Here is a 57,671-nt window from a genome sequence, read left to right as displayed (position 1 = left end):
TGATGACAACCACCCCTTTTCCTAGGAATTAAAACAATAATATCATCATATAAGCAAACAAATTCGCAATAAAATGAGAAATAGCACTAATCCATACGTTATTTGTTTTGTAAAAAACAATTCCATAAAAAATACTATTTATAAAAATAAAGAAAAGATCATAACTCACAATTTCAAATGATCCTACAGCAAAGTGCCCGATGGAGAACAGAATCGAAGTAACGATAATTGAAGGTCCAACTGGCAATACTTTTAATAAATTTCTTTGAAAGAAGCCACGCCAAGCAACTTCTTCACCATAGGCAAATAGGCCAAGTTGAAAAATGAGTAACAAGATTTTATCAGGTGTTAAGGCAAACTGTGTTCTATCGTATGTATGGTCAATAAATTCTGGTAAAAATAAGATTGCAAGAGCCAAACAAAGTATGTTCATCACAAAGGGCATGAAAATCCATAACCAAATACGTTTATTTTTAAGGTTTTTTCCAATTAACTTAAAACCATCTAAGGACTCTCTTCTAATAAAGTAAACGATGATCCCGATGATGACTGCTAATCCAGCAATATTTAACCCAAAAAAATTAGCGAAAGATATTAACACCATAACAATCATTGCAATTAATGTTAACTGATTTATGTTGTTCACCTCCATTTTGGATGTATTTTACCATTTATTTGAAATGTAAACAATTCCAATTCGTGACAACTTATGTGTTTGATTTGAAAATTATTATCATTTAGTGTGAAAAAAATGAGAACAAACTATCAAACTCTCATATAATAGATATAGGAACTTAGTAGCTGAAGTTATTGCATAAGGAGGGATTTCATGAGACTACTAGCCATCGTTCTATTAAGTTGTTGTATGTTATATGGGTGTGTCGAAGTTGTAGAACCGATTGAAATTGATGAATTACAATCCTTAACGACAGAAGATAAAGAAGAGGCACAAGAAAGTTTGCAAAAGGAAAATAAAAGCATCATCACCCAAAATGAAACAATCGTTCAATCAGAAACTTCTGATGAAATGCTACAAACGATTGAACAGTATTTTTTAAATGGTAGTCCTATCGTTGAAGAATTTAACTTCGATAAGACAAAAATATATTATCTTGCTTTAGGAGATTCATTAACTCGTGGAGTGGGGGATGAAGAGAAGAAAAATGGGTATACTGAAAGATTAGCGGAGAAAATTGAAGAGTATATTTTGAACTCTGAAGTAATTTTAGATAATCGAGGGAAGCGCGGCAGAAGAAGCGATCAACTCCTGTCACTTATTAAGAAAGGCCACTATAACTCAGAGCTAGAAAATTCCGATTTTATCACCATTACAATTGGTGGGAATGATATTATGAAAATTGTAAAAAAGGATTTATTTAACTTAAAAAGGGAAGCCTTTGATCAAGAACTAGTTGAATTTGAAGACCGATACAATCAAATTATGCAAGAAATTCGCTTCAGAAATCCTGATGCACCTATCATATTAATTGGATTATATAACCCATTTTCGATTATTACTGAAGAAATCACAGAATTTGAAGCAATTATTTCAGAATGGAACGGAACAATTGAAGGTATTTCGAAAAAATATGATAATGCGTGTTTTGTAGATGTTGAAGATTTATTTGATGAAAATGCTAATTTAGTCTATCATACAGACTTCTTCCATCCAAATGGCTATGGCTATACAATTATGACAGAACGTATTATGTCGATTATGAAGTCATGCGATATTGAAGAAGATTCTGACGGATTAATCTTATTTTCTAACAATTCATAAGGTTAATCCTTTTGTACATAACAGACCAAAGATTGTAGGTGTGAATTTATGAATAAATGGAAAGTCGCCTTTTTTGCAATAACCGGACTCTTCATCATTTTAATAACCGTAATAGTTGTTTGGGCGACTTCACCAGTTGAAGAGGATCCAATTCCAGCCCCAGATAATAATGTTGCACAAACTGATAGTATTCTTCTTGTCGAAACCACTGCTGATGATTTTGAAAAGTTAGCGATGAAATATTTAGCAGATTCATTAAATAAATCTGCTCTTCCTGTAGATTTTGTAATTGGTGAGAATATTGTATTGGAAAGTGAACTAACTGTTTTTGGAGTGACCGTTCCATTTTCAATGGAGTTTGATCCAATTGTAAATGAAGACGGCAATATCCGAATGAAGCAAACTTCCATGAATGTTGGTAAACTAAATATACCGCCAATTACGGTATTAAAATTATTGAGTGATTCGGTGGAATTTCCTTCTTGGGTTATCGTTCGACCAAATGAAGAAGAAATTTTTGTGGATTTATCGAGACTAAGACTATATTCTGGTTCAAAAGTTCGCGCGAAGGAAATTGATTTAAAAAATGATCGTATTTTATTAGAAATTATCGTGCCTAATAAATAGGAGGGATAGTATGACGAATCAAGTTGCCACATTTGCTGGAGGCTGTTTCTGGTGTATGGTTAAGCCTTTTGACGAACAAGAGGGAATTGTAAGTGTAATTTCCGGTTATACAGGTGGACATGTTGTAAACCCAACCTATGAACAAGTATGTTCAGAAACGACAGGTCACTTAGAAGCTGTTCAAATCACCTTTGATCCAGAAATTTATCCTTATGAAAAACTGGTTGAGACATATTGGACGTTAATTGACCCAACTGATCCAGGTGGCCAATTTTTTGACCGTGGAGAATCTTATACAACAGCGATTTTTTATTACGATGAAGAACAACAACGTATTGCAGAAGAATCCAAATTAAAATTAGAGCAATCCGGTAAGTTTAACAAACCAATTGCTGTCAAAATCTTACCTGCAAAGCCATTTTATCCGGCTGAAGATTATCATCAACACTATTATAAGAAAAATCCAATGCATTATAATCGCTATCATATCGGCTCTGGAAGGGCAGCATTTATCGAATCGCACTGGGGGAAGAAACATGAATAAAGAAGAACGTCTAAAACAATTAACGCAAATGCAATATTATGTAACGCAACAAAAAGGAACAGAACCACCATATCAAAATGAATATGATCAACATTTTGAAGAAGGCATTTACGTGGATATAGTATCTGGTAAACCGTTATTTAGTTCAAAAGATAAATTCGATGCGGGTTGTGGTTGGCCAAGCTTCGCAAAGCCGATTGAAACTCAAGAAATTACAGAGCATTTTGATACGTCCCATGGTATGCGAAGAGTAGAAGTGCGTAGTAAAACGGCAGATTCTCATTTAGGACATGTATTCCCAGATGGACCGCGTGAACTTGGGGGATTACGCTACTGTATTAACTCAGCGGCACTACGCTTCATCCCGAAAGATCAATTAGAAGAAGAAGGATATGGAGAGTATTTAAAGATATTTGAATAAAAAACAAGGGCTGTGCCATATTTTGTGCACAGCCCTTTACTTTATTCAACAGTATTTTCAAAAGATTTTCTTCCTGACTCCATTCTCTCTACAATGATATCAACATTACGTATGGAATCCTCTGTTAATGGAATCATCCCATCCGTATGAATTTTCTTCCATACTTTCACATTATTTCGATATAATACTTCTGAAAGTCGGTAAATGTCCATGTCTTTCTCTAATGCAGCATTGTAACTTGTTAGAATTTCTTCTTTTACTTTTTCTTTAATAATTTTTTTTAATTCATCACTCTTGACATTTTCTTTATAATCATTTAGAGAACCAGATACGCTAACATGAATATCAAATTCAACATTTTCACCATTCACAATAGGCGTAATTTTGGGTTTGATATGCTGAATAACGATGGTTATTTTATGATTTTCTTTTGATTCTGATGTAATTTGCCCACGAAAAGCTTTTTTCGTAACCCATTGTATTCCATGGGCTTCATCCCCTTTAAGAAATCCTTTAAATCTTTCCTTAGAAAGGACCCCATAACCTTCAAATTTAATTGATTCACTTGGTCCTTTTTCATTTTTCCAATCATCATTTAACGTTACAGCAGGAATTTTCGCTTCATTACTAGGTTCATTTAAATCGATGATTAGTTCTCTTAAAGAGATAGGTCTCACAAAGGAAGATTGTTCGTAGGAATTTAATGGATCGGCCATCTTCGTTAACGTAATCGAACGTTCTAACAAAGGAGTAACTAGTAAAAATTCCTCTACTGGATCATTTGTACAATAAACCCATGTTTCATATCTTGTATCCCTAAACCGTGTAATTAAATTAATAACTTCGTCAATGCGGTTTTCTTTCATTGCTTCTTCACCGAATACAATGACTTGTAAATGCCCCCAGTAAACCACTTCATCAATTGCATGGTATAACTCAAAAATAGCTTCATCAGGTGTTTTACCTTTAGCCGTTGCAACTTCAGCTTGAATTGCTTCTTGGTTTATTTCCTCGGTTTTTGCTACATTGGCAAAACTAATAATTTGCATCGTTATTTCGAACATACCATCTTTATAATCAACACCGAGCCCATGTATATAGTACATTCGTTCTATTTCCCTTAAGTCCCAACAACCAGAAAGAATTGTACATAGCCAAAATAATAAAATGATTTTTTTAACTGTTCTCATTTTTTTCATTATTATTTGTCCCTCTGTTATTGTTAGTGTTCATTCTATCTGAATCTTGAGGATCTAGGTCATTAGGTCGTTCTCCATATTTATCATTTTTAACTCGAAACAGTGATTTTTTTATTCTATCCCAGCTTAAATCAGCTGTAATATCAAAATATGGCGTACCATAAACACGAGTTGTTGCCAGAAAAAATACGGTTGCATAAATACAAATGAAAAATCCAAATAAGCCTAAAAACGAAGTAATGATGATGAAAAAGATACGAGCGATACTAATAATCGTCACTAGCGATTGGTTTACCATTGTAAACGAAGCAATGGTTGATAATGCAATGATAACAACCATCGCGGGGCTAGTAATACCTGAACGAATGGCTGCATCCCCAATAATAATACCTCCCACTATACTGATTGTTCCTCCAATTTTCGTTGGAAGTCTCATACCCGCTTCACGAAGTAATTCGAACATGATTAATAAAATCAGCATTTCAAGTACTGCGGGGAAGGGTAAACCCCTATTCATGATAACCACTGTTGCCAATAATTGTAGTGGTAATTGATTTTGGTGGAAAAGCGTTAATGCAATCCAAAATGCTGGTAGAGCCACACCAATGACTATTCCAATAATCCGTAATAATCTCTCAAAAGAAGTAAACGCAATGGGATATTCAAAATCCTCGGCAGTCTTTATTAAATGAAAGAAATTAATCGGTGTAATGGCAGCGAAGGAACTGCCATCCACCATCACTAAAAATCTTCCTGATGACAATGATTGGATGGCAAAGTCCGGACGAGCTGTTACGTTGGTTACAGGTAAGAACCAATTCTTTTTATTGACGATTTCCATGACAATGGATGGACTTATAATGATATCTGTTTTAATTTCAGTTATTTGTTTTTTTAGTTCTGTCAATATGTCTTTGTTAGCGATATCGTCAAAATATAAAATGGCAACTTGCGTTTGAGACCTTGTGCCGATTGTAAATTTTTCAACACATAATGAATTCGTTGGTAGCCTTTTTCGAATTAGGGCGATATTTGTGGAAAGATCCTCAATAAAGTTATCCCGTGGCCCTTTAATTACAACTTCCATAGACGTCTCATCAGGTGTTCGGTTCGGTTTTCTAGGTATGTTAGTAGAATAGAGCAGTTGATTATCTGGAATATAAAATAGGACTTTACCAGTATATATGGATTTTATAACTTCTTCTTTATCTGTAATTTTTGTCAATTCAGGTAAAGGTAATTTTCCGATGGTATTTTCATCAATAGGTTGATTGCTGTTAAATAGCTCTTCGACATTCGGTATAACAACGGTATAAAGCATTTGTTCATCTACCATCGAATTACATTTTATAAAGAATACAGAAGATTGGCCAAATGGAAATTCCCTAAAGAGGACATCTCCAGACTTGTTAAAAAGCTCTTTTAACGTAGAAATAGTGAAGGTTGATTGTCCGCCTGTGTCCATCTATTATTCACTACTTTCTGATTGATTTTTACTACTACTATTTTCTGATTGATTGTTTTTAGGTTGATTATTGCTTTTGTTGTCATTTGACTGTTTGTTATCTTGGGTGTTATCAGATTGATTATTGTTTTTGTTGTTATTTGATTGGTTATTACTCTGATTACTAGTTGATTGATTTTTATTTTTTTTATCTGGTAACAAAGCAATTAAACTAAAAAGAATTGATAATAAGAAAAAGAATGAGAATGTCGCAATAAGCATTTCATTGCCATTTAGATGTAAAAACAGACTATCATCAAGCATAAAGACAACTAAGTTAATAATGACAAAAGGGGGAATCATGTAGTTCCATATTTTTTTTCGGTTACCTGTAAAATTAAGTATATCTGCAGCAATAAATAATAAGAATGATACTCGTATATATGTTCCTGTTAACCATTGATAAATGGATAAAAAGTCCATTTGTTCAATAAAGCGTCCAATTGAAACTAAAGCCCACTCCTCAAAGGCGGGGTATCGTTGTTTAGCTGCTTCCTCAGGCCCAAATTCTACAATTGCCCCTAAAAGAGGTCCCATTGTTAATCCCATTAAGATAAAAAGCATGATTACCAAATGGTACCATTTCAATTTTGTTTTAAAGTGTTGTTGTATAAACACTAGTAAAAATAACTCGATGAACCCGGAAGCGGGATAGACTAACCCCCGTAAAACAGGTCCAAAACCATGCTCAAAAAATGGTCGGATTAAACCGTAGTCCTTCACTTGTAGATTAACAGTGGCCACGTAAAAGCCAAAAACCACGACAAACATTAGTACAAAAGTATTTACAATCACAAAGGTTTGCATATTCGTAGAGGCTAATAAGACACACAAAGTAATATAAACTGCTAATAAAAGAATTTTAGGAGTGTACGGGAGAAACGTAGACGAAATCCATAGAATCGTTTCTCGTAAAGTGAATGCAGCCATAAGATAAATGAATATGACTACGCAATATAAAATAATATTGGTAGCGACTTTTCCAATTTTAGATTTCAACCAAGTTTTGATGGATTGATTTTTTGACTTATTTTGAATAAAAAGGATTAAAAATAACCAAGGAATTGTCAAAAAGGTAGCTAACAAAACCGCCGCCCATCCATCCCGTTTCACATGCTCCAAAACCGGTGGAAGTATCGTTACGTGGTTTTTTAACCCAATAAAAGTCATTATTAAAAAAATAACGTGCAATAAACCAATTTGCCCAATTTTCACCATATTTATGACCTCTATCAGTAATTGTTAATTTAAAGCATTGACATATAAACCAAAAACTATAAGGTATATAGGGCAAAACTTTCGGATGAGTGGTTATTGTGAGAGGAAAGTTTTTTTGCGTAGGTGAGGGGAGTGGGGGAGAAGAACTGAATTTGTTTTGACGAATATTTCGGGAATTATATTTGAAATTGACTTCATAGCTCCGATGAATACAAAAATTTCGTGTCTAAAAACATTTTCATAACCAAGATGAATATAAAAAGTACTGGAAAATCATAAAAAAATTGTTTTCATAGCGATAATGAAAACAAAAATTTGTGGACATTGTAATGAAAATGTATTCAATTCGTTGATGAAAACAATAATTCGAGAAAACCGTGTCAAAAAACGTCTTCATAGCCTTAATGAATACAAAAAAGTAAGGAAAAATCATCTGAAAATGTATTCAAATCGTTGATGAATACAAAAAGTACGAGAAAAATCATCTGAAATTGCATTCATAGCGCCGATGAAAGCAAAATTACGAGGAAATCGTGTCAAAAAACGTCTTCATAGCCCTGATGAATACAAAAATTCATTGAAATTTCATGCAAAATTGACTTCATATCACCGATGAAAACTAAAAATCACAGAAACTCCATTCAAAACTGACTTCATAAGCCCGATGAAGGACAAATGAAAGCGAAAATGCAGCTGAAAAGGTCGTCATAAGCCCGATGAAGGACAAATGAAAGCGAAAATGCAGCCGAAAAGGTCTTCATAAGCCGGATGAAGGACAAATGAAAGCGAAAATGCAGCTGAAAATGTCTACATAAGCCGGATGAAGGACAAATGAAAGCGAAAATGTAGCTGAAAATGTCTACATAAGCCCGATGAAGGACAAATGAAAGCGAAAATGTAGCCGAAAAGGTCTTCATAAGCCAGATGAAGGACAAATGAAAGTGAAAATGCAGCCGAAAAGGTCTTCATAAGCCGGATGAAGGACAAATGAAAGCGAAAATGCAGCTGAAAAGGTCTTCATAAGCAGGATGAAGGACAAATGAAAGTGAAAATGCAGCTAAAAAGGTCTTCATAAGCAGGATGAAGGACAAATGAAAGTGAAAATGCAGCTAAAAAGGTCTTCATAAGCAGGATGAAGGACAAATGAAAGCAAAAATGCAACCAAAAAGGTCTTCATAAGCCCGATGAAGGACAAATCAAAGCAAAACCCCCGAGGAAAGATCTTCATAACCGCGATAAATGATAAACCAAAGCAAAACTCCAACCGAAAAGTCTTCATAAGTTGAACACCAGTGAATTTAATCCAAAAACAAAAAACTCCACAACTAAAAAAGCCATTTCAACCTTCTCCAAAAGAGAAAGTTAAAATGACTCTAAAACAAATTAAATTTTAAATTCACTTACCACACTGCGTAAGTCGTCTGCTTGTTTTGCAAGTTCTGTGGCAGCAGCGTTTATTTCTTGCATAGATGCGGAACCTTGTAATGCTGCAGAGGCAGATCGTTCTGTATGAAGTGCGGTATTTTCCGCAATGGTGCTTACCTCTATGAAGGAAGCGGCTACTTCTTGACTTGTCTCCAACGTCATGGAAATCTTACCAACCATCGATGCAATAATATCTGTTGTGCGGTTTGTCTGCTCTAAAATATTTTCAAGCACTTGATTCGTTTCATTTGATACTTCTACACCGCGAATTACGGATTTTACACCATCGTGGTTTTGTCCAATAATTGATTTAATTTCGCCTTGAATGGACGTTACAATTTCTGTAACTTCTTTTGCCGCTTGTTCCGATTGTTCTGCTAATTTTCGAACTTCATCGGCTACGACTGCAAAGCCCTTACCATGCTCTCCAGCACGCGCAGCTTCAATAGCGGCATTAAGTGCTAATAAATTTGTTTGGCCTGCAATCGAAGTGATTGTTTCAATAATGGATGTAATTTCACCGGATTTCTTACCCAACGCTTCCACAGTAGTAGACGTATTTGCAATTGTCTCTTCAATGGACATCATCACTTCAGATGATTGTGAAACAGAACGACTTCCATTAAATGCGGCATTTTTCATTTCTTGAGCAGCTTGTTCAACTTCTTCTGCTTCAGTATTTAATTCACGCATCAATTGATCAAGAACTTGCATTCGTTCAATTACTGCTTTTGTTTGGGATTGTGTTAAATCACTATCAGCTGCGATATCTTGAGTATTGTTTGCAATTTCATCGATGGTTTTTGCGTTTTCTTCTGCAAGTGCCATCAATTCTTGGGAACTCCCAGAAACATGTTCAGCTAAGTTTGAAACTCGTTTAACTAAACCAGAAATAGATTCTATTAAGATATTAGTAGAATTAGCGATTTGAGCAAATTCATCCTTCGTTTTTACATTCACTCTTCTTGTTAAATCTCCACCAGCTTGTGCAATATCTAAAATGGATTGATTAATTTTAAAAGTATTTCGGCGAATATTTCTAAATAAGATAATTCCAAAAGAAATTGTTAATACGGTTGCAATGATGGATAAGATGATGAATCCGATCTTAGTATAATATGCAAATTGTTCTAATTCTTTTATTTTTTCTGAATTTTTATTATCCAGTAATTCAATGAATCGATCACTTGCGTCATTTATATATGAGCGAATGTTCTCACCGTCATTTTGTTCCATCAGTCTTTGTGCATTTTGAAAGCCAAATTGGTCTCTTGTATCAATAATTCTTGAAGAGCTATTTAAATAAATCAGAAAATACTGGTTAATCGCTGCTAATATTTCTGTTTCTTCTGGACGATTTTCAAATAAACTTTGTAAGTCTTTTATTTTATTAGTAATCGATTCTTTTGTTTCCTGATAATTTTTTAACGAATCTTCTCTACCGTGAATGATATATACTTGTTCATAATTTGAAAGCTTTAACATATCACTGGCTAAAGTGTTTACCTCCACTTGTTCTTGAAGGTTCTTCTCTGCAAATTCTTTTAAGTTTTGTTGAAGTTTTGAAATGCTAATGAGTGATAAAGCTTGCATCCCTATAATAATTGCAAGTAAAATGCTGAAGATGAGTATAACTCGTCCACGAATGAGATGGTAAAAACGAGATTTAACAGAACGATTTTTCTTTAAATCTTTTTTTTGTTTGGAAGATGATTTTTTCTTTGCTTCGTCTGACACATTCTTTTTATCCATTGTTGTCACCATCCTTCTTAAACTTTCGGTGTATTCAAAAATTTTACAATATATCCAATGTTTTTTCCATTATTTAGACAGAAAAAAGTCCTAATAATTATTAATTTAAGCTAGTAAGGAGTATCTATATGAAGGAAAGTTTCTATTTATTTGTCCTAACCTTTCGAGGAGGAGATTGGGCGGATCCAAAAACGAGATTTGCAGAGAGTGCATTTTTAGACCATAGTTTTCCGAAAACAAGTACATCTTTTGATGAATTATCAAGTTATATTGAAACGATAGTTCATGAGCATATGACAACCAATGCCTTTGACGAGTTGTGGGAAATTTATGAATCCAAGTGACTCGGGAATTGTGCATTAAATGTATAGAAAGGTAAATAATTGCACATTCATAGAAAAGCAAGTATATTTTAACTTGAACGAAATTTTGACTATAGAAATGAATTTTAGAAAGAGGGATTGCGAATGAGTATTCATATTAATGCAAAACAAGGAGACATCGCAGAAATTATCTTATTACCCGGAGATCCTTTACGTGCAAAATATATTGCTGAAACTTTCTTAGAAGATGTAACTTGTTACAATGAAGTACGTAATATGTTCGGATACACTGGTACATATAAAGGAAAACGTATTTCAGTACAAGGAACAGGTATGGGTGTACCATCCATTTCAATTTATGCTACAGAGTTAATGCAAGAATATAACGTACAAAAATTAATCCGTGTAGGGACTTGTGGCGCAATCCAAAAAGATGTAAAAGTTCGTGATGTGATTTTAGCGCAAGGTGCATCAACAGATTCTAAAATGAACGAAATTATTTTTAATGGACTTGATTATGCACCAATTGCAGACTTTGATTTACTATTAAAAGCATATAACGCTGGTGTAGCTGCTGGCTTAAACTTAAAAGTAGGAAATATCTTCACAGCAGATATGTTCTATTCAGATGAAAGCCAAAACGAAAAATTAGCACGTTATGGTGTATTAGCAGTAGAAATGGAATCTGCTGCCCTTTATACTCTTGCTGCTAAATTTGGCCGTAAAGCATTATCTGTATTAACAGTGTCAGACCATATCATCACTGGAGAAGTAACAACTTCAGAAGAACGTCAAACGACTTTCAACGATATGATTGTTGTTGCATTAGAAGCTGCTATTCAAGAGTAAAAAAGAAATTCTTTTGGCAAGGCTGTCTATTGACAGTCTTTTCTTTTCGGATTGAACTGAAACTGGTAATATGGTAATGACGTCTAATTAGTTAGTAAGTGTAAATGAGAGTGGTGAAAGAAATGGATGATCAAAACCAACAAAGTAATGAGCAAACAGAACCGAAAGAACAGGAAGAGCAAATAAAACCAGCCAAAAAATATTTGCGCATTAGTCCTTTCGCGTTCATCATGTTAATGGTTCTAACAATTCTATTAACTTCTGGTATTACAATCTTTGCTCTAACATTTGGAGATCAGAAAGTGGTAGAAGTAAATGTACCTGTTGAAAGAAAAGAGTTTACAAAATTTTATGATGCCTTCGATGAACTAAAAGAAAGATATTATGTAGAAATAGATGATGATAAAGTAATCTCAGGTGCTATTAATGGAATGTTTGATGCACTTGAAGACCCATATTCTGATTTTATGGACGAGGTAGAAGCAGAACAATTCAACTCAGATCTTTCTTCTAGCTTCCAAGGAATTGGGGCAGAAATTCAAGAGCGCAATGGAAATATTGTTGTCGTTTCACCAATTAAAAATTCTCCAGCAGAAAAAGCTGGTATCTTACCTGAGGATGTTATTTTAACTGTCGATGGTGAGAGTATTCAAGGAATGAGTGCTTCTGAAGCGGTATTATTAATCCGTGGTGAAAAAGGAACACCTGTTACATTAACAATTCAACGTGGTAGCACTGAAGAATTACACGAAATAACAATTATTCGTGATGATATTCCAATTGAAACTGTATACGGTGATATGGGCGATGATAAAATCGCGCACATTCAAATTACATCCTTTAGTGAAAAAACGTATGATGAATTAGTTGCGATATTAGAACAATACGAAAAAGACGGCATGAAGAGTATAATATTAGACGTTCGCCAAAATCCAGGTGGTTATTTAACTTCTGCTATTGATATTGCAAATCTATTCTTAGATGAAGGTAAACCAATCGTTCAAGTACAAGAACGTGAAGGTGAACCTCAAATCATGTATGCAGAAGGTGGAAAAAAATATAAACAACCAATTATCGTATTAATCGATAACGGTAGTGCATCTGCTTCAGAAATTTTAGCAGGCGCTTTAGGAGAATCTGCTGGTGCAAAAATTGTTGGACTAAAATCCTTTGGTAAAGGGACAGTTCAAACCGTTACTTCTTTACAAGATGGTTCAAACTTAAAATATACAACAGGTAAATGGTTAACTCCAAACGGTAACTGGATTAATGAAAAAGGAATTAAACCAGATGTTGAGGTTAAATATCCTGATTATGCGACATTAACGTATATTGATCCTGAAACAGAATTAAAAGAGGGTAATGTTTCTGCAGCAGTAAATTCAGCAGAACGTATGCTAGAGGCGTTAGGATATGATGTTGGTAAGGTTGATGATGAATTCGATAATGATACAAAAAATGCAGTTGTAAAATTCCAAGCAGATAAGGAACTAAAACAAACTGGTTCCATCGCTGGAGAAACAACATATGCTTTAATGGATGCATTAAGAGAAAAAATCGATCAAGATGATCCGCATGTAGAAAAAGCGAAACAATTACTTTCTGGTGAAAAAGAATAACTAATAATTAGAGCTGCTTTTGTTCAATATGGACAACTGTCAGCTCTTTCTACTATATAAAGGGAAGTGTAAAAGATGAAAGATGTTTATTTATTTAGTGGTTTTTTAGGTAGTGGGAAAACGTCGATGTTAACGGATGTATTACGACAGTTAAAAGAAAAGGGAATCAAACCAGCAGTAATTATGAACGAGCTGGGGAAACTGCCCTTTGATTCGCAAGCGGTAGGGGAAGACGTACCATTAAAAGAGATGTTAGAAGGATGTATTTGCTGTTCTGGTGCGGAAAAAACAGAAGCCCAAATTCAAACTTTGCTGGCAGGAGAAGAATTTGATGTGTTAATTATCGAAACTACAGGGGCTGCTCATCCAGTTGAGGCGTTAGATGCAGTGTATTCTCCTTTATTTGCAGAGCAACTCAATATAAAAGGAATCGTGACAGTAGCAGACAGTAAACTTTGGCTTGAACGAACAACTCTTACACCACAAGTTCGTACGTTATTTTTAGAACAAATTCGCCATGCTCATCTACTTCTTGCTAATAAAATGGATTTACTCACAGAATCCGAACAAGGAAAAGTAGTGTTTGAAATGCAAGGTCTAAATCCTGATGCATTTATTTTACAAACAACAAATGGACGAGTGCCTCTTCATTTATTAGAAAACTTGCAAGCAACTACAATAAATAAAGAAGTGAACCAAACACAAATTGGCAAGCATCTTCATTTAAATTCGCGATTAATTGAATTTAACACAAGTTTTACGCAAGAAGCCTTTGAAGAGTGGGTAAAGTCATTACCTAGCAGCGTTTATCGTATGAAAGGCTATGTGCCAATAGAAGGTGTAAGAAATCCATTTATGTTCCAATATGCTTACGGCTTAGTTCAATGGCTTCCTGAATATATCAAAATGCCAGCTAAGCTTGTAATGATTGGTGAAAACATTCAAGATATCCATGTCATCGGTGAGGAATAAACGTAATAAGAATGTTACAAACGAAAAGGTAATGTATTATAAAGTTTTTCTGAAAAATTGTCAATAGGTTTTGAATGGTAATTAATTATGCTAAAGGAAAATATTATGAATAAAATAAATTGATAAATTCATAGTTTTCAACGTTTTCCAGTATTGTTGGACTTGTTACCAAGATATGGACCATATATTTCAAAAATCCTCCGTTATGATAGATTGCGAGAGGAGATGACAAAATGAAAAAATGGTTTATGACATTTTGTGCTTTAGGTTTATTAGCAACTCAAGTTTCAACAGCAGATGCTGCATCTAACAAAGAGGAGGTTAAAAACGACTCAATTCCATCTTACGTAAAAGTAATTAAATTAGATCAACAGGACGTGTTTAATGCACTTTCAAATAAAGAAGATTTAAAAGATTTATCTATTAAATTACTAAAATCAAATGTAAATATTGAGCAACTATTAGCTTCTTACAATATAAAAGTAGATAAACAGCAATATACAAAATTAGTTGAAGCTAAAAAAGAAGCAAAACAAGATAATAGTAAAGTGGTAAAGGAAACAGCTGCAACACCAGCAAAACAAACAACAACAACTGTTTCAAAACCAACAACAAACAACAATAATACAACACAAAACACAACTCAACAAGCAGCACAACCAACTACGAGCGCACCTGTGAGCACTTCAGCTTCAGAGTTTGAAAAACAAGTTGTAGAGTTAACAAATGCGGAACGTACAAAAGCAGGTCTTGCACCACTTCAAATTGATAATGCGGTAATGGCTTCTGCACATGCAAAATCAGCAGATATGGCGAAAAATAACTATTTCTCACATACAAGCCCAACATACGGTAGCCCATTCGATCAAATGAAAGCTGCAGGTATCTCTTACCGTTCAGCAGGTGAAAACATTGCGCAAGGTCAACAAACACCTGAACAAGTAGTACAAGCTTGGATGAATTCAGAAGGTCACCGTGCAAACATTTTAAACTCTAGCTTCACTCATATTGGTGTTGGCTATGTAGCAGACGGTAACTACTGGACACAACAATTTATTCAAAAATAATATTTTCATAGTTTGATAGAAATCGAGTTAAGACTAGTTCTTGCTCGGTTTTTTTGTTGTTTATTTTAATTGGATTGGACTGATGAAGGACAAAACAATTGAAAAAATGGAATGAAATGACATTCATCGGGCTGATGAAGGACAAATGAATCGTGAAACTGGAATGAAATGTCCTTCATTCAAAAATATGAATACACTAAAACAGTTTTATCCAAACAAAAACGCACTTCATCCCGCCACTGAAAACAAAAGAAGAAACTAAAGCAAAACAGTCTTGCTACTTTCTAGAAACACTCATATCCCATCCCACAAACATCTTCCATTTTTATGCTCAAACTAAGAAGTATTTACCCAATTTAATGATTAAAAAACAGTAATAAATGGAAATACTGAAATGTACGAAAAGAGGAGGGGTGACTATGACTGAAGAGCAGAATCCAGAACAAGTGATTTTAACCAAACTGAAAGATAGTTTTTACAATTCTGCTGATTTTGTCGCGAAGCCTATCAGTTGGTGGGATAATGAAGTCGCCATTTTATGTTTTTACTCCTCTATAGTAAATAAAGCTGATGTCGAACGTATTATGTATTTTTTTAAAGAACATTTACGAGACGATAATATGTATTGGGGAGAATCTATTTATACATCGGTGATCCCACTAGATGAAAAACAATTAGCGAAATTTCTTTGTGATGGGGAAACGATTATTGTTCGCTTGAAAACGAGGGAAATGATTCGCATTAATCTTCCTGAAATGGCTTATCGACAAACAGACGAACCAGCAAGTGAACATGTATTACAAGGTTCTAGGGAAGGGCTAGTTGAAAATTTTGATGTTAATATTTCATTAATTCGAAAACGAGTAAAAAGTCATCGATTAGTTGTGAAGCAAAAAACAATTGGATATGAAACAAATACAACTGTTTACTATTTATATATGGAACAGCTTGTGGACGAAGAAGCACTTCAACTGGTTGAAGAACGGCTAGACAAAATAAAGGTAGATCTATTTTATAGTACAGGTCAATTAACAGATTATATGGAGGATAGTGTTTGGTCGCCCTTTCCACAACTATTAAAAACAGAAAGACCCGATCGAATTATTGCAAGTTTACATGAGGGGAAGATTGCGATTCTTTCTGACTTATCAACAACCGCAATAATCGGACCAACCTCATTTTTTTCATTTTATCAAACACCGGATGATTTTAATGGAAGAGCTGTAACGGGGTCCTTTTATCGTATACTTCGAATCTTTAGCTTCATTATAGCTATCTTTTTACCTGCGTTTTATATTGCCATTGTAAGTTTTCACTTTGAAATCTTACCATTGGAACTTTCAAATCAAATTAAAAGCGATATTGAAAACATTCCATACAGACCGATTTTAGAAGCAGTCATATTAGAGATGACGATCGAATTAATTCGAGAAGCAAGTATTCGACTACCTACTTCGGTTGGACAAACAATTGGTATTGTAGGAGGGCTTGTGATTGGTGATGCCATTGTTAGTGCGGGATTAGTCTCAAACATGATGATCATCATTGTTGCCTTTACAGCGATATCAAGTTATGTAGTTCCATCAACAGAGATGAATTCATCGATACGATTTTTACGATTTCCCTTCATGATTTTAGCGGCTTTTTTCGGTTTTATCGGAATCGCATTTGGTGCAATCATTCTGTTAATCCATTTATTGAACTTAACATCGTTAAAAAGACCGTATTTGACACCAATCATTCCTTTTAATCCAAAGGCGATTTTTAAAATATTTATCAGAATGCCTTTTTTCAAACCATCTAAACATCCAAAAAGTTTCTCACCAAATGAGGATGGGAAATCATGAATATTCAACTTACTAGAATTCAATTTTTCATCATCATTTTTACATTGTTTACTGGTTTTGTTTATATATCTATCCAAACGCCAATTATCTCCCATGGAAAACGTTCGGCATGGTTAATTTTTATCGCATCATCGATTTTCATCTATCTACTGTTAGTTTTTTATGAAAAAACCTATAAATATTTTATTTTAGGCAAAGTAACCACGATGATTTACCATTTATACTGGTTATTCCATTTATCCTTCGCTGTTGCTTATTCAATGTATATCGTGTCGACTTGGATTAGCCCATATACACCAAAAATTGCTTTGTTATTTTTATTTTTATTACCAAGTCTATACGCCAGTCTAAGTAGAGCAGAAACTGCCGTAAATGTTGGTATAGTTTTTGGGATTTTTATTTTTTTCTTTATTTTCTTTGTGCTAAATGCATACGAAGATTTTGAATTTAGGAACTTATTACCTATTGGTGAAAGCGGATGGAAGGATTGGATGTGGGGTTCACTATATAGTTTAAATGCCTATCGAAATGCAGAATGTTACCTTATTTTAAGAAAATTTGTAATGAAAGATGAGAAGATTTCGGGGATGCCATTATTTATATTTATATTTTCCCTTTTTGCCATGTTTCTCTTCTCAATTCTATCGGTTATGCTCTATTTCAGTATGGAAGAATTTAACCTAATATCAGAACCCATTTTATATCTTTTACATGCTCAAGAAGTAACCTTTGTAAAGAGACTAGATTTAATATTTGTCTTTATATGGGTATTCATCACGATTATTACGTTGATTAATTATATTTTAGTTGTGAGACTAGTCCATTTTCAGAAGGTGCGAAAATTTGCTAAGTCCCGAATCGTCATTTATCACCTATTTATTTTTGTAATTGCATACTTTATTGCTAAATTCGAATCGATACAAATGATTCGTCAATATTATTGGATTCCATTTCTAGTATTTGGATTGTTATTGCCAATTTTGATTATTTCTTGGAATAAAATAAGGGGGCGAACAATATTCGATTCATCCAAATAGTCATCATTGTGTTGTTGCTTGCAGGTTGTTGGGATGAACGTTTATATAAGGATCATACGGTCGTATCCCTTGTAGGAATAGAAGGGACATATGGAGAGATGAAAAGCTATTTTGCATATCCTGAGTTGCAATCTGGTAATTCCGAGATAACAATCATCGAAGCAAATGGTATAGATGTACGTGATACCCGTTTGAATGCTGATTTAAAAGTTGAACAAGCCATGGATTTATCCATGATGAGCACTATATTAATAAGTGAAACTACAGCAAAAGACGGATTGAATAAATACTTAAATGTTTTTTACCGAGATCCAACTAACTCCATAACGGCATTTTTAGTGTTAGTTGAGGGGAATGTGAAAGATTATATGGAGGCAAGCAAATCTTGGACAACAGAGGCTGGAGAGTATTTTGCACGATTTATTCGAAGTAAAGAAGAAGTATCAATCGTACCAAATCGGACGATTCAAACAGCAGCGGCTATCCTTTATTCTGATGGAATGGATTTAGTATTACCATATATGGTATTGAAGGATAAAGACAAAAAACGTCCAGAATTGGGTGGTGTCGGGTTGTTTTCGAAGGGGAAGTATACAGGAAGAGTTTTAAAACCAGAACAATCTAGGTTTTTAGGATTATTACTACAAGAGAGAGGACGCAAAATTAAATATTCAACACTTTATAATGAGCGACCACTTTCATTTACAATATTAGATGTGAATAGAAAATGGAAGTTTGAATCTCCTAATACAATGAAAATGGATTATGAGCTAGAAGTTGAGCTTGAAGAATTTTCAGATGTAGGATTGAGAGATGTAAACAAAATAAGTGAATTGGAGAATTTTATTAATAAAAAGATAACTGATGAAGTAAATGAAGTTATTGAAATTTTACAAGATGAAAAATGCGATGCGTTAGGATTAGGAAATTTTTTACGCGTAAAAAATCCACAAATGTTTGATGATAATTGGCATGAAACCTTCGCAAATCTAGAAATTCAAGTAGATATTAAGTCAGAAATCTTAAAAACAGGGCTTATTCATTAATCAGTCATTATTGGCTGATTTTTTCTGTTATGCCTGTAGAGACGTCGTTTATCTACATGAATTATGGTACAATAGAGAGTGATTAGTAAAATGATTTTTCATTTATAATTCATGTGAATCATATATACGAATTAAAGGTTGATTTAGATAGGAGTTTTTGTGTGAAACAAAAATCAATTATTTTAACAGGTGGGGGAACGGCAGGACACGTGTCGTTAAACCAAGCAATCATCCCCACATTAATTGAAGAAGGTTATAATGTTCATTATATTGGCTCTCATGATGGGATTGAGAAAGAGTTAATTACTCAAGCTTTTCCTGATGTGCCGTATCATAGTATATCGAGTGGGAAATTAAGAAGATATTTTTCAATGAAAAATTTTACGGATCCATTTAAAGTGCTAGCAGGAATTGGGCAAGCTTTTGCCATTATTCGAAAAGTGAAGCCTTCAGTTATTTTTTCGAAAGGCGGTTTTGTTTCAGTACCTGTTGTAATGGCTGCAAGATTAGCGAATGTTCCAGTCGTTATACATGAATCCGATGTGACGCCAGGACTTGCTAATAAATTAGCACTCCCGTTTGCATCCCATATGTTTACAATTTTTGAACAAACATTAAAATACTTACCAAATGACAAGGCAACTTGCACAGGTTCGATTGTACGGGAACAATTATTCCAAGGCGATAAAGATCGCGGCATGAAACTATGCGGGTTTGAAGAAAATAAAAAAACATTGCTTGTAATGGGTGGTAGTTTAGGCTCTGTTGTATTGAACGATGCACTTAGAAGTAATCTACCTGAACTTTTAATGGAATTTAATATTATACATTTATGTGGGAAAGGTAATGTTGACCACTCGTTAGATTCCTTAAAAGGTTATAAGCAGTTTGATTATGTAACTACGGAATTACCTGATCTTTTATACACTGCAGATTTTATCGTCTCACGCGCGGGGTCCAACTCAATTTTTGAGTTTTTAGCATTAAAAAAACCAATGCTACTAATTCCATTATCAGCAACAAAAAGCCGTGGAGATCAAATCTTAAATGCAGGAATTTTTGAAAAACAAGGTTTTGCCTTAACTTTGGAGGAAGAATTGTTAACAAAAAATACATTCATGAAATCCATTCAGAACCTAGTGAAGAAAAAAGACGAAATCATAGACGCAATGATTAAAGCAGAAAGCCCAAAAACACCAAGCGAAATGGTACAGTTAATTCTGCAATATGAAAAATAATATTAATAATAGGTTGTAATAAAATTCTAGCTAAAAAAAACGGGCACATGTGTATAACATGGTGCCTGTTTTTTGCTATTATTCTCCATTCCGCCAACACTTCAGTTAATTTATGTGACGGAAGGTATAAGAAATCGCGGCCAACCACTGTAAGCCGCGCAAAAATTAGAAGATTAGGAAGTAAAGATAAAAAGTGAGCGGACATTAACACAAGCATAAAGACAAGTCGTAAAGACAACTACAAGTTGGCTTTGCGGCTTGTGTGCTAAGTCCGCTCACAGAAGTAATAATAATTTTGAAGTAAACAATCCCATAAATATAAAAATGTAACCTATAATGCAACGGGAGCCAATTGCATTAAAATAAGAAACCGCGGCCTACCACTGTAAGCCGCGCAATATATTAGCAGGTTTAGAAGTAAAAATAAAAGTGAGCGGACATTAACACAAGCAGGTGACAAAAACGCTGTTGTACAAAGTATTGCTCCTGCGGTGGTTAACACCATCCTCGTCGCAAAAGGGGCATCTCAAAATAATTTTCAGATGCCCCTTTTGTCACCATGACCAACATCGTGTTGGCCCCAAAGACAAGTCGTAAAGACAACTGCAAGTTGGCTTTGCGGCTTGTGTGCTTAGTCCGCTCACAAAATTATTACTAAATTAGAATTTTTATCTAAGCTTCTAAATATTTACCTCAAAACTGAGTAGCTAAAAAGAGGCAGGACATGCTCTCGTCCTTGCCTCTTTTATTACATCGCTTGTTCTTCTTCTTTTGTAGATTCGTTGGCTGTTACGATATAGAATAAATCTTTCGGAATTTTATATAAGTCAAATTTCGTCTCCCCCATATTAATTTCTTCAAATAATGCAGGGTGTGACTCTTTTGCGCAAACCACATATTGTAATTTTAAACTTGCTCTTTTCGATTTTTCATTTTCACTTCGAATTCTCAAAAACACCGTATGAAAATCCTTTTCAAAAAACAACTCTGATAAGAAGTGATGTTTTGCCATTTGGTTATAGCCCATACCTTGATAAGGTACACCTATCCAAGTACCGAGGAAACCAGCTCCATCCTGTATATCAAAGAGACTTATTGTACCGATTGGTTGCCCGAAGTCTCCTATAATTGTCCTTGAAATTGTCTTACCAAGTTGTTCTTCTTCCAATAATTGTTTAGTCATAAATAAATACTCTTCAGCTGAGGAAGCTTTCTGACGGACAAATGGAAAAACGGAAGGGTGACTCATTAATTGGTACAGTTCGTTAGTTTCTGAAAGGTCTCTATGTTTTAACATGATGAAACGCCTCCTTTATAGGATAGTTGCAAAGCCAAAATTAAACCAAAATAATTGGCCGACAAGACAAAATATTAAACCCAAAGGAACAAGACGTCAAACAATTTTTTTTGTAATATTAATTTACCCAAAAATGGCAGAGAAATAACTATATTACAAAATATTTTATGATAATATCATATTATAAAAAGTCAATTTTATACAAACATTTACATATAAAAATAGGATTTTTTTTTCGGAAAAATTGTAATATATATTTAATGTTTATTCATTAATAGATTGGTTGCTTAACAATTCTTTTACACTTATGATAGAAATAAATGAATATATAGGGGAGATAGCCTATGATCTACGCATTCTTAAAAGTACATGGTTCTGGAAATACATTTTATTTATATAATACTAACGATGAAAATGAGTTAGATTGGGTTCATTTAACAAAGTGGTTATGTGATAAAAATAACGAAGGAGGGGCAGACGGGTTATTACTAGTCTTACCATCAAAAACTGCTGATGCAAAAATGCGCGTCATTAATGCGGATGGTTCAGAAGCTTCTATGTGTGGCAACGGGTTACGCTGTGTAGCAAGATATGTGTGTGAGAAACTTGGTAAAACACACGCAAATATTGAGACGATGAAAGCAACTCTACACGTAAAAGAAGAGGCACAAATTTTTGAATCGATTCCTACATATGCGGTAGAAATTTCACCTGTTTCCTTTGACTTGAGCACGTTACCAATGGTTTACAAAAACCAAACAGAAATAAAACATCAAATTATTGAGGAATTTTCACCATCGATTAAATTTACTGCGGTTTCAGTTCCAAACCCTCATTTAATCGGTATTTTAGAAGATCGCAACATTTCAGATTTTACGCATCAAGAACAACTTGCACAGTTTTTAAATAGCGAAAACGATTATTGTGTAGACGGGATAAATGTAAGTTATGTTTACCCATTAAAAAATGACACAATATTTGTTCGAACATTTGAAAGAGGTGTGGGTTTTACAAATGCATGTGGTACCGCAATGACAGCATCTGCACTAGTATCGAATTTAAATGGTGCAGTTGATGCAGAAGTGGTGACGGTTTATAACCCAGGTGGATTTGTAAAATGTGAAGTTAAACAACAAAATGACGATTTCCAACTAACTTTAATTGGCAACGCAACGTTTACAGCGGAGTACGAAATTGACATTAAACAGTTGGACTATTCAATAATTGAAATAAAAGAGACAAAAGAACAGGAGCAATATGAAAAGTGCATCAACTTTGTAAATAAAGAGCTGACTGCACTCACTTCTTAATCCGCACAAGGGGGTGCGCATATGATTCAACAAATTCTTCCGAAAGTACAATTTGACTTATTATTTGGCAATAGCAATGATTTGGTTTTTTACATGGAAAAAGTAGGAGATGACTATAAATACATTTATTTAAACGCTCCCTCTATACAACTTCTTTCGGAAGATGCCATTGGTAAAAATATATCTGATATTATGGATGAAAAATATTATCAGGTTATTCTTGAAAATTATAATCTGGCAGTTGAACGTAAGAAACAAGTTTGCTATGAAGACTATCAATATAGATCTTCAGAAGTAAAAAAATATGAAACTTCTGTTATTCCAATATTTGTTGAAGATAAAACATTTATACTAGCAATCACAAAAGAAATTACTTTCGAACGTGATTTACAAGATAAATATTTATTTATGAGATCGGTGTTCTTTAATACCTTTTTATCTACCGTTTTAGTTTCAAGTGATGGACGCTTACTAGAAGCAAACCCTCAATTTTTACAAGATTTTAATTTGAATATTGAAGATGTACGTTGGCAACATTTTTCTGATTTATCCATTTTTACTCCTAAAAATGCGAAACAATTTAAAAGGTATTTAGATGAGGCTTGCAAAGGGAAGAACCTATCATCGAAATTTTTATCCTTCGTTGATAAAGACGGTATTATACGAAGCTTCACAGCAACCTTTTCGCCGATTTTCCAAAATAATGAAGAGTCCTTCGTTGTGGGTGTTTTTGTAATTTTACAAGAAATCACAGAAATTATTAAAAAAGAAAAAGAATTAAAGAGTACTGCCACAGGGCTTTGGAATTTAAAATATGCCATAGATAACGCTGCAGATATGTCCATTACTGATTTGAATGGAATTATTATAGATGTGAATGATCGTTTTATCGAACAAACAGGTTACAGTAAAGAAGAATTGTTAGGAGCTACCCACCAAATTGTAAATTCCGGTTTTCATTCGAAGGAATTTTTCCAAAAGCTTTGGGAAACAATCCAATCTGGTACAGTTTGGAGAGGGGAACTGTGTAACCGAACAAAATTTGGCAGTATTTATTGGGTAGATACGACAATTATTCCGTTACTCGATGAGAAAGGGAATATTCAACAATTTATGTCGGTGCATTATAACATCACTCAAAAGAAACGTATGATTACTGAGTTACGTAATATTGAGCGTATGTTTAAGATGATCAATGACAATACAAATGATTTAATTGTCATTACAAATGAAGATGGAATCATTTTATATGCTTCAAGTGCATACACCCGTAAACTTGGATATCATCCAGATGAACTTATAGGACAGTGTTATTCTAAAGTATTATCGGGTGATTGTAAGGAATTATGGAAAGAAGAATTGTTAAATATTGATCATAATGTGAATTCAAAATTAGAACTAATTCACACAACCAAAAACGGTGAAGCTCTATGGACTGAATGTAATTATACCGTTGTAAATGACTATTCTCGGAAACACGGATTCCAAATTATTATGGTTGCTAGAGAAATAACAGAAAGGAAAAAAATTGAGAATCAATTATTATTCCTTGCATACCATGATTCCCTTACACAGTTACCAAATCGACGTTATATCCAGCAAGAGTTCCCAAACATAATAGAGGAAGCAAAGGCAAGAAATACCTCAATTGCCGTACTTTATGTGGATGGAGACAACTTTAAAGATATTAATGATCGTTATGGCCATGAAGTAGGGGATGCATTTCTTAATCATTTTGGTCGTGCGTTACAATCCAGTGTTCGTTCAAATGACCTTGTTGTTCGCATAGGTGGAGATGAATTCGCCATTGTTTTAACAGGGCTTGTTAAAAACAAACAAAAACGAGATAAACAAGTAAAGCAAATTATCGACAGAATAAAAGAATCGTTACAAAACGGTTGGGTCATTTCCAATCAGCAATTTTCACCTACAAGTTCGATTGGTGTATCTTTCTATCCAGATCATGGGACTAAACTAGAAGAATTGCTTCATTTGGCTGACCGTGCGTTATACGATGTAAAAACCATTTCAAAAAATAATTATAAAATTTATCAAAGTTAGTATTACACCTCGTTTTAAGGTACCCTTAGAACGAGGCTTTTTGCATATAAAATAATTGATATATTAGGTGAAGACGATGAATAAAAAAATATTAATTGTTGAAGATGAAAAAAACATCGCCCGTTTTATTGAGCTTGAATTAAAGCATGAACAGTTTAGTGTGTCAGTTACCCATGATGGGAGGGAGGGTTTAACGAAGGCTTTAGAAGAGCAGTATGATTGTATACTCCTCGATGTTATGTTACCTAGTTTAAATGGGATTGAAGTCTGTCGGCGAATACGGGCTCAATCAAATGTTCCCATTATATTAATTACCGCCCGGGATGCTGTCATGGATCGCGTAGCCGGGTTAGATGCTGGAGCGGACGATTATGTAGTAAAGCCATTTGCCATTGAAGAATTACTCGCAAGAATCCGCTCTATTTTTAGAAGGGTGGAATCTACTGAAACAGAAAAGATAGAAGATAAAATCAAAGTCCGTGAAATTGTCATTAATCCTTCATCCTACGAAGTGTATTTCGAAGGAGAAAAATTAGAATTAACTAAAACGGAATACGATTTATTAAAATTGCTATGTGAAAATAAAAATAGAGTTTGTGAAAGGGAACGTATCCTTCAAACGGTATGGGGATATGACAGTGAAGTAGAAACAAATGTAGTAGATGTTTATATACGACACTTGCGCTCTAAATTAAAAACCGATAAAGAACCGTATATCGAAACTGTCCGTGGTGTTGGTTATGTGGTGAGAGAATGAAAAAATTGGACAAGTTATTTGTTAATCAATCGCTTAAAACAAAATGGACGTTGTCAACAGCCATCGTAATCTTCATCAGCTATGCTGCAATCTGCATTGTGATTTACCTTGCCCTCTATTCTTGGCTTCTTCAAAATGAGGAAAATAATGCGATACGTACTGCTGATGACCTAACTGGATTCTTACAATCACAAAAAGGTTCAATTACAATTCAAGAAATACAAAGTAACACCGGCTTGTTAAAAGCGATTGTCAATCAAAATCAAACTGTACGAATTTTCAACTTTGATGGGTATGAAGTATTACGAATTAACGATATCTCGCCAATTGCAAAAATTGACTTGTCGGATGATAGTTTTTTAACTACAATCGTAACGGAGGATGAACTAAAAGAGGATGTATTTGTTATTAATAGATTAGTGCAAATTGGGTCCTTTAAAGGAATTCTTCAACTTATTCATCCATTATCAACTTTTCAATCTATGATGCAATATGTATTAACAGCGATGTTGATTGCGGGAATTGGTGCAGTATTTTTAGCTGGCTCCATCAGTTATTATTTAGCCAATCTCTTAATTAAGCCTTTAAAAGACTTGCGCGACTCAATGGACTCGGTACGAGACAAAGGTTTTGAAGAACAAATTAAATTCTCTTATAATGCAGATGATGAAATAGGGGACTTGTTGACAATCTATCGGAATATGATGGCTGAGCTTCAACAATCTTTTATCAAGCAACAGCAATTTGTCTCTGATGCCTCCCATGAGTTACGGACACCTATTCAAGCGATTGAAGGCCATTTATCTTTAATCAAGCGATGGGGTAAGAACGATCCGCAAGTTTTAGAAGAATCTATTGATACTTCCTTGAGTGAAGTAGCGCGGATGAAAAAAATGATTGAAGAATTATTAGATTTGGCTAGAAATGAAAAGAAAGATACTAATGCTTCTGCTAATATAGAAATCGTCTTAGATTCAATTAAAAGTGAAATGCAACTAATCTATCCAGATGCAGATATAGAAATTGAATCAAGTGGAAAGCAAAAACAAGTAAAGATTACAGAAAATGCTTTAGAGCAAATCATACGAAATATCATTGAAAATGGGATTAGATATAACGATAAGAAACCTCTAATTAACATTAAAGTAAATTATTATGATGATAAAATTATTCTAGTTATTGCCGATAATGGAATAGGGATAGCAAAAGAACATTTGCCACATATCTATGATCGCTTTTATCGGGTTGATGCTTCTAGGGAAAATAATGGGGGAACAGGTTTAGGTTTAAGTATAACGAAAATGTTAATAGAGAAATATAGTATAGATGTGGATGTAAAAAGTAGCATTGGAATAGGTACGCAATTTAGTCTAACATTTAAAATATAAATGATACCCCAAAATTCAGACCTTAAAATCATAACTGACCAAAAAAATTTGCTTATTTTGTGAAAAATAGTTGTATTTTTTGTGAAGAGTAGTAAGATTGATATGGAAAAAAACGTTCTTCGATAATAATATTTCACAAGTTTTTTTATTGTCGAAGAATGGTAAAATATGAAATAATATTTCAAGTACACAATGGACTGCCTAATGGCAATATTTGGAGGTTTTTCTCATGTCGAACAATGTATTATTTGCTGGTTCCCCTTGGTCAGCATTTTCTGGTCCTAACTTAGGATACGTAATGGAGCAATATGACTTGTACTTACAAAATCCAGAAGATGTAGAGCCTGAACTAGTTGCCCTTTTCCAACAATTTGGTTCCCCATTTGTAGAAGGTGCAGTAGAAACGGTTTCAGAAGGTACAGCAAACGTACAAACTGGTAATATTAAAAAAATATTTGCAGCAGTACAATTAGCTGATGCGATTCGTTCATTTGGACACTTAGCTGCAGATGTATATCCATTAAAAGACCGTAAATTAGATACTTCTCGTATTGAACTTGCAACTTACGGTTTAACAGATGCAGATTTAGTATCTATGCCAGCAACATTATTCTTTAATAACGTTCCTGCAAGCGTTACCAATGGTAAACAAGCAGTAGATTACTTACGTACATTATATACTGGTAAAATCGCTTATGAGTATTCTCATATTGCTGATGGTGAGCGCCAATGGATTCAAGACAGAATTGAATCTGGTGCTTATAAAGTGAATTTAACTCCAGAACAGAAAAAGGAACTATTAGAAAGATTAACTCGTGTTGAAGACTTTGAGAAATTTATTCATAAAACATTCGTTGGTCAAAAACGCTTCTCTATCGAAGGTTTAGATACATTAGTTGTTTTACTTGATGAACTTGTAAAAGCAGCAGATGACAAAAAAATGAAAGAACTACAAATCGGTATGGCTCACCGTGGACGTTTAAATGTGTTAACTCATGTTGTGAACAAACCATACGATATGATGTTCTCTGACTTTGCTCACGTACCAAATGAATATTTCTTCCCAGCTGATGGCTCTTTAGAAATTACTAAAGGTTGGACTGGCGACGTGAAATACCACATGGGTGCAGCTCATACGAAAAAATCTGGGATGAAAGTAAAACTTGCTTATAACCCATCTCATTTAGAAGTTGTAAGCCCAGTAATTACTGGTTCTACACGTGCTGCACAAGAAGATACTTCAAAACCAGGTACACCAGAACATGATCCAAGTAAAGCATTAGCAGTACTTGTACATGGTGATGCTGCCTTTGCAGGTGAAGGTATCGTACAAGAAGTATTCAACTATGCACGAACTAAAGGTTTCTCTACTGGTGGTTCAATCCATATCATTTCAAACAACATGATTGGATTCACAACTGAACATTATGATTCACGTTCAACTTTATATTCTTCAGACGTTGCAAAAGGATACGACATTCCAGTTATCCACGTGAACGCTGATGAACCAGAAGCAGTAGTAGAAGTAGCTCACTTAGCATTCGAATACCGCCAAATCTTTGGCAAAGATATTTTAATAGACTTAATTGGTTACCGTCGTTTCGGTCATAATGAAACAGATGACCCAACAGTAACAAACCCATTAACATACTTAATCGTTTCAAAACATCCAACAGTACGTGCGCTATACGGACAAAAATTAGTTCAAGAAGGCATCGTAACTGAAGATGAAGTGAAAAAACTTGATACAGAAATTTATGCAGAAATGCAAAAATCTTATGACCATGTAAAAGAAGTTGGTGCTGAAAAAGGTCACCATGCACACGTTGAAATGCCTGAAGCTGTGAAAAACGGTTACCCTGAATTAGAAACAGGAGTGGCAAAAGAAGAATTAAAACAAATCAATGATGAACTTCTTGCATGGCCAGCAGACTTCGAACCACAAAACAAATTAGCAAAAATCTTAAAGAAACGTGTAGAAGCATTAGAAACGGATAAAATCGATTGGGGTCATGCTGAAACTTTAGCATTTGCTACAATCTTACGTGAAGGTAACCCTATCCGTATGACAGGTCAAGATGCGCAACGTGGTACATTCTCACAACGCCATTTAGTTCTACATGATAAAAACAATGGTGCAGAATATACACCACTTCACCATATTTCTGGTTCAAATGCGTCATTCTCAGTGTTTAACTCACCATTAACAGAAGCTGCTATCGTAGGCTATGAATATGGTTACAACTTAGAAAATGACAAAGCCTTAACTATTTGGGAAGCACAATTTGGTGACTTTGCAAACATGGCTCAAATTATGTTCGACAACTTCATCTCTTCTGCTCGCTCAAAATGGGGACAAAAATCAGGTTTAGTTCTATTATTACCAAATGGTATGGAAGGACAGGGACCAGAACACTCTTCAGCACGTATTGAACGTTACTTACAATTATGCGCTGAAAATAACTGGACTGTAGCAAACTGCTCAAATGCAGGAAACTACTACCACTTATTACGCCGTCAAGCAAAAATGCTTGGTACAGAAGGTGTTCGTCCATTAGTGGTAACTTCACCAAAATCATTACTTCGTCATCCATTAGCTGCTGCATCATTAGAACAACTTGCAACAGGTAAATTTGAAGAAGTAATTGAACAACCAGGTTTAGGTAATAACCCAGAAAAAGTAGAACGCATTTTACTTGCATCTGGTAAAGTAACAATTGATTTAGCTGATCGTGTACAAAATGGAGAAGGATATGATAACCTTCATATTGTTCGTGTAGAACAACTTTATCCATTCCCAGCACAAAAATTATCTGATATCATTGCGAAATTCCCTAACGCAAAAGAAATCGTTTGGGTACAAGAAGAACCGAAAAACCAAGGTCCATGGAAATATGTACTAGAATATTTATTAGACCTTGCAGAAGGTAAAAAAGTGAAATATGTTGGACGTCCAGAAATGTCTTCTACTTCTGAGGGCGATATGGATTCACATAAAGAAGCTCAAGCAAAAGTTATTGACGAAGCTCTTGCAAAATAATTTATTACACATTTCAATCATTTATAGAGGATAACTACCTAAAGGGTAGTAAGGTCATGTGGGAATATTCCCACATGATAACTAAAGGAGGATATTAAAGTGGCTGAAATTAAAGTCCCTGAACTAGCAGAATCGATTACAGAAGGTACAATTGCACAGTGGGTTAAAAAAGTTGGAGACCGTGTTGAGAAAGGTGAATTTATCGTTGAATTAGAAACAGATAAAGTAAACGCTGAAATCATTTCAGAAGAAGCAGGCGTATTAACACAAATTCTAGCTGAAGAAGGCGATACTGTACTAGTTGGCCAAGTAATCGCAGTGGTAGAAGCTGGGGAAGGAGCAGCACCAGCGCCAGCAGCACCTGCAGCTGAACCAAAAGCAGAAGCAGCTCCGGCACCTGCTGCAGCTCAAACTACTCCTGCACCAGCAGTTGTAGAAGAAACTTCAAATGAACGCGTTGTAGCATCTCCTGCAGCTCGTAAATTAGCTCGTGAAAAAGGAATCGACCTTAGCGCAATCTCTCCAGTAGATCCACAAGGTCGTGTGCGTGTACAAGACGTGGCAGCGCATGGTACAGCACCAGCTGTAGCTCCAGTAGCAGCACCTACACCAGTTGCGACTACAGGTGGCCCAGTTGTATTCACACCAGCAGCTAATTCTGACCGTGTAACAATTGAAAAAATGAGCCGTCGTCGTCAAACAATTGCAAAACGTTTATTAGAAGTTAAACAATCAACTGCAATGTTAACTACATTCAACGAAATTGACATGACTAACATCATGGCACTTCGTAAACGTAAACAAGAAGAGTTCGTGAAAGCTAACGACATCAAACTTGGTTTCATGTCATTCTTCACAAAAGCTGTTGTGGCGGCACTTAAAAAATATCCATACGTTAACGCTCAAATCGTTGGCGATGAAATTCACTTAAATAACTTCTTCGATATCGGTATCGCTGTATCAACTGAAGAAGGTTTAGTAGTACCAGTTGTACGTGATGCAAACAGCAAAAACTTCGCTGAAATCGAAAAAGATATCGCGAACTTAGCGAAAAAAGCTCGTGAGAAAAAATTAGGCTTAAATGACATGGCTGGTGGATCATTCACAATCACAAACGGTGGTGTATTCGGTTCATTAATGTCAACACCAATCATGAACGGTACTCAAGCTGGTATTTTAGGTATGCACTCAATTGTTAACCGCCCAGTTGCTGTAAATGGTGAAGTTCAAATCCGTCCAATGATGTACGTAGCACTTTCTTACGATCACCGTATCATCGACGGAAAAGATTCAGTAGGATTCTTAAAAACAGTTAAAGAATTAATCGAAAATCCAGAAGATTTATTATTAAATTCTTAATATAACATTTACTAGCGGATTGTATTATCCGCTAGTTTTTTACTGTACCTTAAGAAATATAAATATTCAGATAAAAATAGTTGGGAAGTATTATTTAATTAACACCATTTAGATAGTAATTTCCTATTATCAGAAAAATGAATATTGACATTATAATATTCATATAGTAACATTTTAATAGAAATTTAATATTAAAACCTCACGTTACATGTGGGGTAGAGGCGCGATATTTATTAGTTCCTTTTGGAGTGTAGAGCAACGATGAATAGAGGAAGAAGGAAATATTGCCGAAGTATGTCAGTAGGCTCACTACTTTCATACTGGGTCTGCAGTGAATAACTGCAGGACTGTCTCAGCTGGTCTCCCAACCAACTGAGGGGTGCTATCTCAATCGGGACGTTTAGAGGATTTAGGCTATTAGAGAAATAGACGACCTGAGTTCATCTTAGGTCGTTTTTTATTCTTTAAATGCCCAAAAAAGTATGTAAAGGAGAGAGAACGATGTCTAGAAAATTCAAACTACTATTTGTATCATTGTTTGCAATTATGGTTTTAGCTGCTTGTGGTTCCTCTGACAAAGAAGACAACGCAACATCTTCTACTGATTCTGGATCTACTGAAGAAAAAGGAGTATTTAAAGTTGGTTTAGAAGCAGGTTACCCTCCATTCAACTGGACACAAAAAGATGATTCAAATGGTGCTGTAAAAATTGATGGTTCTGAAGAATATGCTGGCGGTTACGATGTAGAAATCGCTAAACGTGTTGCAGACGCTTTAGGAAAAGAATTAGTTATTGTTAAAACAGAATGGGACGGCTTATTACCAGCCCTTCAATCTAACGTTATCGATGCAATCATTGCAGGTATGAGTCCAACTGAAGAACGTAAAGCTGCAATCGATTTCACAGAAAACTACTATACAAGTGATTTTGTAATTGTAGTTAAAGCTGATGGAAAATATAAAGATGCTAAAACATTAGCAGACTTTGCTGGAGCAAAAATTACATCTCAATTAAACACTACTAACTATGCAGTTATTGACCAAATTCCTGATGTGAAAAAAGAAACTGCAATGGAAAGTTTCGCTCACATGCGTGTAGCTTTAGAATCTGGTGTAATTGATGGTTATGTTGCAGAACGTCCAGAAGCAATCTCTTCTACTTCAGCAAATTCAAATTTTGCTTTTGTTGAGTTAGAAGAAGGATTTGAAACAAAACCAGAAGATGTTTCTGTAGCAATCGGTCTTCGTAAAGGTGACGAAAACCTAGCTAAAATTAACGAAGCTTTATCAGAAATTTCTGAAGAAGAACGTCAAGAAATTATGGATAATGCAATTTCAAACCAACCAGCTGCTAACTAATGCAGTTTGGGCTATCACTGGTCTACTACAGGCCAGTGATAACTTTTTACTGAGCAAGATACATATTTATAAGTTCAATCGTGTCTAGCTACAGGCGCTTGTCTTTGAGGCGAACGAGGAAAATGCTTTCGTTTTTGCCACGCAAACAAGAACGCCTTTTGCTTATCAAACTAGGAGGATATTTATGAGTTTTGATATAATACTCTCAATACTACAAGAGAATTGGCCAAGCTATTTACGCGGCGCCTATATGACGCTTCTAATTGCAGTAATTAGTACAATTATTGGTGCATTAATCGGATTATTTATCGGGGTAATGCATACGATTCCTCTTCGTAAGAAATCTGTTAAGTCCATTTTCTTAAAAATTATCAACTTCATCCTAACAGTTTACGTAGAAATCTTCCGTGGTACACCAATGATTGTACAGGCAATGGTAGTATTCTATGGTATTGCTGCTTATGGTTATGAAATGGATCGTTTTGTTGCAGCGGTTGTCGTTGTCGGATTAAATACAGGTGCTTATATGGCGGAATATGTACGTGGTGGTATTGTTTCGATTGATAAGGGACAATACGAAGCTGCTGAAGCAATCGGTATGGGTCATTTCCAAACAATGATTCACATTATTTTACCTCAAGTTTTCCGTAATATTTTACCAGCAACAGGGAACCAATTAATTATGAACATTAAAGACTCTGCTGTATTAAGTGTAATTAGTGTAACTGAATTATTCTTTACTACAAAATCAATCGCAGGTGCGAACTTCCGATTTGCAGAATCTTATTTAATCACATGTATCATGTACTTAATCATGACTTTTGTCGCTTCACGTATTTTACGTTACGTTGAAAAAAGAATGGACGGCCAAAATGCTTATCAAGTAGAACAACGTCGAGAAGAGCAAATGTACTAATCGCGTAAGGAGATCAAAAGATGGAAAAAGTTATTGAAATCAAACATCTGAATAAATCATTTGGCAACCATGAAGTGCTGCGCGATGTAAATTTCACAGTAAATAAAGGTGAAGTGGTTTGCTTAATTGGTTCTTCAGGATCAGGAAAATCAACGCTTTTACGTTGTATCAACCTATTGGAAACGCCAACTGGTGGAGAAATCATTTATAATGGTGAAAATATTTTAAACGACAAACATGACGTTAGAAAATACCGTACACACTTAGGAATGGTATTCCAACAATTTAACTTGTTCAACAATCATAATGTATTGAAAAATTGTATGGTTGGTCAATTAAAAGTGTTAAAACGTTCAAAAGAAGCAGCGAAGCAAAATGCTTTAAAATATTTAAAAACAGTTGGTATGGACAAATACGTCAATGCTAAGCCAAAGCAATTATCCGGTGGTCAAAAACAACGCGTTGCAATTGCACGTGCCCTTGCAATGGATCCAGAAGTAATGCTGTTCGATGAGCCAACTTCAGCGCTAGATCCAGAAATGGTTGGGGAAGTATTAAAAGTAATGCGCCAATTAGCTGATGAAGGGAATACAATGCTAATTGTTACCCATGAAATGGAATTTGCCCGTGAAGTATCAGATCGAATCGTATTTATGGATAAAGGTGTAATAGTTGAAGAAGGACCTCCTGAGCAAGTCCTTGTCAATCCACAACAAGAACGTACAAAAGAGTTTTTAAAGCGTACATTAAAATAATGGTATGGAGGGCATCCAAAGTGTAATAACTCTTTGGATGCCCTTTCTCTTTGGTACGTCTCAAAGTAATTTAAGACGTATCTTTTTTATTACACTTTTCTGAGACTTGTTCGTCTATAGGAGTAGGAAAGGGGGCAGCATAGTGGATCAGTTATACCGAGAACATAATAGAACGATATTTAAATACATATTTTATTTAGTTCAAAATGAATCCGTTGCAGAGGATTTATTACAAGATACTTTTTTAAAAGCCTATAAAAACTATAACCAGTTTAGAAATGATGCTAGCGAACTAACATGGCTTAGAAAAATTGCTAGAAATGTTGTTTATGACTATTTTAGAAGAAAAAAGCTTATAGAGTTTATACCATTTCTTAAAAGCCATGAACAAACCGTAAAATCTGATGCCATTGAATTTATTTTAGAAAATGAAGAGAGAAAAGAACTGTTTGATGCATTATCGAAACTTAAAGTGAATCATCGAGAAGTTCTCATTTTGAGGAAAATTGAACAGCTTTCCATTGAAGAAACAGCTCAAATATTAGGATGGAATACGGAAAAAGTGAAAAATACACAACGACAAGCCATTAATGCTTTACGAAAGATTTGGAAAGGGGTGGAGGATGATGAATAAGAAAAAAACAATTTGGGATGATCTAAATGAATTACCACGAAATGAAGTAGCGGAAAAAGAAACATGGCAAAAAATTGAGAAGAACTTATCAAAACCTAAATATTTCATCAACGTTTTAACTGGATTTGTCACAATTGCAATTGTATTTCTTATCTTTGCCCTTTTAACGACCACAAATAAAAATGAAATGGCAATTCAGCAAGCTTCTGAACAATCGTTGGAAAGTGTATTTTTTCTGAATGATTCAGTATTTGATCAATTCGATGTCAAACCATCTTCTTGGTATACTTTTGTACAGAAAAACACTGATGAACAACAATTAAAAGAATTTCACAGTTTATTGACCGCAAATAAAAAAGTAGATACACCAAAACCAAGTATTGAGTATTTAAATGGAGCTTATGTAGATATCATTTTAAAATATAAAAATGGCGAGTTGAAAAGATATAAAGTTCTATTAACAAAACCAGGCCCAGGCTATATTTATGATTTGGATACAAAAGATTGGTTTTATAATGACCATCCAAACTTTGAAGATTCCGTCTATAAATTAACTAGGGAAGAATATACAAGTTGGTTACCAATCTTTATTATTTTTAATTTAATATTTACAACATTAGTTGAGAAATTCTTAAAAAGAAAATATAAGGTAGAAAAAATAAAATTCGGTGGAGAAAATACTGTAGCTAAGTATACGATTTATGGAAATATTTTCTTAATAGGTTTCTTTTTATTGTTAATGATTTTTAGACAGTTTGTGATCCATATTTTCTGGATATTATTATTCTTTTCGATCCTATTAACAATTAATATTATGATTGAATCGAAATATGGAAAAAATAAAGCAGGCATTTATATGTTAATTAGTTCAACTATTGGTTTACTTCTTTTCATCCTATTTTTCAGCTTGAATATATAAATTAACTGCGAGAATTCCATTCAGAAATAATGATAAAGACAATAGCGAAAACAATTGCAATAATAAAAAACCATTGAGGGACTCCGCCAAATGAAAACATGTTGAACTCACTCCTTTCTATTATAGTACCAAATTTTCTATACAAAGATGTTCTAAAAATGATTTAATTTCCACAAAAAGCAGGTTATCGGTTATAATTATAGGATGGAACAATGATAAAGTGAGGTAATTTTTATGTTAAACTTAAAATGGAAAGACGCACCAACAATTCGTAAAGTAAAATGTGTAAACACAAACGCAGAAAAATACTTAGTCTCAAACGTATTAACAGTTGGTAAAGAATACGAAGTAAAAAATGAAACAGAAGAATTCATCTTCATCATCGATAACACAGGTAACGTAGGCGGATACTACAAAACTTACTTTGAATAATTAACTAAAATTACTATTAAGCCGTAAATTCAACGAAAAGTTGGATTTACGGCTTTTGTGTTATAGAGAAATGGCAAATACAATTCTAACAAAAGCAATATTGTGAAAAAACTAACCAAATAAGAAACCGCGGCCTACAACTGTAAGCCGCGCAATAAATAAGTAGTATTAGTAAGCTAAAATAAAAGTGAGCGGACCTTAATACAAGCATGAAGACAAGCCGTAAAGACAACAACAAGTTGTCTTTACGGCTTGAGTGCTAAGTCCGCTCACAAAATCTTACTTATTAGTATTGAAATTCAAAAAAGTAACCGGAAAAGAAACGGTGGCTAATTGCTGTAAAATAAGAAACCGCGGCCTACCACTGTAAGCCGCGCAATAAATAAGAAGTATAAGAAGCTAAAATAAAAGTGAGCGGACATTAACACAAGCAGGTGACAAAAACGCCACATCGTGTGGCATTGTCACCATGACCAACATCGTGTTGGCCCCAAAGACAAGCCGTAAAGACAACAACAAGTTGTCTTTGCGGATTGAGTGCTAAGTCCGCTCACATAAATATTACTTGCTTTAGTATTTTTATTATTTAAGCTTTTCAATAGCTACCTCAATAGTAGCATGCTGTTTATTACTCTCAGCTTGTACCCGCAACGTTTCTTCAATAGACTCAATTAACTGCAACTGAGTAGCCTTAAACCTATCAATCTCTTCATGACTAATCCCTTTATTCCGCTTAGAATCCTTCGCCGTCTCCTCGATCATCCGAGCATTCTTTTGAATCATTTTATCGGACGTCTCCATTAATCGTTGACTGGCAATATTTGTCCTTCGTTGATTATTCATATTCACCAAAATCGAGATTTGAGACTGCCATAAAGGAATAGTCGACATCACAGAAGCCTGAATTTTTTCAACTAACATTTGATTCGTTTGCTGAATCATTCGAATCTGTGGAGCCGTTTGGATAGCAACCTCACGAGAAATTTGCAAATCATAAATCCGTTTATCTAACCATTCTATTGCGTTTTTTAAATCAACTACCTTTTGTTTATCCATTGGGTTCGTTGATGTCGCTAACGATTGTTCTAAAGCTGGTAATGTATGATTGATTAAATCACGTTTTTTTAATTCACCAGCTGCAATGAATAGCGTTAAGTTTTTAAAATAATCTTCATTTAATCGATATAATTCATTTAACATATTCATATCAGCTAAAAGGCCTTTTTGAGCATGTTGTAATTGAATGCTTAACCGATCAATCTGTTTACTCAATCGATTATATTGAGACACTACTTCTTGTATTGAAGATTTGGAACGTTTGAATAGTTTGCTAAAAAATCCTTTTTCACTTTCAATTAAATCATCTGGATTAATTTTTTCAAGATGCTCCATTAAATTATGTAGAACTTCACGTATTGGCGATGTATCATTTCGTTGTACACGTAATAACATGTTATGGGTGAAGTTTTTGAGTGATTGTTGAACATCTGCACCAAATTGAAGGACATTTTCATAAACAGAAACGTCAAGCTTACTAGCTAATAAGAGGGCGTGGGATTTTTCTTCTTCGTTTAATGTTTGGAAAGTAGAGATCGATGTTTCCGTCACATCAAAAAAAGAGCTCCCATTAATTGATAGTGCATCTAATGGATTATGTGAGCTCTTATTTTCTGTCATTGATTGTCACCTCGAAATTCAATCTGTTGACGTTTCTTTTCATTTTGAAGTTTTACAAAGTCCAATTCCATTCTTAAACTTTCTAAGTCGGATTCAAGGGCTGATTTTAAATCTTGTTCCATTGTACCGTGTAATTCTTTTAATGTTTTGCGAGTATCCTCAAGGGCTAGATGAATTTCTGAATCTTTAATTTGTTGTTGCGTTAACATCGTATATGTTTGAATTAACTGTACAGCAGACGGTAAATGGGAGTAGAAGAAATCTTCTACAGAATAAAACTTTTGTGGATTTGTTTGTACAATATTAATTATACGTTTCGAAAGCTTTGTCATTTCGTTTAACAATTTAAATGAACGAAGCGAACGAACACGAATATATTGTTGAGTTAAAGAATTTAAATGCCCTCTTGCAATCTTTAATTGTGATTCAATATGTTTATACTCAGAATTGGATATCCCAATTTCTTTACTTCTTTTTGATTTTTGGAAAACTTTAATTGCTTTATTACTTATAAAATATGATGCAATGGTTAATACCGGCACGAAAAAAATAGTAATGTCAGCAAGAGTAAATGACGTAACAGTTAGTACTGTGAAACTTATAATAAAATTGATTGCATGGCGGGTAATAAAACTCATGGCTCCAAGCATATTCGTACCTCCTTTAGTTCTATAATTGTATTACGAATGAATGGTTTAAAAAGTTTCACAAGTTTTGATTTATATAAGTAATATCCTACAATATATAATCGTGTTTTTGAATACTAAACAAAAATTTAGAGCCGGCTATAAAAGATCCGACTCCATCGTTACATACCCTTTTAGTTCATCACAAATTTTGATTGAGGGACTAAAGCCTTTTTGTACAAATTTTAGAAATTCCTCAATAGAACTATCTTTTCCTTCGACTTCAACCTCAATTTGTTTTTGTTCATTTACCCCGCAAAATCCTTTTAGCCCCAGGGCAATCGCTTTTTGTTTTATGAAAAAACGATGCCCAGTTTCATTAGGATTACTTTGAAAGATGATATGGGTTCGTTTTGCCATAAAATGTACTTCCTCCGTTAATTAGTTGACATTTGGTCAATTAAGTCATTTAGATAGAATAAAACTTTTTCTGAGGCAGCTTCAATTTCTTTTAAATACAATTCAGCTTGCTTTATGTTTCCATTAGTAAATTCAATTACGGCTTCTTTTGCATTATAGTGAACTTTTTCATGATAATAATCTAATTGCTCGTAAGATGATAGGTGACCAAAACGTTCTTTCGCTTTATCAGAGAAATACCATTTTCCTAATCTACATTCTTTATGCGAAGACACATCTGATGGTTGAAGCTGTTCTAATCCTAAGAACATATTATAAATCTTCCATTTCCATAAGATATGGTCTGCCTTGGATAAATGGAGAAGGGTAACGCTCGATAAATACGTATGATTATTTGTAATGACATCATTACGGAAACGATTGATTTCTTGACCAAGCATATGGATGTCATGAGAAGTATTTGAACTGTATTCTCTTATATCCTCTTGTAAGTGTAAAATTTTGTTCATTTTATCAGAAACTTCATCAATGGCAGCGGATTGTTCCTCTGTAATCGACGCCGTATTTACTACATCTTGATTGATTTCTTGTATTGTTTCTACAATATTTGTTAGAAGTGGTAATGTATCCTTTGCTTCCGAAGAGGCTGCATTAATAATGTGTGACGTATCTGTAATCGATTTTGCCACATTTGTTGAATAAGATTTTAATGAATCGACATTTGTGGATACTGTACTTAATGCAGAAACTGTATTTTCTGCTAGTTTTCTTACTTCTTGCGCAACAATTGAGAAGCCTTTACCATGTTCACCAGCTCGAGCTGCTTCAATAGAGGCATTTAGAGCAAGTAAATTGGTCTGATCTGCAATTTCATTTATAATAGTGACTACATTTTCAATATCGTTCACATGCTTTTGTAATTGGTCAAAGGAATGAACAATAGACGTAAAAGTATCACCTGTTTTGAAAATATCATTTAACGCTTGTTCAATGGCATTTTTACTATCAGTTGCATATTGTACTGATTGAGTTGTTTTTTCAGATATATTGCTTGAAGTACGTGCAATATCTGCAATAGATGCAGCAAGTTCTTCAGTAGCAGAAGTAGATGTTTGAATTTCTAGTGCTTGCTGATCTAAACTGTAAACTAAATCTTTCATATACATGATTTTTGCGTTAGCGTCCATTAAAGAGGAAATTTCACTGACAACATTTTCAATGATTTTTTCTGTTAATGTTTCCACTAATAACTCTTGATCAATATTTACTGCTGATGATAGCGATTTCATATAAGCAAAAGCTTTATTTGGTTTTAGTCCAAAATTATGTAATATATGTGTGTTCATAAAAAATGCGAGCTGATTAAAGACTACAATTAATTTACCCGCTTCATAATGATATGTTCTAAATAAATTAAAAAACTTTGTTGTATTAGCCACATACTCATCGTTTCGTTCTGCTAAGAAAAATTGATTTAAATATTGTTGAATTTCTTCGTTAGAGATATGTGTTTGTCCATCGGGTGAAATTTCTTCTAAGTAGTTTCTAAATATTTCATTCATTGTTGGTGCAATTTTTTGAAGTCCATTATAAATTTCTTTCAAATTTTCTTGATCTTGGCTAGTAAAATTATTAAATTGCAGTGTTTGTAAAAAACGGCCACTAGCTTGTAAATTAGTTCCACGAGTGAATAAAAGATTAACGTCGGCTTTCGGTTTTAATGATGAAAACATAGTTGTTGTCACTCTCCAAATCTTAAATAGATAGAATAATTTTACCATATAGCCGATTGCAAAAATAGACATATTACCAATTGTTAACTAAAATACAATAGTAGAAGGTGAGGCATTATCTATGTATAAGATTATTTATATGAAGGCAGATTACGAACCTTGGTGGAAATTTGAGGGATGGGAATCTACTATTGTATCTGAACATAATTTTGACACAAAAGAAGAGTATGATTCGGCATTACATGAATTGCTCGAAGATTTTCGAAAACGATATGAACATGAAGAATGTCGGGAAGGGAAGTATTACGCCTTTTGGTCATTAGATGAAAGAGAGTATTGCGAGGCTTGTGAAGACGATATTCAAATTTTCCACGGTATAATTCTTGAAGGGTAGTTCATACTAAAATCACACCGATCAATTTACTGAAATAAAAGAAAATTGTAAAAAAAGTTAAAGAAAGTGTTTGACAAATTGTAATATGATGGTATACTAAGGGTAACAATAAAATTGCTTGACCGGGTACAAATGATTCACATATTACAAAGAGTGATCGGTGTAATGTCGGTACTCTTCGTAATATGTGAATTTTTTATTACGGTAAAACAATCACATATTGTTAACATTTATTTTTTTGGAGGTTTTCTTAAATGAAACAAGGTACAGTAAAATGGTTTAACTCAGAAAAAGGTTTTGGATTCATCGAAGTTGAAGGTGAAAACGACGTATTCGTACACTTCTCAGCTATCCAAGGTGAAGGTTTCAAAACTCTTGACGAAGGTCAAAAAGTGGAATTCGAAGTTGTAGATGGCAACCGCGGACCACAAGCTGCTAACGTTGTTAAACTTTAATTTTTAAAATTAAATTACATTCGTTAATTCGAGACATTCCTAGAAGGGGATGTCTCTTTTCACGTGTTCACATAGCTTACTCTAATTTTTCTAAAGTAGAAGTGACAATATATTCTTCATTTGTATCTGTATAAACAGCTTTTACAACGCCAAAACCTTCGACAAGATATTTTCGATTTATATAATCCTCCTGTTGTTCCTCAATAACGACTACATTTTCAAACGATTCAAAATGAGTATCAACTGATGCTCCAGTTTCGACAATCTCCCAATTGCCAAAGGTAGTACCAACTTCAATTGGACCAGCAAAATATGGTTCGATCGCTTCCAGTTTTTCTAAGCTTTTCACTTCAGGATAAGTAATGTCATTGGGCATTTCTTCAACAAGCTTATCATAAATTAAGTCAATTCTATCCTCTAATACACGATAAATTTTCATTGTGGTAGCCCCACCATTATCAATGACTGTAGCAACATAATCGTCTGAAAGCCATTTTGTTTTTTCGGTATAAGATGCAAATTCATTTCCTTCACCTAAAAAAGATGCAGTAGAGCCATCAGGTTTAAAGAATTTTTTAAAATCAGTTTTTGTTTCTTCTACACTTACGGGATCTTTTGACGGGGGCGGGGAATCATCCATTAAAACTTGGGTACAACCAATTAATAAAATGGTGGAAAAAATTGTTAGTAGATATTTCAAATTAAATACCTCCTTATAAAATACTATAACGTTATATAATTTGAATTGCACTTATTTTCTGTCGATTTTCGTAATAAGTTTATGTTGGGTGATGGGGTATTAGAAATGTCGAATTACATAGATAGTAATTTAAAAATTGGGAATCAATTTCGTAAAAAAATCTATTTTAGTTGGGCGGATTGACAGAATATAGAGACTTAACAAAGAATAAGCATTGTCTTCAAAGTTTATGGTTCAGGATGAATACAAAAATTCAATGGAAAAATGAAAGAAAATGTATTCATATAAGGAAGATGAATACAAAAAATCACTGGAAAAAGGGAAGATAATGAATTCATAATGCAGATGAATACAAAAAATCAATGGAAAAAGGGAAGATAATGTATTCATAATGCAGATGAATACAAAAAATCAATGGAAAAAGGGAAGATAATGTATTCATAAGATAGATGAATACAAAAATTCAATGGAAAAAGGGAAGATAATGTATTCATAATGCAGATGAATACAAAAAATCACTGGAAAAAGGGAAGATAATGAATTCATAATGCAGATGAATACAAAAAATCAATGGAAAAAGGGAAGAAAATGTATTCATAAGATAGATGAATGCAAAAATCTCGTGGAAAAAGGTAGAAAATGGTCTTCATAGATAGAATGAATACAAAAATAGCGCGTACATTGTTCCATAAGTATATTTAGAAGCATGTATAAAGCAAACTTCTGTAATAATAAATGAAAATGTATGAAATAATATTATTATGTAAACTAAAATCACCGAAATAAAAAGGTGCCACAAATGTGACACCACAAAAAATTACTTAATACCTTGTGCATCTTTCCACTCTAAGAACTCATCGTAAGTTAATTGTTTATCTAAGATCGAACCGTCTGCTTGGATTTCGATAATACGGTTAGCGATTGTTTGGATAAACTGATGGTCATGAGATGTGAAGATCATAGCACCTTTGAAGCGAATTAATCCTTCGTTTAATGCTTGGATTGATTCTAAGTCAAGGTGGTTCGTTGGTTCATCTAAAAGTAAAACGTTAGCACTTGATAACATCATTTTTGATAACATACAACGAACTTTTTCTCCTCCTGAAAGTACAGAAGGGGATTTTTTCACTTCTTCACCAGAGAATAGCATACGACCTAAGAATCCACGTAAGAATGATTCTGTTTCATCTTCAGGTGAATATTGACGTAACCATTCAACTAAAGTTTTTTCAGTACCAGTGAAGTATTTGTCGTGATCGTTTTCAAAATAGCTTTGGGATGTAGTTACGCCCCATTTAAATGTACCGCTATCTGCTTCACGGCGTTCCATTAAAATGTCCATTAAAGCAGTTTTCGCATGAGGGTTTCCTAGTAATGCGATTTTATCTTCTTTATTCATCATAAAGCGGATATCTTTAAATAACAATTCGCCATCTTGACTTGCTGTTAATCCATCAACAGTTAACACGTCGTTACCAATTTCGCGGCCGATTTGGAAGTTGATGAATGGATATTTACGGCTTGAAGGACGAATATCATCAAGCTCAATTTTATCCAACATTTTTTTACGGCTTGTTGCTTGTTTTGACTTAGATGCGTTCGCAGAGAAGCGAGCAATGAATTCTTGTAATTCTTTAATTTTTTCTTCTTTTTTCTTGTTTTGTTCTTGCGCCATTTTTAACGCTAATTGTGAAGATTCATACCAGAAATCGTAGTTCCCTACATATAGTTGGATTTTTCCAAAATCTAAGTCTGCAATATGTGTACATACTTTATTTAAGAAGTGACGGTCATGGGATACAACGATAACTGTGTTTTCAAAGTTAATTAAAAATTCTTCTAACCATTGGATGGCTTTTAAATCTAAGTGGTTTGTAGGCTCGTCCAGTAATAGTACATCTGGTTTACCAAATAAGGCTTGAGCAAGTAACACTTTTACTTTCTGAGAACCTTCTAAATCTTTCATTAACATGTAGTGGAATTCATCGCCAATACCTAAACCGTTTAATAAAGTAGCAGCTTCTGAATCAGCTTCCCAACCGTTTAGTTCAGCAAATTCGCCTTCTAGTTCAGCGGCACGCATACCATCTTCGTCAGAAAAATCTTCTTTCATATAAATTGCGTCTTTTTCTGTTTTTACTTCATAAAGGCGTTTATTTCCCATGATTACTGTATCAAGTACAGTGTGTTCATCGTATTCAAAGTGATTTTGCTTTAATACGGATAAACGTTCATCTTTACCCATTGATACATGTCCTTCTTGTGGTTCGATTTCGCCAGCAAGAATTTTTAGGAAAGTTGATTTACCAGCTCCGTTTGCACCAATAAGGCCGTAACAGTTACCTGGTGTGAATTTGATATTTACGTCTTCAAATAGTTTACGATCGCCATAACGAAGACCTACATTACTAACTTGAATCATGTAAGTTCCTCCTTTAATTCTATAATTGATATTATGCGGTTTTTCAATGTTTAAATTTATATACGCAATACTTTTCATTATATCATATAACACAAATTAATTTAAACAATTAGTTAGGATTTGTATAGTTGGGAATAAAATTGAAAACAAAATGTTGAGGAGATTCTCTAATTTTTAAACTTAATAAAAAGGGTGAGCAATTAGATTGTAATCGAAAGGGGAACTAGTAATGAAAAAACTACTTTCAATTATTGCAATTGTAATATTAATATTTGGATTTTTACCAATCACAGATGCGAATGCAGCAACCAAAAATTTAAAAGTCCACTTTATTAACGTAGGTCAAGGGGATTCAATTTTAGTACAAGCTCCAGCGGGTAAAAATATGTTAATCGATGGTGGACCAAAAACGGCAGGAAAAGATGTCGTTTCATTTTTAAAATCAAAAGGTGTTAAAACTTTAGATTACGTAGTAGCAACACATCCAGATGCAGATCATATTGGTGGTTTAATCGATGTTTTAAAATCATTTAAAGTTAAACACTTTATAGACAGCGGTAGAACACATACAACAGATACGTATTATGAATTGCTTACATTAGTTGATAAAAAGAAAATAAATTATATTGTACCGACACCGCTAAAAACGTATCAACTTGATCCGAAAATGAAAACTCAAGTGTTATATTCAAATAATAAAGCTGAAGATAGTAATAATGCGTCCATTGTCCTTAAGCTAACGTATAATAAAGTTTCATTTTTATTAACAGGTGATGCTACTAAGGAAATTGAAGAACAATTGGCTTCTAAATATAAAGTAAATGTAAATGCAACAGTATTAAAAGCTGGCCATCATGGTTCAGATACAAGTAGTTCTCCTAAATTTATTAGTAAAGTAAAACCAAAAGTTGCGATTTTAAGTTACGGAAAAGATAATATGTATGGACATCCACATGCATCAGTTGTAAAAAGCTTAAAAAATGTTGGAGCCAAAATTTATAAAACGCCTATACATTGTAATATTACTGTGACAACGGATGGAAAAACTCATAAAGTAACGAATGCATGTCCTAAAGCATCAACTAGTAAAGCAAGTACAGGAAAAACAACTACTAATCCTAGTACGACTACTAAAACATCTCAAACAAAATTTAAAAATTGTACAGAGATGAGAAAGATTTATCCATATGGTGTGAAAAAAGGACATCCTGCATATGAAAAAAACATGACCGAGATGATGATGGGGTAGCGTGTGAAAAATAATGAGTAAATACACTTTAGATCGAATTGATGATGGATTCTATGTTTTCTTGTCAAAAGATGATGAATCACAGCAACGCTTGATAGCTGTATCAGAAGTAAACATCTCTCTAACAGAGGGAGACATTGTTAATATTCACGAAGATGGCACAATCGAGTTGTTAGAAGAGGAAACGAAAATTACGAAAGATAAAGTAGATGCTTTAATCGAAAAACTAAAGAAAAATAATTCTTAAGACCAGGGAAAATTCCTTGGTCTTTTCTATTTTTGAATTTTATCAAATATATTATGAAGTCGAATATTTCATGAAAATTTGCGCTTAATATACATTTAATTACATAAAAGTAAATTGTTATATATTTAGGGTATCGGCATATTATTATACGGTATTGTAGGATTTATTTTGAGACATTTAAAAAATACTTTTTTCTATGGTTTTATGGCAATTTGCAAACACATAAAGTAACTCGAATAGGGGGAATTATTTTTTGGGCTTATTAAAAGCTGGCGTTGGTTCATTAGTTGGCGTATTAGAAGATCAATGGCGTGAATATTTTTATTGCGATTCGCTCCCAGCGGATGTACTCGTAACAAAAGGGAAGAAACGAACATCAAAGCGAAGTGGGAATAAAGGAAATAATAATATTATTAGTAATGGTTCCATCATAGCAATCAATGAAGGGCAATGTATGATGATTGTTGAACAAGGGAGAGTGGTAGAGTTTTCAGCAGAACCAGGTGAATTTGTATATGATACTTCAACAGAACCTTCTATTTTTTATTCTAACGATTTGTCTTCAGGTATTAAAGAAACCTTTAAACAAATTGGTAAACGCTTTACTTTTGGTGGCGAACCAGGTAAAGATCAACGTGTTTACTATTTTAATAAGAAAGAAATTGTTGGTAACAAATATGGTACACCATCGCCAGTTCCTTTTCGAGTGATCGATCTAAATATAGGTCTCGATATTGATATTTCAATCCGTTGTCACGGGGAATATTCATATAAAATAATCGATCCCTTGCTTTTTTATACAAATGTTTGTGGAAATGTAGAAACGGATTATAAACGTGATACCATTGAAAGCCAACTAAAAACTGAACTTATGACAGCCCTACAACCGGCATTCGCGCAAATTTCTGCGAGTGGTGTTCGTTATAGTGAAATCCCTGCACACACATTGGAATTAGCAGATGCACTTAATAAAGTTCTATCAGAAAAATGGCTAGCAACTAGAGGAATTGCCATTGTCTCTTTTGGTATAAGTACGATGAAGGCATCAGAAGAAGATGAAGCGATGATTAAACAACTTCAAAGAAATGCGATTTTACGTGATCCTGGAATGGCGGCAGCTCATTTAACTGGTGCTCAGGCTGAGGCTATGACAAAAGCTGCTAGTAACGAAGGGGGAGCCATTACAGGATTTATGGGATTAAATATGGCTTCACAAACTGGTGGTGTCAATGCCGGCCAGCTTTTCCAAATGAGTGAACAAAATCGACAAGCCCAAATGGCACAACAACAACAGGCACCTAAACCTGCCCCTACTACGAATTCGAATACATGGACGTGCTCTTGTGGTGTTTCGAATACTGGAAAATTTTGTGCGGATTGCGGTGCTACAAAGCCAATAGTGGACGTTTGGACTTGCAGTTGTGGCACTAAAAATACTGGAAAGTTTTGCTCGGATTGTGGAAATACAAAACCTGCAGCGGATGGATGGTCTTGTAGCTGTGGCGCAATTAATAAAGGGAAGTTTTGTTCGGAATGTGGTAGTAAGAAACCTGAAGGCGCACTTCAATATGCTTGTGATAAGTGTAGTTGGGAACCTGAAGATCCATCATCACCACCGAAATTCTGTCCAGAATGCGGAGACCGCTTCGATGAGAAGGACGTTAAGTAGGAGGTGTAACGATGTCGATACAAGATGTAGAAAATACAAAAAATGCTTCCCTTCAATTTAATGCGGAATGTACATCCTGTGGTGCATCAATTGAATTTAACCCCACAGCTGGTAAATTAAAATGCCCATATTGTGATCATGAAACAGATATCCCTTTACCTGAGGATGAGGAAGAACGTGTTGCTCAGGAAATGGATTTTGAAGAAGCTGAAAAAACAGGGAATTTTGACTGGGGGGCAGAAAAGAAAACAATTATTTGTAAGTCTTGTTCTGCTGAAACAATCTATGATGCATTACAAGTAGCAGATAGTTGCCCATATTGTGGTTCGAATCAAGTTATGGAAGCTTCCGATACGAACTCTTTAGCTCCGAACGGGGTATGTGTTTTCGAAGTAACGGATAAGCAAGCGGGTGAAAACTTTCAAAAGTGGATTAAAGGAAAATGGTTTATGCCGAGCGAAGCAAAGCGGAGCGCCAAACCAGATAGTTTTAAAGGCGTATATGTGCCTTACTGGACATTTGATACGAAAACAAGTTCACGCTATAACGCACAATATGGGATTGATCGGAAAGTGAAGGATAAAGATGGTAAGGAACGAACGGAAACAGATTGGTATAACACATCCGGTTTTTATCAGGAGTTTATTGACGACCATTTAGTGAGTGCAACAAAAAGGTACGACCGTAAAATGATGAAAAAAGTAGAACCGTTTAACGTTTTAAATAACAAAGGATATCGACCTGAGTACGTTGCTGGCTTTTTATCAGAGCGCTATAGTCTCGGCTTAAAAGAAGGTTGGGGTCAAGCGCGGAAAGAAATTCATGATCATCTTCATGGGAGAATTTCATCAAAAATTAAGCGCGAGCACAATGCAGACCGTGTTCGGAATTTAAAACTTTCAACAACCCACGATGACATCACGTACAAATATTTAATGCTACCTATTTGGCTATCGTCCTTTACATTTAATAATAAAATCTATCATTTTATGGTGAATGGTCAAACAGGTAAAGTAGGTGGCGATGTGCCAACTTCTCCACTTCGCGTAACTATAGCAATATTAGCAGTTGCTACGTTACTATTTATTTTGTGGTATTTCTTTAGATAGGTTTATCATTTACTAGCACCATTCCATCTGAGTGCCCTTTTCTATCAATAGTTATGGGTATCGGGAGGATTCTTTGAAATGTTAATACTTTAAGAGTAAATGTCTCAAAACTAAATAGGGTTGAGGCATTTTTTGTTTTTAGTTTTCAACAAAATTTTGATTGACTGTACAAGATTTATCTAGTGGATAGTTAAGTATATTAACAGTTGAAATAATAATTATTACTAATAAACATTTCATTCAAGTTATTTAAGGTGAAATCTGTTCGTGGTATATTTATATAGTATTCAAATATAAGGTATTTTTACATATTAAAAGGAGACTTACACTGAGCATGGGTAAGTATATTGAAGAGTTAAAAAAACAACAAAGTTTATCAGCATTTGTTTCATCAACATTTAGAGATTTAATAGATGAACGAGAGATTTTGATGAAACGCGTATTTCCTCAGATTCGCAAATTATGTGCTGAAAGAGGCGTCATATGGAACGAGATTGATTTGCGTTGGGGAATAACAGATGAAGAAAAATCGGAAGGAAAAGTACTTCCAATTTGTTTAAGAAGAATAGATGATTGTCGACCAGTATTTATTGGTCTAGTAGGCGACCGTTATGGTTGGATTCCTGAAGAGTCTGAATTTTCAGATGAATTATTAAAGAAAGAACCTTGGCTAAAGGAACATATTGGCTCCTCTGTGACAGAAATTGAATTTATTCACGGTGCATTAAAACAACCTAATAATGATGGTTATGCATTTTTCTATCTCCGCAAAAGTTTGGAAAATATAGAAAATGATAATCAAGAGAGCCATAAGTTGAAAAAATTAAAGAATGAATTATACAAACGTGAAAGTGATCATTTTTTAGTAAAAGAATATTTGACTCATGAAGAGTTTGAAAGTATGGCAATAAATGATTTAACAAAAATGATCGACGAGTTATTTCCTCCATTCGGAAATGTACATCCTGCTGAACAGGAGGATTTAGTACATGAAACATATATGAGAAATCTGTCAAGAGTTTATGTAGAAAGAGCGGGGTACTTTAAAAAAATAGACGATTATGTAAGCTCTATGCAAACTATTCCTCAAATTGTAAGAGGAAATTCAGGTATCGGAAAGTCAGCACTTTTAGCAAACTGGGTCATGAAAAGACAAGAGCAATTTCCTGAAGATATTGTAATCGGTCATTTTGTAGGTGCTAGTAAAACAAGTACCGATGCTTTACAAATGGTCAAAACCATTTTACAACGTTTAAGTCTTCGCATTGGAATTGATTTAACTTTACCTAACAATATGAGTACCGCCAAAGAAATTTTTCACTTAGGCTTAAGAAAATCATCCAAATATGTAAATGGGTCAATTATTCTTGTATTAGATGGATTGAATCAACTTGAGGATAGAGATGGTGCACATGAACTAATTTGGTTACCAAAGGAACTTCCGATAAATGTTAAAATAATCATTTCAAGTCTTGATGGAAAAATTATTAATTCCATTGAAAAGAAGAACTGGAAAAAACAAGAGTTGAATGTAGAAGGACTAAATCAAGGTGAATGTAAGGAAGTAATTACGGGTTACTTGGAGTTATTCGGAAAAAAACTCCAAAGTGATTTAATTGAACTTATTATTTTAAGTCCAAATACGAGTAATCCATTATATTTACGATTTTTGTTAGAAGAACTTAGATTATATGGCAATTATGATGATTTAAAGGAAAAACTCTTTTACTATCTTCAATTTAAGGAGCCAGAAGAACTAATTGAAGCAATTTTTGACCGATGCGAAGACGAGTTTGAGGGGAATTATAAAGGACTTGTAGGAACGGCACTAAGTTTAATCTATTGTTCTAAAACTGGTATAGCAGAAAACGAGCTGTTAGAAATGCTCGCTTTTGATGGCGAACCTCTACCTTCTGCTATATGGTCTCCATTATATTTAGCATTAGAAAGCTTTCTTATTATTAAGTCGGGGTTAATTGATTTATCTCACGATTTTGTTCGGAAGGCTGTCATAAAAAAATATTTATTCTCAAATGAAAAGAAAACAGAAATACATAATAAAATTATTGAATACTGGGAAAATGTAGAAATTACCAATAAACGAGCGTATGAAGAATATCCTTGGCACTTAGCACAAGTAGGATTGTGGAACGATTTAAGTGAATTTTTAACAGATGAGTCCTTTCTTCCAACACTGTGGATGAAGAATCCTCATAATGTACTGGAATATTGGACTTTAATCGAAAACGATTCAACCATCAGAAGAGATTTCGTTTATTTGGGTCAAGATCTTTCATCAACAGAGTATCCAGTAACTTACCTACATGCTTGTTACCAGATTTTAAACTACACAGGTGATAAAGAAAATATCAAACAAATTTATCATAATATTACTTCTCGTTTATGGAGTGAAATAAGAAATTTTACTCCATTTTCATCCGTTGAAGTACTAACCATAAAGGAAGAATTGAAATTCAATCTATTTGAATTAAGTTTTTTCATGGCTTGCTTCCGTTTATTAGAACAAATAGATTTGTTAGAGGTATGTGATGAAGAAGTTATACAATATTATCGTTATATTGTAAATGATTACAATAATCATGGCATGGATTTTCAAATTGAAAACTATGTATCTATTGCTACATTATTGCTACAAGCATATAAACATACCTCTGATAATAACATTTCATTAGCAAAAGACTCGTATAATTCGTTAGAAGAAAAAGTGAATGAGTTAAATGATGATATTTTAGAATTATTTATTTTAATTGGTAGAGCAGAGCTGTATTATACTGCTAATGATTATAATGTAAGTCTGAGATTTTATAAAAGTGCTGAAAAAATATTAAATAGTATCAATAGTTATGAATTGCAATTTTTATACCGTCAAAGATATCGAACAATTTATTTAATGATTTTAGATAATCAAACCCAAGAAGAGGCTTATCGATTTTTAAAAGAAACCGAAATGGTAGCAAGAGGGAATCAGGATTTAGTTTTACTTGCAGAAATTTTATTATATAAAGGATTATTGTATGAAAGACTTCGGAAGGAAAATGATGCGTTAAATTCTTATTTAGAAGCATTGGAGATATCCAGGAATCTAGGCTTGGTAGAAGTTAGAGTTAAAGCTTTAATTAAAATTGGTGAAATATACCGCCAAAAAAATAATAGTGAAGAAGTATTAAAGTATAATTTAGAAGCAAATCCTTTTATAAACATGTTACGAGAACCTGATGTATCTTTAGAATTATTAATATCAAGGACAATGCTTTATCAAGAATTAGAGGAAGAACAACAATCCTTGGAAGTTTTCAAATCAGCATGTCAATTGGCTGAAATATTGGGATTATTTAATGAAATTCAAACGGTTTTAAATAAAGAATTGCATAAATATTCTTGGAAGTTAAATAAAAAACAAACTTATGCAACTATAACAAAATTAAAATTACTACCCGACGATATTGAAAATAGATGTGAAACAACATTTCTACGATTTTTAGGTTTTGATTTTTTACATCAGAAACACTTTAAGGAAGCTTTTTTAATCTTTCAGGATGTTGAAAAATTAGCGATAAAAAATAATGAGCAGGAAGAATTAATTTATGCATTACGACATCAGGCAGAGGCGTGTGTGGGATTGTCTGAATATGACAAAGCGATTGATTTATATAAAAAGGTAGAAAAAAATGAACGTTCATCAAATAATCAATACTTTCTAACCAAGGATATAAATTGTCAAGGGGATCTCTTAGTTTTAAAAGGAGAGTATCAACAGGCTCTATCAAAATATCAAGAGGCGGAAGAAATTGTCCGAAAAACACAACAACAATTTACGGATTTAATCAATAGCCTTAGTGGACAAATAGATGTTTATAAAACTTGGGGAGAGAGAACACTTTCGGAAAATATATTAGTAGAAATATTTAAATTGGGTCATCAAATAGGGCAACACTATGAGGAAAATGGAGCTCCTGATGAAGCAATTCTATTATATATCGAAATAGCTAAGGCGATGAGAAAACATGAAAATGACCATTACTTGCTTGATTATCTTGATAAAATAAGAAAACTAGCAGAATTTTTTGTAGATACAAATTTAATCCTATCTACAACAAAAGAAGCTGAAGAAGTTTGTAAACGACTAGGTGATGAAGAAGGAGAAAAATTATATAAATTTTTACATGCTGAATTTTATTTTGATCATGGAAAAATAAATGGGGCTGATGGAATTTATCTTAATGATAAATTGAATTTAATAGAATACTATGAGCAAGTAGGAGTTTATTTTAGTTTAACTGAAAATAAACCATTCCTTGCTATATGCTATAAAAGATTAGCAATCCTTTATTCTAATCTAGATGAAATTGGTAAAGCTCTATTTTCTATTAGACAAGCTGAAAAAATGTATTTCATTTTAGAGGATTATGATCGTTTAAATGAATGTATCACTTTACATATTACTTTTTTAAAAAGATTAGAAAATTTAGAAGAAATGTATGTGTAGTCGTTATTAATGCAGGAAGAAATTGAAGGGGATTCGTTTAATGATGAGAACATTGCCGTAGTAGAATCATTGAAACGAAAAGTGATACTGCTTGATCCAGGACATGGTGGACCTGATACAGGTGGAATTTCGAATGGATTGAAAGAAAAGGATTTAGTATTATTTACCTCTGTGTTACTGGCTGAATTATTAATTAAATGTGGAGCTGAAGTAATATTTACTAGAACAGATGATAGTCAAGTTCCTCTAGCAGAAAGAGTTAAAATAAGTGAGAAATATATTGCCGATGCTGTTATTAGCCTTCATTACAATACGGCAATTAATCCAATCAATGGTACAGAAACTTATTATGCTAATGCAGAAAAAGATATGAAATTAGCTAAATTAATTCAATCACAGCTTGTACATCATACGGGTCTACATGATCGTGGTATAAAGCATGGAGAATTCTTTGTTAATAGAAATGTAAAATGTCCATCGGTTTTAGTAGAGCTTGCATTTATTTCAAATCTAAAAGACCAACATCAAATAAAAACTCTTCAATTCCAAGAACAGTCGGCGATAGCAATCTTCAATGCACTATCAAAATATTTTGAATGAAAAAATTTGTAAAAAGTGGAGGTTGTAAAATGAGTAACATGATTGGATATGTTGTATTTACAGACTTGAAAGGGTTCTCCAAAATGAATGAACCTGAAACATTTTATGAACATACAATACGACCACTTGCAAAGAATTTAAAGAAGTATAAATATAAAGCGGAAGTGTGGAACACATGGGGAGACGCGTTGGTTGCTGTATTTGTACATGCTATTGATGCTGTTGAACTAATGATTGAGTATCGAGATTATTTTCGAAAAAACAAATTACTCGCATTACAACCCCGCATTGCTGGCCATTACGGAGAAATGCTATTATACAACGACCCGTTGATTAATAATATGGATAATGTACTTGGTGATACGGTCAATAAAGCAGCACGTATTGAACCGATTACTTTTCCTGGTGAAATTTATGTTAGTGAAGAGTTTATAAAAAAATATATAGAAGAAAAAGAAAAAGCTCAAGACTCAGAGAAAGAACGCTATAATCAAATGCGCTTTACGGATTTAAAGGAATGGGAACTACCTAAAAATGCGGGAAAGATACATTTATACCGTTTGTTTCATGAAAGTGAAGAAGCGTGGAATATTAACAGTTTATTTGTGAAAAATGACGAAGAAAATATTGATCATTTATTCGATCAATTAAACATAGGCAAGGTAATTAAAGAAGCCAGAGAACATAGTGTCATTGTACAAGCAAAACAGAAAAATTCTAAAGAAGAAATTGATAAGGTAATAAAAAGTTACTTTCAAATTCCAGAAAAGAATGACCAACTTAATTGGCAAGTGTTCGAGAAAAATCAAAATGAAATCAGTGGACCGTTGTATATTGCGTTAGCAGAGCTATATAAAAATATCGGCGAATATAAATTGGCATTGAATTGTATTAATAATGCTCAAAAATGGTCTACTGATATGTCATTGAATGATAGAGATGATAGTCAAAAGACTAAACCTTGGACAAGTTCATTGGGTGGAGTAACATTACAACCATTCTCCCGGAATAATTCAATCCTGAAATTAAAAGCAGATATTCTTTCTAAGGATGATAAATATCAGGAAGCTAAATTAATTTTAGTTGATTTATTGCAACAAGATCCTACTGATACGGAAGTATTAACGAAACTAGCTGCTCAACTAAAAAGAGAAGCGTTTAACATCGATACAAAAGTTAAACAAGGTGAAAAAGACGAACAAAAGGAATTATTGGAAGAAGCTTTATATCTTTATTTAGAGGCTTTCCGTAGAAACCGAGATTACTATTCAGCTATTAATGCATCCTATATTGAAAGTATTTTAGACAAGTCAAATGGCTGGCATTTAGCTTCTTATATTTTTAATACATGGAACCATGAAACGGGCCGTGATTGGTGGTTAGATAGTACTTTAGCTGAGACACAACTACTCCAGGGCGAATTTCAATTTTGTTATCAAAGAATGGAAAGAGCTGTTATGAAGCATAATCCTCCATTTTTTGAAAGACATGCAACCAGAGATCAAATTTCTAATTACATTAAGATAGTTCATTTAAGACGAAACAAAATACCTACAGATGATAAGTTGCGTCACGCTGCATTGTTATCAATTTTGTTGTACAACCCTAAGCTAGTAGAGGAATATAAAGGAAAAATTCTCAATAATGGTAAAAATCAATTTGAAAATATATGTGTTGATGAAAGTGAAAAATTATATAAAATCATCGTGGCTAAAAACGAGGAACTTATGGACGTATTCAATGACGTCTTTGGCGAAAGTAAAAATAATGACAAAGAAGAAGAACACCTGGAAAAGCTGGTGGAGATGTCTGGAGGTATGTAATGGAATCACAAAATAAAAATGAATCATCTGAACAATCACACTCAAAATCTAGGCTAGAAGAAATCATCAAAAATGAAAAATTACAAGTGGAAACTTTTACAGATGATAGTCAAACAGCCGGAGTTGTCAAAACGAATTATAGCAATAATGAGAATGTATATTTAAATAATTCCATACGTTTTGCAGATACAAAGGCAGCTGCGCTAGTTGCCGTCAATGGGTTGGTAGCTAAATTTGTTTTTGATTTAATTAATCAACAAGACAAAATTCTTCAAATTGAAACGATTATAGGGTTTATTTTCCTAATGGTCGGTATAGGTTTATCTGTTTTAGTAGTCTTTCCACAAAAGGAAAACAGTCGAACAAAAGGAATTATTTATTGGGAAAATATTATTCAAATGGATTTAGATGAATACATAAATACCGTTGAAGAAATGCCTCCAAAGGAATTACGAAAACAAATTTTAATTACAAACTATATTCAATCAAAAATACTGACTAAAAAATTTACGTATTTAAGATATGCATTTATTAGTAGTTTAATAGGATATTGTATTCTAGCTTTTGTAGCAGTAATTACTTTTTTGTTTAATTAGGAACAAAAGGGGCTTTTAGCTAAATTCTAGCTAAGGGCTCTTTTAGTTTGTAAACTTTTACGTGAGGGAGATTAATTTGGAAACAATTCAACTTTACCCAAAAACAATACATGAATTATTGATTGATACTGCGAATGGTGACCGAATTTTTGAACTAATTTACGGAAATCTATTAGCAATTAAAACCGACTTATGGGTAACGACGGTATATGCTGAAAATAAAGGTGAACTTTTTAACTCGATAAAAAATTTATTGGGTCTTGGAAGCAATTATTATGAGAGGAAAATAGTCCCATTAACAAATGGGGGGTATATTGGCTTCATTGATGATGAAAATCAAAAGCTACTTACGGTAAATATTGATAAAAAAGAAGGATCTATTATTAATCCAAGTGAATTTCAAGAAATTATTCAAGCGACATTTTCAGCCGTAGCTGCTTTAACATACGAAGGTTATACTTTTCAAGAAATATCATTGCCAGTAATCGGAAAAAAAGGATTACAACCACAAGAATATGAAGGGTCACTAAAATGGTTTATTCATTATGCCATCAATTATTTAAAATTCTCACAATCTACCAAGAAAATTAAATATTTTATCCATATAAAAGAAGACGTACCTTATTGGTGAACTGAACCCTATTTTATAGACAGTTTAATAAAAAGGGATATAGTTGTGTTTAAGCCGCAATAAGATGACTTCGGTAGGCTGCCGGAGTCATCTTTTTTAACGTCCATTGCTTTCTTGT

General features: G+C 33.8%; 48 protein-coding genes and 1 riboswitch. Of the genes, 36 read left to right on the top strand and 12 right to left on the bottom strand.

Translation table 11 applies throughout. The annotated features are described in order from the left end of the window. Window positions 1-28: 28 nt before the first annotated feature. Complete coding sequence (locus D8M03_RS05875; protein WP_121213848.1) at window positions 29-652, bottom strand: CPBP family intramembrane glutamic endopeptidase; 624 nt, start codon at window positions 650-652, stop codon at window positions 29-31. A 177-nt stretch (window positions 653-829) separates the two neighbouring features. Between D8M03_RS05875 and D8M03_RS05870 the strand changes: the two genes are divergently transcribed. From D8M03_RS05870 to msrB, 4 genes are read left to right on the top strand one after another with little or no spacing between them, the layout of a single operon-like run. Further along, window positions 830-1,780 carry a GDSL-type esterase/lipase family protein gene (locus D8M03_RS05870; RefSeq protein WP_245987481.1) on the top strand — a complete coding sequence of 317 codons (951 nt, stop codon included), beginning with the start codon at window positions 830-832 and terminating at the stop codon, window positions 1,778-1,780. A 48-nt stretch (window positions 1,781-1,828) separates the two neighbouring features. Next, a complete protein-coding gene (locus tag D8M03_RS05865) occupies window positions 1,829-2,407 on the top strand; it encodes a YpmS family protein (RefSeq protein ID WP_121213847.1) in 579 nt (192 codons plus the stop codon). A 10-nt stretch (window positions 2,408-2,417) separates the two neighbouring features. Next, window positions 2,418-2,951, top strand: a complete 534-nt coding sequence (msrA, locus tag D8M03_RS05860; RefSeq protein ID WP_121213846.1) for a peptide-methionine (S)-S-oxide reductase MsrA — start codon at window positions 2,418-2,420, stop codon at window positions 2,949-2,951. After that, complete coding sequence (msrB, locus tag D8M03_RS05855) at window positions 2,944-3,372, top strand: peptide-methionine (R)-S-oxide reductase MsrB (RefSeq protein WP_121213845.1); 429 nt, start codon at window positions 2,944-2,946, stop codon at window positions 3,370-3,372. The genes msrA and msrB overlap by 8 nt, the downstream gene beginning before the upstream one ends. Before the next feature lie 41 nt (window positions 3,373-3,413). Here msrB and D8M03_RS05850 read toward each other — a convergent pair whose 3' ends face one another. The 4 genes from D8M03_RS05850 to D8M03_RS05835 all read right to left on the bottom strand — a co-directional run bounded on the left by D8M03_RS05850 (window position 3,414) and on the right by D8M03_RS05835 (window position 10,470). After that, window positions 3,414-4,571 carry a Ger(x)C family spore germination protein gene (locus D8M03_RS05850; RefSeq protein ID WP_121213844.1) on the bottom strand — a complete coding sequence of 386 codons (1,158 nt, stop codon included), beginning with the start codon at window positions 4,569-4,571 and terminating at the stop codon, window positions 3,414-3,416. Next, on the bottom strand, window positions 4,549-6,036 hold the full coding sequence (locus D8M03_RS05845; RefSeq protein ID WP_121213843.1) for a spore germination protein: 1,488 nt from the start codon (window positions 6,034-6,036) through the stop codon (window positions 4,549-4,551). The genes D8M03_RS05850 and D8M03_RS05845 overlap by 23 nt, the downstream gene beginning before the upstream one ends. 3 nt (window positions 6,037-6,039) lie before the next feature. Next, window positions 6,040-7,293, bottom strand: a complete 1,254-nt coding sequence (locus D8M03_RS05840) for a GerAB/ArcD/ProY family transporter (RefSeq protein ID WP_121213842.1) — start codon at window positions 7,291-7,293, stop codon at window positions 6,040-6,042. Window positions 7,294-8,676: 1,383 nt separating this feature from the next. Further along, window positions 8,677-10,470: a methyl-accepting chemotaxis protein gene (locus D8M03_RS05835; RefSeq protein ID WP_121213841.1), complete on the bottom strand. Its 1,794-nt coding sequence runs from the start codon at window positions 10,468-10,470 to the stop codon at window positions 8,677-8,679. A 128-nt stretch (window positions 10,471-10,598) separates the two neighbouring features. Here D8M03_RS05835 and D8M03_RS05830 point away from each other — a divergent pair, with 128 nt between their 5' ends. The 9 genes from D8M03_RS05830 to D8M03_RS05790 all read left to right on the top strand — a co-directional run bounded on the left by D8M03_RS05830 (window position 10,599) and on the right by D8M03_RS05790 (window position 20,468). After that, a complete protein-coding gene (locus D8M03_RS05830; protein ID WP_121213840.1) occupies window positions 10,599-10,814 on the top strand; it encodes a YozE family protein in 216 nt (71 codons plus the stop codon). 123 nt (window positions 10,815-10,937) lie between these two features. Then, window positions 10,938-11,642 (top strand): purine-nucleoside phosphorylase, encoded by a 705-nt coding sequence (gene deoD, locus D8M03_RS05825; protein WP_121213839.1) that lies wholly within the window; start codon window positions 10,938-10,940, stop codon window positions 11,640-11,642. 122 nt (window positions 11,643-11,764) lie between these two features. Next, window positions 11,765-13,261: a lmo1851 family serine protease gene (locus D8M03_RS05820; RefSeq protein WP_121213838.1), complete on the top strand. Its 1,497-nt coding sequence runs from the start codon at window positions 11,765-11,767 to the stop codon at window positions 13,259-13,261. A 75-nt stretch (window positions 13,262-13,336) separates the two neighbouring features. Continuing rightward, on the top strand, window positions 13,337-14,233 hold the full coding sequence (locus D8M03_RS05815) for a CobW family GTP-binding protein (protein WP_121213837.1): 897 nt from the start codon (window positions 13,337-13,339) through the stop codon (window positions 14,231-14,233). Between the two features lie 233 nt (window positions 14,234-14,466). Continuing rightward, window positions 14,467-15,300, top strand: a complete 834-nt coding sequence (locus D8M03_RS05810) for a CAP domain-containing protein (protein ID WP_245987479.1) — start codon at window positions 14,467-14,469, stop codon at window positions 15,298-15,300. A 419-nt stretch (window positions 15,301-15,719) separates the two neighbouring features. Beyond that, a complete protein-coding gene (locus D8M03_RS05805) occupies window positions 15,720-17,147 on the top strand; it encodes a spore germination protein (RefSeq protein WP_121213836.1) in 1,428 nt (475 codons plus the stop codon). After that, a complete protein-coding gene (locus D8M03_RS05800) occupies window positions 17,144-18,184 on the top strand; it encodes a GerAB/ArcD/ProY family transporter (RefSeq protein ID WP_121213835.1) in 1,041 nt (346 codons plus the stop codon). Before D8M03_RS05805 ends, D8M03_RS05800 begins: the two co-directional genes overlap by 4 nt. Window positions 18,185-18,192: 8 nt before the next feature. After that, window positions 18,193-19,230 (top strand): Ger(x)C family spore germination protein, encoded by a 1,038-nt coding sequence (locus D8M03_RS05795; RefSeq protein WP_170148392.1) that lies wholly within the window; start codon window positions 18,193-18,195, stop codon window positions 19,228-19,230. A gap of 161 nt (window positions 19,231-19,391) precedes the next feature. Then, window positions 19,392-20,468, top strand: coding sequence for an undecaprenyldiphospho-muramoylpentapeptide beta-N-acetylglucosaminyltransferase (locus D8M03_RS05790; RefSeq protein WP_121213833.1), 1,077 nt, complete (start codon window positions 19,392-19,394; stop codon window positions 20,466-20,468). A gap of 748 nt (window positions 20,469-21,216) precedes the next feature. Here the strand turns inward: D8M03_RS05790 and D8M03_RS05785 are convergent. Then, window positions 21,217-21,765, bottom strand: a complete 549-nt coding sequence (locus tag D8M03_RS05785; protein ID WP_121213832.1) for a GNAT family N-acetyltransferase — start codon at window positions 21,763-21,765, stop codon at window positions 21,217-21,219. A gap of 344 nt (window positions 21,766-22,109) precedes the next feature. Between D8M03_RS05785 and dapF the strand changes: the two genes are divergently transcribed. The 12 genes from dapF to D8M03_RS05725 all read left to right on the top strand — a co-directional run bounded on the left by dapF (window position 22,110) and on the right by D8M03_RS05725 (window position 36,695). Continuing rightward, entirely contained in the window at window positions 22,110-23,075 is a 966-nt protein-coding gene (gene dapF, locus D8M03_RS05780) for a diaminopimelate epimerase (RefSeq protein WP_121213831.1), read from the top strand. Between the two features lie 21 nt (window positions 23,076-23,096). Then, window positions 23,097-25,136, top strand: coding sequence for a PAS domain S-box protein (locus D8M03_RS05775; RefSeq protein ID WP_121213830.1), 2,040 nt, complete (start codon window positions 23,097-23,099; stop codon window positions 25,134-25,136). Window positions 25,137-25,212: 76 nt separating this feature from the next. After that, window positions 25,213-25,893 (top strand): response regulator transcription factor, encoded by a 681-nt coding sequence (locus D8M03_RS05770; protein WP_121213829.1) that lies wholly within the window; start codon window positions 25,213-25,215, stop codon window positions 25,891-25,893. After that, window positions 25,890-27,281, top strand: coding sequence for a sensor histidine kinase (locus tag D8M03_RS05765; protein WP_121213828.1), 1,392 nt, complete (start codon window positions 25,890-25,892; stop codon window positions 27,279-27,281). The genes D8M03_RS05770 and D8M03_RS05765 overlap by 4 nt, the downstream gene beginning before the upstream one ends. 229 nt (window positions 27,282-27,510) lie before the next feature. Further along, window positions 27,511-30,321 (top strand): 2-oxoglutarate dehydrogenase E1 component, encoded by a 2,811-nt coding sequence (locus D8M03_RS05760; protein WP_121213827.1) that lies wholly within the window; start codon window positions 27,511-27,513, stop codon window positions 30,319-30,321. A gap of 99 nt (window positions 30,322-30,420) precedes the next feature. Next, window positions 30,421-31,680, top strand: a complete 1,260-nt coding sequence (odhB, locus tag D8M03_RS05755; protein WP_121213826.1) for a 2-oxoglutarate dehydrogenase complex dihydrolipoyllysine-residue succinyltransferase — start codon at window positions 30,421-30,423, stop codon at window positions 31,678-31,680. A 208-nt stretch (window positions 31,681-31,888) separates the two neighbouring features. Continuing rightward, window positions 31,889-32,073: riboswitch (Lysine riboswitch) on the top strand. A 108-nt stretch (window positions 32,074-32,181) separates the two neighbouring features. Further along, the gene (locus D8M03_RS05750; RefSeq protein ID WP_121213825.1) at window positions 32,182-33,039 is read left to right on the top strand and encodes a transporter substrate-binding domain-containing protein; all 858 of its coding nucleotides are present in this window, start codon (window positions 32,182-32,184) and stop codon (window positions 33,037-33,039) included. A gap of 184 nt (window positions 33,040-33,223) precedes the next feature. Continuing rightward, complete coding sequence (locus tag D8M03_RS05745; protein ID WP_121213824.1) at window positions 33,224-33,955, top strand: amino acid ABC transporter permease; 732 nt, start codon at window positions 33,224-33,226, stop codon at window positions 33,953-33,955. 20 nt (window positions 33,956-33,975) lie between these two features. Further along, complete coding sequence (locus D8M03_RS05740) at window positions 33,976-34,710, top strand: amino acid ABC transporter ATP-binding protein (RefSeq protein ID WP_121213823.1); 735 nt, start codon at window positions 33,976-33,978, stop codon at window positions 34,708-34,710. A gap of 142 nt (window positions 34,711-34,852) precedes the next feature. Then, complete coding sequence (locus D8M03_RS05735; protein WP_170148391.1) at window positions 34,853-35,344, top strand: RNA polymerase sigma factor; 492 nt, start codon at window positions 34,853-34,855, stop codon at window positions 35,342-35,344. Further along, complete coding sequence (locus D8M03_RS05730; RefSeq protein WP_121213821.1) at window positions 35,337-36,263, top strand: hypothetical protein; 927 nt, start codon at window positions 35,337-35,339, stop codon at window positions 36,261-36,263. Before D8M03_RS05735 ends, D8M03_RS05730 begins: the two co-directional genes overlap by 8 nt. Before the next feature lie 234 nt (window positions 36,264-36,497). Continuing rightward, window positions 36,498-36,695: a DUF6501 family protein gene (locus D8M03_RS05725; protein ID WP_121213820.1), complete on the top strand. Its 198-nt coding sequence runs from the start codon at window positions 36,498-36,500 to the stop codon at window positions 36,693-36,695. Between the two features lie 582 nt (window positions 36,696-37,277). Here D8M03_RS05725 and D8M03_RS05720 read toward each other — a convergent pair. From D8M03_RS05720 to D8M03_RS05705, 4 genes are all read right to left on the bottom strand, one after another. Then, window positions 37,278-38,372 carry a toxic anion resistance protein gene (locus tag D8M03_RS05720; protein ID WP_121213819.1) on the bottom strand — a complete coding sequence of 365 codons (1,095 nt, stop codon included), beginning with the start codon at window positions 38,370-38,372 and terminating at the stop codon, window positions 37,278-37,280. Next, entirely contained in the window at window positions 38,369-39,022 is a 654-nt protein-coding gene (locus D8M03_RS05715; protein WP_121213818.1) for a 5-bromo-4-chloroindolyl phosphate hydrolysis family protein, read from the bottom strand. Before D8M03_RS05715 ends, D8M03_RS05720 begins: the two co-directional genes overlap by 4 nt. 135 nt (window positions 39,023-39,157) lie before the next feature. Beyond that, entirely contained in the window at window positions 39,158-39,418 is a 261-nt protein-coding gene (locus D8M03_RS05710) for an acylphosphatase (protein WP_121213817.1), read from the bottom strand. 17 nt (window positions 39,419-39,435) lie between these two features. Then, complete coding sequence (locus D8M03_RS05705; protein ID WP_245987477.1) at window positions 39,436-41,163, bottom strand: globin-coupled sensor protein; 1,728 nt, start codon at window positions 41,161-41,163, stop codon at window positions 39,436-39,438. A 109-nt stretch (window positions 41,164-41,272) separates the two neighbouring features. Here D8M03_RS05705 and D8M03_RS05700 point away from each other — a divergent pair, with 109 nt between their 5' ends. Together D8M03_RS05700 and D8M03_RS05695 are read left to right on the top strand one after the other, a co-directional pair. Then, window positions 41,273-41,545, top strand: a complete 273-nt coding sequence (locus D8M03_RS05700) for a DUF1033 family protein (protein WP_121213815.1) — start codon at window positions 41,273-41,275, stop codon at window positions 41,543-41,545. A gap of 254 nt (window positions 41,546-41,799) precedes the next feature. Then, on the top strand, window positions 41,800-42,000 hold the full coding sequence (locus D8M03_RS05695) for a cold-shock protein (RefSeq protein WP_036179813.1): 201 nt from the start codon (window positions 41,800-41,802) through the stop codon (window positions 41,998-42,000). 76 nt (window positions 42,001-42,076) lie between these two features. Here D8M03_RS05695 and D8M03_RS05690 read toward each other — a convergent pair whose 3' ends face one another. Beyond that, window positions 42,077-42,700 carry a hypothetical protein gene (locus D8M03_RS05690; protein WP_121213814.1) on the bottom strand — a complete coding sequence of 208 codons (624 nt, stop codon included), beginning with the start codon at window positions 42,698-42,700 and terminating at the stop codon, window positions 42,077-42,079. 817 nt (window positions 42,701-43,517) lie between these two features. Further along, window positions 43,518-45,122, bottom strand: a complete 1,605-nt coding sequence (locus D8M03_RS05685; RefSeq protein WP_121213813.1) for an ABC-F family ATP-binding cassette domain-containing protein — start codon at window positions 45,120-45,122, stop codon at window positions 43,518-43,520. A 229-nt stretch (window positions 45,123-45,351) separates the two neighbouring features. Here D8M03_RS05685 and D8M03_RS05680 point away from each other — a divergent pair, with 229 nt between their 5' ends. The 9 genes from D8M03_RS05680 to D8M03_RS05640 all read left to right on the top strand — a co-directional run bounded on the left by D8M03_RS05680 (window position 45,352) and on the right by D8M03_RS05640 (window position 57,553). Next, window positions 45,352-46,371, top strand: a complete 1,020-nt coding sequence (locus D8M03_RS05680) for an MBL fold metallo-hydrolase (protein WP_121213873.1) — start codon at window positions 45,352-45,354, stop codon at window positions 46,369-46,371. A 13-nt stretch (window positions 46,372-46,384) separates the two neighbouring features. Further along, window positions 46,385-46,618, top strand: coding sequence for a DUF3006 domain-containing protein (locus D8M03_RS05675; RefSeq protein WP_121213812.1), 234 nt, complete (start codon window positions 46,385-46,387; stop codon window positions 46,616-46,618). A 253-nt stretch (window positions 46,619-46,871) separates the two neighbouring features. Further along, window positions 46,872-48,287: an SPFH domain-containing protein gene (locus D8M03_RS05670; RefSeq protein WP_121213811.1), complete on the top strand. Its 1,416-nt coding sequence runs from the start codon at window positions 46,872-46,874 to the stop codon at window positions 48,285-48,287. 11 nt (window positions 48,288-48,298) lie between these two features. After that, on the top strand, window positions 48,299-49,396 hold the full coding sequence (locus D8M03_RS05665) for a TFIIB-type zinc ribbon-containing protein (RefSeq protein WP_121213810.1): 1,098 nt from the start codon (window positions 48,299-48,301) through the stop codon (window positions 49,394-49,396). Between the two features lie 334 nt (window positions 49,397-49,730). After that, complete coding sequence (locus D8M03_RS05660) at window positions 49,731-53,903, top strand: DUF4062 domain-containing protein (RefSeq protein WP_121213809.1); 4,173 nt, start codon at window positions 49,731-49,733, stop codon at window positions 53,901-53,903. Window positions 53,904-53,912: 9 nt separating this feature from the next. Beyond that, complete coding sequence (locus tag D8M03_RS05655; protein WP_121213808.1) at window positions 53,913-54,503, top strand: N-acetylmuramoyl-L-alanine amidase family protein; 591 nt, start codon at window positions 53,913-53,915, stop codon at window positions 54,501-54,503. A gap of 29 nt (window positions 54,504-54,532) precedes the next feature. Beyond that, a complete protein-coding gene (locus D8M03_RS05650; RefSeq protein WP_170148390.1) occupies window positions 54,533-56,326 on the top strand; it encodes an adenylate/guanylate cyclase domain-containing protein in 1,794 nt (597 codons plus the stop codon). After that, complete coding sequence (locus tag D8M03_RS05645; protein ID WP_121213806.1) at window positions 56,326-56,922, top strand: Pycsar system effector family protein; 597 nt, start codon at window positions 56,326-56,328, stop codon at window positions 56,920-56,922. The genes D8M03_RS05650 and D8M03_RS05645 overlap by 1 nt, the downstream gene beginning before the upstream one ends. A gap of 76 nt (window positions 56,923-56,998) precedes the next feature. Further along, the gene (locus tag D8M03_RS05640) at window positions 56,999-57,553 is read left to right on the top strand and encodes a hypothetical protein (protein WP_121213805.1); all 555 of its coding nucleotides are present in this window, start codon (window positions 56,999-57,001) and stop codon (window positions 57,551-57,553) included. The last annotated feature ends 118 nt before the right edge of the window (window positions 57,554-57,671 follow it).

This window comes from Ureibacillus endophyticus, from assembly GCF_003628435.1.
GTDB lineage: Bacteria > Bacillota > Bacilli > Bacillales_A > Planococcaceae > Ureibacillus > Ureibacillus endophyticus.
Note: the sequence above shows the minus strand (reverse complement) of the source record. Positions and strands in the feature narration are given on the sequence as shown.

What these genes read in the sequence shown, in the direction of transcription:
- D8M03_RS05715 (WP_121213818.1), bottom strand. Translation starts at nt 39,022, where the DNA reads ATGCTTGGAGCCATGAGTTTTATTACCCGCCATGCAATCAATTTTATT.
- dapF (WP_121213831.1), top strand. Translation starts at nt 22,110, where the DNA reads ATGATCTACGCATTCTTAAAAGTACATGGTTCTGGAAATACATTTTAT.
- D8M03_RS05710 (WP_121213817.1), bottom strand. Translation starts at nt 39,418, where the DNA reads ATGGCAAAACGAACCCATATCATCTTTCAAAGTAATCCTAATGAAACT.
- D8M03_RS05650 (WP_170148390.1), top strand. Translation starts at nt 54,533, where the DNA reads ATGAGTAACATGATTGGATATGTTGTATTTACAGACTTGAAAGGGTTC.
- D8M03_RS05770 (WP_121213829.1), top strand. Translation starts at nt 25,213, where the DNA reads ATGAATAAAAAAATATTAATTGTTGAAGATGAAAAAAACATCGCCCGT.
- D8M03_RS05830 (WP_121213840.1), top strand. Translation starts at nt 10,599, where the DNA reads ATGAAGGAAAGTTTCTATTTATTTGTCCTAACCTTTCGAGGAGGAGAT.
- D8M03_RS05805 (WP_121213836.1), top strand. Translation starts at nt 15,720, where the DNA reads ATGACTGAAGAGCAGAATCCAGAACAAGTGATTTTAACCAAACTGAAA.
- D8M03_RS05660 (WP_121213809.1), top strand. Translation starts at nt 49,731, where the DNA reads ATGGGTAAGTATATTGAAGAGTTAAAAAAACAACAAAGTTTATCAGCA.
- msrB (WP_121213845.1), top strand. Translation starts at nt 2,944, where the DNA reads ATGAATAAAGAAGAACGTCTAAAACAATTAACGCAAATGCAATATTAT.
- D8M03_RS05800 (WP_121213835.1), top strand. Translation starts at nt 17,144, where the DNA reads ATGAATATTCAACTTACTAGAATTCAATTTTTCATCATCATTTTTACA.
- D8M03_RS05645 (WP_121213806.1), top strand. Translation starts at nt 56,326, where the DNA reads ATGGAATCACAAAATAAAAATGAATCATCTGAACAATCACACTCAAAA.
- D8M03_RS05700 (WP_121213815.1), top strand. Translation starts at nt 41,273, where the DNA reads ATGTATAAGATTATTTATATGAAGGCAGATTACGAACCTTGGTGGAAA.
- D8M03_RS05695 (WP_036179813.1), top strand. Translation starts at nt 41,800, where the DNA reads ATGAAACAAGGTACAGTAAAATGGTTTAACTCAGAAAAAGGTTTTGGA.
- D8M03_RS05870 (WP_245987481.1), top strand. Translation starts at nt 830, where the DNA reads ATGAGACTACTAGCCATCGTTCTATTAAGTTGTTGTATGTTATATGGG.
- D8M03_RS05685 (WP_121213813.1), bottom strand. Translation starts at nt 45,122, where the DNA reads ATGATTCAAGTTAGTAATGTAGGTCTTCGTTATGGCGATCGTAAACTA.
- D8M03_RS05745 (WP_121213824.1), top strand. Translation starts at nt 33,224, where the DNA reads ATGAGTTTTGATATAATACTCTCAATACTACAAGAGAATTGGCCAAGC.
- msrA (WP_121213846.1), top strand. Translation starts at nt 2,418, where the DNA reads ATGACGAATCAAGTTGCCACATTTGCTGGAGGCTGTTTCTGGTGTATG.
- D8M03_RS05775 (WP_121213830.1), top strand. Translation starts at nt 23,097, where the DNA reads ATGATTCAACAAATTCTTCCGAAAGTACAATTTGACTTATTATTTGGC.
- D8M03_RS05840 (WP_121213842.1), bottom strand. Translation starts at nt 7,293, where the DNA reads ATGGTGAAAATTGGGCAAATTGGTTTATTGCACGTTATTTTTTTAATA.
- D8M03_RS05740 (WP_121213823.1), top strand. Translation starts at nt 33,976, where the DNA reads ATGGAAAAAGTTATTGAAATCAAACATCTGAATAAATCATTTGGCAAC.
- D8M03_RS05750 (WP_121213825.1), top strand. Translation starts at nt 32,182, where the DNA reads ATGTCTAGAAAATTCAAACTACTATTTGTATCATTGTTTGCAATTATG.
- D8M03_RS05720 (WP_121213819.1), bottom strand. Translation starts at nt 38,372, where the DNA reads ATGACAGAAAATAAGAGCTCACATAATCCATTAGATGCACTATCAATT.
- D8M03_RS05665 (WP_121213810.1), top strand. Translation starts at nt 48,299, where the DNA reads ATGTCGATACAAGATGTAGAAAATACAAAAAATGCTTCCCTTCAATTT.
- D8M03_RS05845 (WP_121213843.1), bottom strand. Translation starts at nt 6,036, where the DNA reads ATGGACACAGGCGGACAATCAACCTTCACTATTTCTACGTTAAAAGAG.
- D8M03_RS05680 (WP_121213873.1), top strand. Translation starts at nt 45,352, where the DNA reads ATGAAAAAACTACTTTCAATTATTGCAATTGTAATATTAATATTTGGA.
- D8M03_RS05875 (WP_121213848.1), bottom strand. Translation starts at nt 652, where the DNA reads ATGGAGGTGAACAACATAAATCAGTTAACATTAATTGCAATGATTGTT.
- D8M03_RS05850 (WP_121213844.1), bottom strand. Translation starts at nt 4,571, where the DNA reads ATGAAAAAAATGAGAACAGTTAAAAAAATCATTTTATTATTTTGGCTA.
- D8M03_RS05730 (WP_121213821.1), top strand. Translation starts at nt 35,337, where the DNA reads ATGAATAAGAAAAAAACAATTTGGGATGATCTAAATGAATTACCACGA.
- deoD (WP_121213839.1), top strand. Translation starts at nt 10,938, where the DNA reads ATGAGTATTCATATTAATGCAAAACAAGGAGACATCGCAGAAATTATC.
- D8M03_RS05760 (WP_121213827.1), top strand. Translation starts at nt 27,511, where the DNA reads ATGTCGAACAATGTATTATTTGCTGGTTCCCCTTGGTCAGCATTTTCT.
- D8M03_RS05835 (WP_121213841.1), bottom strand. Translation starts at nt 10,470, where the DNA reads ATGGATAAAAAGAATGTGTCAGACGAAGCAAAGAAAAAATCATCTTCC.
- D8M03_RS05675 (WP_121213812.1), top strand. Translation starts at nt 46,385, where the DNA reads ATGAGTAAATACACTTTAGATCGAATTGATGATGGATTCTATGTTTTC.
- D8M03_RS05655 (WP_121213808.1), top strand. Translation starts at nt 53,913, where the DNA reads ATGCAGGAAGAAATTGAAGGGGATTCGTTTAATGATGAGAACATTGCC.
- D8M03_RS05820 (WP_121213838.1), top strand. Translation starts at nt 11,765, where the DNA reads ATGGATGATCAAAACCAACAAAGTAATGAGCAAACAGAACCGAAAGAA.
- D8M03_RS05725 (WP_121213820.1), top strand. Translation starts at nt 36,498, where the DNA reads ATGTTAAACTTAAAATGGAAAGACGCACCAACAATTCGTAAAGTAAAA.
- D8M03_RS05810 (WP_245987479.1), top strand. Translation starts at nt 14,467, where the DNA reads ATGAAAAAATGGTTTATGACATTTTGTGCTTTAGGTTTATTAGCAACT.
- D8M03_RS05765 (WP_121213828.1), top strand. Translation starts at nt 25,890, where the DNA reads ATGAAAAAATTGGACAAGTTATTTGTTAATCAATCGCTTAAAACAAAA.
- D8M03_RS05785 (WP_121213832.1), bottom strand. Translation starts at nt 21,765, where the DNA reads ATGTTAAAACATAGAGACCTTTCAGAAACTAACGAACTGTACCAATTA.
- D8M03_RS05815 (WP_121213837.1), top strand. Translation starts at nt 13,337, where the DNA reads ATGAAAGATGTTTATTTATTTAGTGGTTTTTTAGGTAGTGGGAAAACG.
- D8M03_RS05865 (WP_121213847.1), top strand. Translation starts at nt 1,829, where the DNA reads ATGAATAAATGGAAAGTCGCCTTTTTTGCAATAACCGGACTCTTCATC.